This window comes from Myroides oncorhynchi (assembly GCF_020905415.1).
In the GTDB taxonomy this organism is placed as follows: domain Bacteria; phylum Bacteroidota; class Bacteroidia; order Flavobacteriales; family Flavobacteriaceae; genus Flavobacterium; species Flavobacterium oncorhynchi_A.
This window is the reverse complement of the sequence record NZ_JAJJMP010000001.1, coordinates 2338602-2396272: the sequence shown is the minus strand read 5'-3', so window position 1 is coordinate 2396272 and position 57671 is coordinate 2338602. Positions and strand designations below refer to the sequence as shown.

Sequence of the window (57671 nt, the reverse complement as noted above, 5' to 3'; positions counted from 1 at the left end):
TGTTCCATTATATTTAGTTAGCCAAAGACCTGATGTACAACAAGCAGAATTAGAACTTAAAGCAAAGAATGCTAGAGTTGGTGTAGCACAGACTAGCAGATATCCTTCTTTAACCATAGACTTAACAGGTGGTCTAAATAGTATGTTAGGTAGTAACTGGTTTAATATACCAGGATCTTTATTTGGTGGGATTATAGGAGAATTAACTGCTCCTATTTTTAACAAAAGAGAGTTAAAAACAAACTTTGAAGTAGCTAAATTAGAAAGACTTAAAGCTGAAATAGATTTACAAAAATCAATCTATGCTGCTATTACAGAAGTATCTGATGCATTAATTACTTTAGAAACAGTAAAAGAACAAATAGAAATAGCTGAAGAACAAGTAGCTACTTCTAGATTAGGAGTTAAGCAATCTAACTTACTATTTAATAGTGGATATGCTAACTATATAGAAATTATCAATGCACAAAAGAATATGCTAGATACTGAACTTAATCTAAACAAATTAAAACAGAATAAACTAATCTCAAGAGTGAAGCTATACAAAGCTCTTGGAGGAGGTTGGAAATAACAACAATATAATAGCTAACTACTATTGCGACTAAAAGACTGCTAACGCAGTCTTTTTTTTTGCTTCATACTCAGAACCTATCCAAAAAATACAATTGCTTTTTTTTATTTACCATTCATATTCTTCGGAAATCAGCCCAAATAATCAATCTATTTGTTCACTTTGTTTCTAAAATCCCTTCATTTGACCTTAAAATGAAGAATAAACAAAAAACATCATCTCTTTTTTTTAACCACAAAAAAAACATAACAAACTAAAAACAAAAACCTTAAGGTATTTTAAACAAATTATCCCCTCTTCATCATACCCTCTCAATCCTAGTAGGAATCAATGAAGATGTTAAGTTGCTCGAGTATTCTCCATAAATAGTCACTCTCACAAATATTAGTCGAGCAATACTTCTCTTATTGATAGGGAACCTACGACTAACTAAGTATTGAGTTTAAGTTCAGACAAAAACTAATTGGCAGAGGTATTGTAATCACTAGGTTTAAATATAGAATGTGATTGCTAAATCTTAAAAGCCGAAAAGAAGGACTTGTGGTTACAGGGAGGAAATACTGTGCGCAGTTACTAGATCTTAAAAACCGTAGAGCACTGATTCTTAATTCTCCAAAAGGAATTAATTTCACAAAAAAAAAGCTGCCTAATAATAGACAGCTTTGATTAAATTGATAGTATGATCTCTTGTTAGTTGATACCTGCTTGGTTAAGCCACGCACTGTATTTTTTACTATTAGCATTGTGTTGTGCTAAAGTAATAGCAAACTCGTGGTATCCTAATTTATCTACACTTGCACAGAAATACACATACTCGTGTTGTTCAGCATTTAGAACTGCATCTATACTTGATTGATCAGACATAAAGATTGGCCCAGGAGGCAATCCTACATTCTGATATGTATTATAAGGTGATGGTATTTGCGTATCTTTTAGATATACTCTTTTGATGATTTGTTTAAAGTCATTTGTATATAATTTCTTCGCGAATACGACAGTTGGATCAGCTTGAAGAGGCATTCCTAATTTTATTCTATTTAGATATACACCTGCTACTCTAGCTTTTTCATCACTCTTAGCAGTCTCTTTCTGTACGATAGATGCCAAGATAGATACTTGTATAGGGGTTAATCCTAAAGCTTTAGCCTTCTCCTCACGCTCACCATTCCAAAACTTAATATATTCTTTCTCCATCATATTACGCATCTTAAGAGGATTTGCATTCCAATAGAATTCATATGTCTGCGGTAAGAAAAACACGAATACATTCTCTTTTGTGAACCCGTGCTCTTGTAAGAAACTAGGTTCATAGAATGTATCAAGAAAACCTATACTATCCGTCTCAAACATAGATCCTAACTTTCCAGCAAAGTCTTCAATGCGTTCAATGTTGTTAAAAGTTAATTTGACAGGAATATTGCTCTTTAATGCCTGAATAAGATCATAGCTATTCATCCCATTCTTAAGTTTAAAACGACCACTTACCACATTAGATGGATAACTGCGTTGCTCTGCTATTTCTTCAAAACCCGCTTTATCTTTTAAGTGAGGTTCTAATAATTTCAATACTGTTAGAAAGTTATCTTCTTGTTTGATATAAACATATTGTTCCTCATTCCAGTTTTGTAGATTAGGACCAAATGCTTTTTCATACCATACGTATAAATACCCTAATAGTCCAAATCCCCCAAGTACAACTAGAATAACTAAAATGTTCTTTAACTTCATAATTCGATTTAAAATAATAATTGATATAATGCTTCGTCTATATAGACATTACCTACTCTCTCCCAGTCTTTCTTTATTCCCACTAATGTAAAACCATTCTTTTCGAATAGCTTTAAACTAGATTGATTATCTACGGATATGTTCGCATAAAGTTGATGCAACCCTAATACTTCTCTACTGTAATTAATCACTAATTCTAACGCTTCTGACCCCGTTCCTTTTCCTCTATCATCAGGAGACTGGATAACAATACCGACTCCTGCTCTATTATTCTTAGGGTCAAATTCAAACAAATCTATTAACCCCAATACTTCTTCAGTATCTATGTTGCAAATCACTAACCGCAATTGTTTAACTTCATAGATATCGAGATGTGCATTCTCTAGATACTGACGAATCAAGAATCGACTATATGGAGTGATTGTATTACTCACCTTCCATAAATCAACATTGTTTTCTATCTGATAGATGAACTCTAAATCTTCAGGCTCTAAAGCACGTAAAAATATAGTATTCCCACGAATATGTAACATCTTTTTTAAATTTCTATTGTTCCTTCAAAAACTAATTTGGCAGGCCCACTTAATAATACATTCTTAAACTTCTGACCATCCTCAGTATCAAAGCTAACTGTCAGATTTCCACCCTCTACATCTATCTTGATATGCTTATCATCACATCTACCTTGAGCATACATAGAGATAGCTACAGCAGTAGCACCTGTACCACATGATAAGGTCTCATCTTCTACCCCACGCTCGAATGTGCGTATTCTAAAGTGATTAGGCCCCTCTTGCTCTACGAAGTTGACATTCGTTCCTCCTGGACTATATAAGGCACTTTCTCTTATATCACGTCCTCTATTATAGACATCATATCTGCTTAACTCCCTTACCACTTGTACATGGTGTGGCGATCCAGTATTTAAAAAGCTAAATTTGTTCTCAATTCTAATATCAGATACATCTATCATTTGTAAACTTATTGTCTCATCCAAATTAACTGTTGCTAAGTGCTCACCATCTATAGCTATAAAACGACATTTATCTTCAATTATTTTTAATTGCTTAGCAAACGCAACAAGACATCTCCCACCATTTCCACACATCGTGCTCTCACTACCATCAGCATTATAGTATCCCATTCTAAAGTCATATCCATCTGCCTCTTCTAATAAAATCAATCCATCACCACCTACACCAAAACGTCTATGGCATAAATGTGCTACCAGTTCTTTATCCTGCTTTGGAAAAAAATCTGTACGGTTATCTATCATCACAAAGTCATTACCTGTTCCTTGGTATTTATAAAATCTCAACATATAACTTATCTTACTTAAAGACGTAAAAATACGAATAATGATTGTTAAAACAGCTTGTTAACTGTTGGTTAAACATCTTTTTATTCGATTACATAATTATTAATTTTAATTATGTAATTTTAATAAATGTATGTATGAAAAAGATTTTAAGTGTTTTTTTAATTTGTTTATTAAGCGGAAGTATGACATTGGCTGGTTATAAATACTTTTTTGAAAACCAATCAATTATAGATAATATTGCAGCAAATGATGCTACTTTAAGACTGTCTAATCCAAATAATTCTCCTATTCTTAATGGAGCTATTGACTTTACCCAAGCAGCTGAAAATACGGTTAACACCGTAGTCCATGTTAAAAACCTCAGCTATGTATCAGCTAGATCTAGTTCTATTATGGAATTATTCTATGGTTATAAACAAGAACCTAGACCACAGATAGGTACTGGGTCTGGTGTGATTATTACTGAAGATGGATACATCGTTACTAATAATCATGTGATCGCTAACTCTTCTCAGTTAGAGGTAACTTTATCAAATAACGAGACTTATAAAGCAAAGCTTATCGGTACAGATAAAGAAATGGATATCGCACTGTTAAAAATAGAACCAAAAGAAAAACTACAATACATGGTATTCGGGGATTCTGATGATATCCAGCTAGGTGAATGGGTTCTCGCTGTAGGAAACCCTTATAACTTAACATCTACTGTAACTGCAGGAATTATATCTGCTAAAGCACGTAATCTCTCACAAACGGGTATTCAATCGTTTATACAAACTGATGCGGCGATAAACCCAGGTAACAGTGGTGGTGCACTAGTAAATACAAGGGGTGAACTTATTGGTATTAATACAATGATTTCTTCTAATACAGGGGCGTATGTAGGTTACGCCTTTGCTGTACCATCTAATGTTACACGCAAAATAGTAGAGGATCTATTAGAATATGGTAATGTCCAAAATGCTTCATTGGGCGTATCAGGATATGAATTAACACCACAAATGAATTCACAATTAAGGGTAAAAGATAACCAATATGGCTTCTTAGTAGAAGAGATTATCTCAAACTCTGGTGCAGCTAATGCCGATATCAGAAAAGGTGACATTATCACAAAAATCAACAATAAGGACATCAAAACCTTTGTGGATTTGCGTTCTATCATTAACACTAAACGCCCTGGTGATAAAGTCGAAATAGAATATATACGAAATAACAAAGCATTAGCAACAACTGTAACTTTAGGGAAAAGTGAAGCTCGTAAAATAGAGTTAAGAGGAATCGAACTTCAAGAACTAGATGCTTCTGATAAAGAGGAATGGAATATCAGTTATGGCCTTAAAATAACTAAACTAATGGACAGTGATTATGACAAGTATAAGGAGGAATTATTAGGTAGTATTCTCCTCTCAATCAATGATATTAAAATAACAAATGTGAATCAAGTGAAAAATATACTAAGTCAGGTTAATCAAAAACAAAAAATAAAGATCACTTTAGTGAATAAAAATGGGGAATATTTACGTTTACTAATATAATCATACGGTTCACCCAATAAAAACACGAAAAAGTGCTTTTTAAACTTTGCAACTTGATTAATTCATTAAAAAAACAGACTTTTGCAGTAATTTATCACAACACAATTTAATATATGAAAAATACTAGTCTTTACGAAAAAGAATTAGCTTTTCAAGCAGATCGCAGAAAAGCTTGCGTCGAGTTCATTAAGATCATTAGTGACCTATGGTACGACAAGTCTATAGAGCTATTAATGTTCCGTAATCAACTTATTGACCGCAGCGTTAGCGATATTATTAACTTACATGAATATGCAGCTAAATTTGTTGGAAAACCAATCAACATTTTTGATTCTGTAGAAATAGCTGAGGCGATTCAAAGAGCTGACTTACCACCTTCTAGAATCGACATCGGTCGTCTAACTTACGAATATCACTTAGAAGACAACAAATACAGCAATGCATTAGAATTTGTTGTAGCTAAACTAAAAGATGCTAAAGAAACAGAAGAGCTAGTTCCTAAGGATGTAGTACTTTACGGTTTTGGTCGTATCGGTCGTTTATTAGCTCGTGAGTTAATGAACAAAATCGGTAAAGGACAACAAATGCGTTTAAGAGCAATTGTAACTCGTGATAAAAACGATGCAGTTCTTTTAGAAAAACGTGCTTCTTTACTAAAATATGATTCAGTACATGGAGACTTTGAAGGTTCAGTTATCGCTGATCCAGAGAATAACGCTTTAATCATCAATGGTACTACTGTACACATGATTTCTGCTGGTACTCCAGAAGAAATAGACTATACACAATATGATATTGATAATGCTTTAATTATTGATAATACAGGTGCATTTACAACAGAAGAAGCACTTAGACGTCACTTGTCTTCAGTAGGTGCTTCTAAAGTATTATTAACTGCTCCAGGTAAAGGTGTTCCAAATATCGTACACGGTGTTAACCATACTGAGTATGATCCAAGCCAAGTGGATATATGGTCTGCAGCATCTTGTACTACAAATGCTATCACACCAATCCTTAAGGTTATGGAAGATAACTTCGGTGTAGTAAAGGGACACTTAGAGACTATCCACGCTTATACAAATGACCAAAACTTAGTAGATAACATGCATAAGAAATACCGTCGTGGTAGAGCTGCTGCATTAAACATGGTTATTACTGAGACAGGTGCAGGAAGTGCTGTAGCCAAAGCTTTACCATCATTAGCTGGTAAATTAACATCTAACGCTATCCGTGTACCAGTACCTAATGGATCATTAGTAGTATTAAACTTAGAAGTAAGCAAAGAGACTTCAGTTGAAGAGTTAAATGAGGTTATGCGTAATGCTGCTCTTAATGGAGACTTAGTAGAGCAAATCAAATACTCTATCAACAACGAATTAGTATCATCTGATATCGTAGGTACTTCTGCTCCATCTATCTTTGATAGCAAAGCTACTATCGTATCTGCTGATGGTAAAAATGTAGTAATGTATGTATGGTATGATAATGAGTATGGTTATAGCCACCAAGTTATCCGCCTAGCTAAGTATGTTGCTCAAGTAAGACGTTATACTTACTATTAGTAGGTTAGAAATTTATAGATATTAAAAAGTCCAGCATCTGCTGGACTTTTTTTGTGCCATGTAATAAAACATTATAATAGCTTGTAGTCACTTGACTATTCTGTAACTATTAATCCTTATACAAAATAACAAAGCCTTATAAGAAAGTAATCTTATAAGGCTTTGTTTATTCTAATTATATTTATTACTTCAATAGTTCATCTAGTGATACTCTAAACTTAGAGCTATTCCAGTCTGCTGCACGGAACTTGCGAACGACAATATTACCTTTTTTATCTATGACATAAGAGGCCGGTATAGACTCAGAGAATAATACTGCCGGAGCTGCACTCTTCTGATAGTAGATAGGCAAAGTCGAATTATTCTTTTCTTTAAACGTTTTTACTTTATCAGGTGAATCAGTTGTAACAAATAAGAAGACAACTTTGTTCTTATAATCATTATATAATTCCTGAAAGCTTGGTTTCTCAGCGATACAAGGAGGACACCATGTTGCCCAAAAATTAATAACGACAACCTTTCCTTTGACTTTATCAAAATCAAAGATCTCTCCTTTTTCATCGACTAACTGCCATGACTCATAATTAACCTTTTTCTGCTCGCTTACTTTTTCTAAAGTGGGACTCATCGCTAATAATCGATTAAGCCATACCTTAATACCTGTCCCCACAGGCGTAAACAAAACTACTCCGAGTATAACTATAAAAATAAGATTTGATAGCCACCCCTTTTTACTTTTGCTTTTTTCACTCATACTTAAATATCCTTAAACAACTCAATAAATATAGAACAATTATAAACTAAAACAAAGAGGGTAGAACGATAAACTATTCTAAAACATATCATCAAAGTCAATATCTTTTCTTCCTGGCAACACCACATTTAATACTATTCCAATAATAGAAGCCAATGCCATCCCTTCTAAAGAGAACAGTTCTCCAATGTGGATAGCTGCTCCACCGATACCAATAATTAAGATAACAGATGATATAATAAGATTTCGCTTTACTTTAAAATCAATATTATTCTCTACTAGCATTCTCAATCCACTTGATGCTATGATACCAAATAACAAGATAGATACTCCGCCCATTACAGGTGAGGGAATAGTACTTAATAAGGTTGCTATCTTTCCACAAAAACCGAATATGATAGCAAAGCACGCTGCTCCAATAAATACGTAAATACTAAAAGCACGCGTAATCGCTAATACCCCTATATTCTCTCCATAGGTAGTATTAGGAGGTCCACCGATTAACGAAGCAAGCATAGTCGCTACTCCATCTCCCAACATACTTTTGTCTAATCCTGGATTTTTAATCAAGTCTTTATCTATAACCTTACTCAATACTAACTGATGCCCTATATGCTCTGCAATAGGAACAATAGCTACTGGTAACATCAATAGAATAACATACCAAGAAACAGACGGTTCATAATGAACGAAGGGAACCATAAAATTAGGTACTTCAAACCAGTTCGCTTCAACTACTTTTTCAAAGTGAACTACACCCATAATTGCAGAGAAACAATATCCTCCTACTATACCAACTAATACAGGTATTACACTTAAAAAACCTCTTGTAAATATCGCTGCAATAATAGTAATCGTTAGCGTAACTAACCCAATCATCACATATGTTAAGTCATATTCGCCTTGTGGATTATTAGTAACCATCCCTACTGCTGTACTTGCAAGTCCTAGTCCGATAACCATAATCACTGGCCCTACTACAATAGGAGGTAATAACTTCATCAGCCAACCTGTACCAGCTTTTGCAATCAATAACGCTACTAATGAATACACTACTCCTACCAAGAAACTTCCAACTAAGAAACTCCCAACAGGCATACCCGAAGTGGGATCTGCTTCTAAAGCCTTCATTGCAATAATGGGATTAATAAAGGCAAATGAAGAACCTAAATATGAGGGTACTTTACCACGTGTTATAAAGATAAACACTAGTGTACCTATACCACTTGAGATAAGCGCTATCGCAGGATTCATACCTGTTAAAGTAGGCACTAAAACAGTCGCTCCAAACATAGCAAACAGATGCTGTATGCTCAATAATATCCACTGTCCTAACTTTGGTTTTTCATCAACTGCTAAGACAATCTTTTTTTCTTCTATCTGATTCATTATTTACTTGTTGTTGTGTAATTAACTTCACACAAAGTTAAATATTTCAAAACAAAACTAATCTTCTAATTGCTATAAATGAAAAAAGGGTATCCCTGTGGATACCCTTTTCTATTTATAACTATTGTGATTACTTACCAGCTGCAATTAAGTTTAATGCAGAACCAGCTTTAAACCACTCTACTTGACTTGCATTATAGGTGTGATTCGCTTTAATAATATCTTTAGATCCATCAGCGTGTATAAACTCTAAAGACAATTGTTTACCTGGAGCAAAATCAGTTAAGTCTAAGAAGTTGATTGTATCATCTTCTTGAATCTTATCATAATCCGCCTCATTAGCAAATGTCAACGCTAACATTCCTTGTTTCTTCAAGTTAGTTTCATGGATACGTGCAAACGATTTTACTAACACAGCCATTACTCCTAAGTGACGAGGTTCCATAGCAGCGTGCTCACGAGAAGATCCTTCTCCATAATTCTGGTCACCCACTACGATAGTTGGCACACCAGCTGCTTTATAAGCTCTCTGCACTGCAGGTACTGGTCCATACTCCCCTGTCAATTGATTCTTCACATTGTTCGTTAAATGATTGAAAGCATTCTCCGCACCAATTAACATATTGTCAGAAATATTATCTAAGTGACCACGGAAACGCAACCAAGGTCCAGCCATAGAAATATGGTCAGTCGTACACTTACCAAATGCCTTAATTAACAATTTAGCTCCTGTAATATTCTTTCCATCCCAAGCTGTAAAAGGCTCTAACAACTGAAGACGACTTGATGTAGGTGAAACTTCTACTGCTATACTAGCTCCATCAGCTGCTGGTGCTTGATATCCTGGATCCTCAACATCAAATCCCTTTATTGGTAATTCATCTCCTGTTGGTGGAAGTAGTTTCACTTCTTCCCCATTGTCATTGATTAGGGTATCCGTGATTGGGTTAAATCCTAAATCACCTGCAATCGCTAACGCAGCTACCATCTCAGGTGATGTTACGAAAGCATGCGTATTAGGGTTACCATCAGCACGCTTAGAGAAGTTACGGTTAAACGAGTGAACTATAGTGTTCTTCTCTTGTTTATCAGCTCCCTCACGATCCCACTGTCCGATACATGGTCCACAAGCGTTAGTAAACACCTTAGTTCCCATCTTCTCGAACGTCTCGATAATACCATCTCTTTCTATCGTATAACGGATTTGTTCAGAACCAGGGTTAATACCGAACTCTGCTTTAGGCGTAATACCGTGAGCAACTGCTTGCTCTACAATAGACGCAGCTCTTGACATATCTTCGTAAGAAGAGTTAGTACAAGATCCGATTAATCCCCACTCTACTTTTAATGGCCATCTATTCGCTTCAGCCTCTGCTCTCATTTTTGAAACAGGAGTACCTCTATCTGGCGTAAATGGTCCATTAATATGTGGTTCTAATTCTGACAAGTTAATCTCTATTACCTGATCAAAGTATTTCTCTGGTGTAGCATATACTTCAGCATCACCTGTTAAGTGTTCTGCTACGTTATCAGCTGCATCCACTACATCTTGACGACCTGTAGCAGCCAAATATCTTCTCATTGAATCATCATATCCGAAAGTAGAAGTAGTCGCTCCTATCTCTGCTCCCATGTTACAGATAGTACCTTTACCAGTACATGACATAGAAGTAGCTCCTTCTCCGAAATACTCCACTATAGCACCTGTTCCTCCTTTTACAGTAAGGATATCAGCTACTTTAAGAATCACATCTTTCGGTGCAGTCCAACCGTTTAATTTACCTGTTAACTTCACCCCAATTAGTTTAGGAAACTTTAGCTCCCAAGCCATACCAGACATAACATCTACAGCATCTGCTCCACCTACACCGATAGCTAGCATACCCAATCCTCCTGCATTCACAGTATGTGAGTCAGTACCGATCATTAATCCTCCAGGGAAAGCATAGTTCTCCAAAACGATTTGGTGGATAATACCTGCTCCTGGTTTCCAGAATCCAATACCATATTTATTAGAAACTGACGATAAGAAATTAAACACCTCAGATGATTGTGTCTCTGCTACTTTCAAATCTGCAGACGCACCTACTTTTGCTTGAATCAAGTGATCACAGTGTACTGTAGTAGGTACAGCTACTTTCTCTTTTCCAGCATGCATAAACTGTAGTAATGCCATCTGTGCTGTTGCATCTTGACATGCTACACGGTCTGGTGCAAAATCAACGTAGTCTTTACCTCTTTCAAATGATTGTGATGGTGTTCCATCCCATAAATGAGTATATAAAATCTTCTCTGAAAGTGTTAATGGACGACCAACTATCTCACGAGCTTTCGCTACGTGGTCAGGCATTTTATCGTACACTTTTTTTATCATTTCAATATCAAAAGCCATAATATAAGTTCTTTTTTACAATTAAATTATATTTACAATTTAGCGATTTTTGATTCAAATAATTTCTATAAAAATGTTAAAATAGAATATTTAAAACGATTCTATTTAAACAAAACAAGTTTACAAAAAATGCTTTAAGGATAATATCATAAAGATACTAAGTTGTGTATTTTGTTTAAATTTGAATAAAACTAATAAGGGTAGCTGTTGCACATCTCTTATCTAAATTCACTAACCAAAATATATAGGTAAGCAAATGCTATTTGTGAATTCTCCATCTTATTTAAAACAAATACTATGTACAAACATCTTTTTAAAGCTGCCCTAAATTGGGTTGCTACTGACAAGTTAAAAAATTCAAACAAAAAGATGTATGCCAAAAGCCATACCGTCAAAATAGAGGGAAAAGATATTTTATCTATTTCAGCAGCCAAAGCCTTTAAAGGAGATCCTACATTGCTAAATCCTGAAGATTTATTGCTAAGTGCCCTTACATCATGCCACATGATGTCGTATTTATACGTATGCCAACAACACGATATAGAGGTGCTTGCTTATGAAGATAATTCTGAGGCTACATTAGTACTAAATACTGATGGCAGTGGACGTATAACCAAAGTAGTTTTAAATCCGATAGTATACATCAAAGATGAATCACAAAAAGAGTTAGCACTACAACTACATACCCAAGCCAACAAACTTTGCTTTATTGCTAATTCTTGCAATTTTGAAATAGAACATCATGCCCAATGCTATAACTAAGTCATAGTGTTTGATTAAAAGTATACCATCAAAAAAACGAGGTAATCTTTATAGACTACCTCGTTTTATATTTATAAATACTATTCTAATTATTTAGTCGGAATAGGCTTGAACTTAGTCAAGTTGATTCCTTCTACAGAAGCTTTATACTCAGCTAATGTAGGGATTCTACCTAAGATAGCAGATAGAACTACTACCGGAGTAGAGGCTAATAAAGACTCTCCTTTTTTGCGTTCTGAATCTTCTACTACACGTCCTTGGAATAAACGAGTAGACGTAGCCATAACAGTATCTCCTTTAGCAGCTTTCTCTTGGTTACCCATACATAGGTTACAACCAGGACGCTCTAAGTACATGATATTTTCATATTCTGTACGGTTCGTGTTCTTTGGCAATAAGTCACTGAATTCAAATCCAGAGTACTTTTGTAAGTATTCCCAATCACCTTCAGCTTTTAACTCGTCAATGATATTGTAAGTTGGTGCAGCTACTACTAAAGGTGCATTAAACTTAACAGTACCTGTTTGTTTCTCGATGTTTTTAAGCATTTGAGAAACGATCTTTAAGTCATCTTTATGAACCATACAAGAACCTACGAAACCTAAGTCTACTTGTTTGTTATCTCCATAGAAAGAAAGCTCTCTAATCGTATCGTGAGTATAACGTTTAGACACGTCTTCGTTATTTACATCTGGATCAGCGATCATTGGTTCTTCGATGATATCTAAGTCGATAACTACCTCAGCATAATATTTAGCATTAGCATCTGGAGTCAATGCTGGTTTGTCACCAGATTTAATCTCTTCGATTCTCTTATTTGCTTTATTGATTAAACCTTGAAGTACTTTGTTAGCATTATCCATACCTTTCTCGATCATAATTTGGATACGCCCTTTAGCAATCTCTAATGATTCGATTAATGTATCATCTTGAGAAATACAGATAGATGCTTTAGCTTTCATCTCTGCAGTCCAGTCAGTAAATGTGAATGCTTGGTCAGCAAGAAGAGTTCCGATGTGAACCTCGATAATTCTACCTTGGAATACGTTTTCTCCTCCGAATTGTTTCAACATTTGAGATTGAGTAGCGTGAACTACATCACGGAAATCCATGTGTTGTTTCATCTCTCCTTTAAACGTCACTTTTACAGACTCTGGGATTGGCATAGAGGCCTCTCCAGTTGCCAATGCAAGAGCTACTGTTCCTGAATCCGCTCCGAAAGCAACACCTTTAGACATTCTCGTATGAGAGTCACCACCGATAATGATAGCCCACTCATCGATAGTGATATCATTTAATACTTTGTGAATAACGTCAGTCATTGCATGATACTCTCCTTTAGGGTCACGAGCAGTAATCAAACCAAAGTCATTCATAAACTTCATCAATTTAGGGATATTAGCTTGTGCTTTTTTGTCCCATACTGATGCAGTGTGACATCCTGATTGGTAAGCTCCGTCCACGATAGGAGATATAACTGTAGCAGCCATTGCTTCTAACTCTTGAGCAGTCATTAAACCTGTTGTATCTTGAGACCCAACGATGTTTACTTCTACACGTACGTCAGAACCAGCGTGTAATACTTTTCCTGAAGTTACACCTACTGCATTTTTATTAAAGATTTTCTCTACAGCTGTTAACCCTTGTCCTTCTACAGAGATTTCTTTAGATGGAGCAAAAACTACAGGAGCTTCAGTTCCCAATAATTTAGCTGCGAAAGTTTGGATCTTTTTACCAAAAACGATAGCATAAGAACCACCTGCTTTGATAAACTCCATTTTTTGAGGAGTAAGTGCTTTAGAGATATCTATAAGCTCTTGGTCTCCGTTATAAAGTTTTTTTGTTTTTGTATTGATTGTAAGTACTGTACCAGTAGCTACAGAATATACTTGCTCTAATACTGGCTCACCTTTTTCATTGCGAATAACCTCACCATTAGCATCTGTTTTCTTAACCCAGTTTTTAAGATCTAATCCGATACCACCTGTTACGTCTACAGTAGTTAAGAAAATAGGAGAAATACCATTAGTACCCCCTACGATAGGAGCGATATTAACGAAAGGCACATAAGGACTTGCTTGTTTACCTGTCCATAAAGCTACGTTATTAACACCTGACATTCTTGAAGATCCTACTCCCATAGTACCTTTCTCAGCGATTAACATCACACTCTTACCAGGATTAGCAGCCTCTAATGCTTTAATCTCTTTTTGAGCAGCTGGAGTGATCATACATTGTCCATGAAGTTCACGGTCAGAACGGGAGTGAGCTTGGTTACCTGGAGAAAGTAAGTCAGTAGAGATATCTCCTTCACCTGCGATGAAAGTAACGATCTCTATCTTCTCTGCTACTTCAGGAAGTTTAGTAAAGAACTCAGCCTTAGCATAACTCTCTACGATATCTTTAGCGATAGCATTACCTGCTAAGAAAGCTTCTTTTAGACGATCTGTATCAGCATCATATAAGAATACTTGTGTTTTAAGTACATTAGCAGCACTCTGAGCAATAGCTACATCATTACCTAAAGCTAAATCAAGAAGAACCTTGATAGATGGTCCACCTTTCATATGTGATAATAATTCGAAAGCAAAAGCAGGAGTAATCTCTTTTACTACAACTTCACCTAAGATGATTTCTTTTAAAAACTTTGCTTTAACACCAGCAGCACTTGTAGTACCAGGCAAAACATTGTAAATAAAAAGCTTAAGAGAATCCTCGCGGTATTCATTCTCTGTATCTTTTACTTGTGCTATAACTTCACTTAGTAATTCAGCACCATCAATAGGCTTAGGGTTAAGTCCTTGATTTTTTCTTTCTTCAATCTCGTTGATGTAATCCTTGTAAAGGCTCATAGTTAATGTCTATTTAATAAAAGGCTGACGGCTAAACCTTAATCAACCTATACATGTTATTTGTATTAGTTCATTTCTAAGTAACTACCTGATAAAGTTATCAATGTCATTAATAACTTTAGAACAAGTATTTACTTTGAATTTTTGTCACTACAAATTTAATCAAACTAATTAATATTCAAAAATTTTTAATGTTTCCCTCAAATACAAAAAATATTATTTATAAACATTCTACTTCACTGAATAAAACTCAATAATTTTAATAAACAGACCTCCATATTTTGAAATTATTTATTTTTTAATGCTTAAAATATCATATTGCAACAAATAGTCTATAAACATAAAAAAAACGACATTCTAGCTTATTGCTAAAATGTCGTTTTCAATCTTTCAGATTATTATATTCTTATTTTTTCAGCCAATTATTACGGAATTTACAATCGCGAAATTCACCTTGAATGTTAATATAAGCATCTTTTACTTTAATTGATACCCATTTTTCTACTTCTTGACCTTGTTTTTTATTCAAAGCCATATTCTTAACTTTAGTATAATCCTCTGAAAAATCAATTTTATGCTCTGGATACTTCTTATTAACTGTAACAATACGGTAATACTTTTGCTGTTTAAACATATCATTCTTTAGAGCTGGTTGAGAAACTTCTCCTTCTTTTAGATTAGAGACTAAAAAATAAAGTTCTCTATCCTCCATATTATTTAACTCAAAACGAGGATCTAAAGATCTAGGGTCTTTCATCACACCACCGTTTAACTTAGTGTCTTTATCATCCGAAGAACTAGCTGCTGCTTCTGCAAAAGTGATTTCTTTATTGACTATCTTTTCACGTATACTTTCTACTTTCTTTTTTGCCTCAGCCACTGCTTCTTCTGTAGGTTTTGGTACTAATAGAATATGTCTAACATCTAAGTGCTTACCTCTGACTTTTTCTAAATATATAATATGAATACCAAAGTCTGTTTCGAATGGTTCTGAGATCTCTCCTTCTGCCATATTAAAAGCAGTTTCTTTAAACTCTTTAGCTAAAGGATCTTTTTTAGTAAAAGAAATAAAACCTCCATTACTAGCAGAACCTCTATCATCAGAGAACAATACAGCTTTACTAAAGAAGCTTGCTCCATTTACTAGCACATCCTTCTTCATGTCATTAAGTCGGTCAATCACCTTTTGTTTTTGTTCTTTCGAAATTTCTGGTTTAATAATAATCTCAGCTATTTCAACCTCATCACCTACATTTGGCAATTGATCTTTAGGTATTTCATTATAAAATGTACGCACCTCTTCTGGAGTGATCGTTACCTTCTCTACAATATGCTGTTGCATATTTTGAGTTAATTTATTCTGTTTTACTATCTCAAATAAAGTTTCGCGTAACTCTTCTTCGTTTTTCTTGTTATAAAATTGAATAATTTTATCCATAGAACCAACATCTTCAACCATGCGGTTTATTTGTTCGTTCATATAACTAGTAACTTCAGCATCACTTACCTCTAAACTATCTTGCACAGCTTGATGCGCAAAAAGTTTATCTTCTAATAGTTTCTCAAATAAATCACATTTCGACAAATCTCCTACCGGAATACGCTGCGCTTTTAATTCTATCAGCGTTTTATCAATCTCTGATTCCAAGATAATGTAATCTCCAACTACTCCAACTACTCCATCTATTTTTCTACCGTGTTTTGTCTGCCCTTGTGCAAACCCTACAAAAGAAAGAGCTAACCCTAAAGCTAACATTATCCCTTTATTAAAAAACTTCATACCTTTTATTTTTTTTAGCATCCTTTAAAATATCTTCTTCGTATTGTTTTAATAACTCCATCTTTCTATCATTAATGACCATCATCTTTAATGACTTTTTTAAATAATCAAAAGGAATAACACTTCCTCGACTTAATACTTTGTTCACTTTTACAAAATAAGTACTATTTTCTTCTTCTACCTCAAAAAAGCTATTGTTTTTTAAGTAATTATCTTTATTACCACCATTCAAAAAAGGTAGTTTATCATATATTTGCCTTACATCCACCCATATAGAGTCATTTAACGCATATGATTTCATGTGTAAAGACATTGATTCTAATCTATCGTGATCTTCTCTTTTAGAAGATATAAAGTACTTTCTAACTGTTGAATAATTACTGTTATCTTTAAGAACATTAGCATAAGACATCTTTACCAACATATCCTCTACTAAGAAGTTGTTTTTATACTTGTCATAGTATACTTTTAAATCCCTATCATTTATAAGAGTATCAATATTCTTTTGTACTAATTTCTCTAAATAATCTTTAATTAACAAGTCACTTTTAAACTGTTCTACTAACTTATCTATCTCTTCTTTCTTATCTTTAGACAAATTAAACTCAGCTGCTTCAATCAGTAATTTCTTTGTTGCCCACTTATCTATATATCGAGTAACAATAGCTAAACTATCTTTCTTATCTGCATTAGAAGGTACTAACCCTTGTATCTCGTCTGTATCCAAATATACATCATTCACTCTTGCCGCTGCACCATCCTTAGACGTAGAAGAACCAATATTATTACAAGAAGCTACCACAGTTAAAAACACTGATCCCAACAAAAAAACTCTTGTCAAACGATTTTTTCTCATATCTATATTTTATCTTGATCAACCATTCTCCAAAAATACTTATTTTATATGTATTGCTAAAGCAAAAACGAAGAGTACTCACTTTTTATATATTCCAAAGATTAAATACAACTCACAATAATACAAATACTTTGATAAAATAAAACTATCTATTAACGAAGTATTGGTAATATTGTTTTAAACAATACTAGGATAAATAACTACTCACTTCAATAAATATTGTAATTGATATTCATTTTACTTGTCTTTTATCTTATCCCACAAGCATTGTTAGCTATATACCACAACACATTTGCGCTCCAGTCTCCTTTCGCTACCTCTGCAATATATTCAAATCATTCATTCATATTTATTTTATAAAATCACTTTTCGCTTAACTGTCTATTGTATATTCATAGATAATTCAACTATTTACAGTGTAACCTTATAATTAAAAAAACGCCTTTTAATTCCACAAAATATAAGTACTTTTGTACCTCAAAATTTTTAATAATGAGTTTTTTAAAGGAAATAGATCGTAGACGTACATTTGGTGTAATTGCTCACCCTGATGCTGGTAAAACAACATTGACTGAAAAGTTACTTCTTTTCGGTGGAGCTATTCAAGAAGCTGGTGCAGTAAAAAACAATAAGATTAAGAAAGGAGCTACTTCCGATTTTATGGAGATTGAACGCCAACGTGGTATTTCTGTTGCGACTTCAGTTCTTGCATTTAACTATAAAGATAAAAAGATTAACATCCTTGATACACCTGGTCACAAGGACTTCGCTGAAGATACTTTCAGAACACTTACTGCTGTAGATAGCGTTATCGTAGTGATTGACGTAGCTAAAGGGGTCGAAGAGCAAACCGAAAAACTAGTCGAAGTATGTAGAATGCGCAACATTCCCATGATCGTGTTTATCAATAAACTTGACCGTGAAGGACGTGATGCTTTCGAACTTATGGACGAAGTAGAACAAAAATTACAACTAAGAGTAACTCCTTTAAGTTTCCCTATCGGTATGGGGTATGACTTTAAAGGTATCTATAACATTTGGGAAAAGAATATTAACTTATTTAGTGAGGACAGTCGTAAGAATATTGATGAGACCATTAGTATCTCTGACTTGAACTCTCCTGAATTAGATAGTATTGTTGGAGCAAAACCTGCTGCTACATTACGCGATGAGTTAGAAATAATAGAAGGAATATATCCTGAATTTGATAGAGAAGAGTATTTAAGTGGTCACTTACAACCTGTGTTTTTTGGTTCTGCCTTGAACAACTTCGGTGTACGTGAACTATTAGATTGTTTCGTTCAAATAGCTCCATCTCCACGACCTAAAGAATCTTCTACTAGAGTAATCGATCCTAAAGAAAATGCCTTTTCAGGATTCGTATTTAAGATTCACGCAAATATGGATCCTAAACACAGAGACCGTTTAGCGTTTATCAAGATTGTATCTGGTACATTTGAACGAAATACACCTTACTTACATGTAAGACAAGGTAAAAAACTTAAGTTCTCTAGTCCAAATGCTTTCTTTGCAGAGAGAAAAGAAATTGTAGATATCTCTTATGCAGGAGATATCGTAGGTCTGCATGATACTGGTAACTTCAAGATCGGTGATACACTGACTGAAGGAGAAGTAATGCAATTCACAGGTATACCAAGCTTCTCACCTGAGCACTTCCGTTATATCAATAACGCTGATCCTATGAAATCTAAACAATTAGAGAAAGGTATCGACCAGCTTATGGATGAAGGGGTAGCACAGTTATTTACGCTTGAAATGAATGGTCGTAAAGTAATCGGAACTGTAGGTGCACTTCAGTATGAGGTTATCCAATACCGTTTAGAGCATGAGTATGGAGCGAAATGTACGTATGAGAACTTCCCTGCATATAAAGCATGTTGGGTACGTCCAGAAGATCCTAAAAACGAAGAGTTTAAAGAATTTAAACGTATTAAACAGAAATTCTTAGCCTTCGATAAATCAGGCCAATTAGTGTTCTTAGCAGATAGCGAATTCTCTATCCAAATGACACAAAGTAAATTCCCAACTGTGAAGTTAGGATTCACATCAGAAGAGATTAAATAGTCTTAAATACTATGTAATATAAATCGCTTAAGTTAGTTCTTAGGCGATTTTTTTTATGTATAAATTATAGTAACCACAATCCGCATCTTGTTGAAAGAAAACATCTAACGATGCTTTATGTGGGCATAAAGTTTTATACCCCTACCGTTGTGCGCCGATAAGACGTGACATGTATAAATCAATAAAAAAACGCTTAAGAGTAGATCTTAAGCGTTTTTAATATTTATACTTTCTTAAAGATAACGATGGCATTATGCCCTCCGAAGCCGAATGAGTTACTCATCGCTACGTTGACTGTATGCTGTATAGCCTCTTTCTGTACAATATGAATACCACTTGGGATACTCGGATCGAGGTTCTCGATATTGATAGTCGGTGGGATAATATTATCAGTAATAGACTTGATAGAAAGGATAGCTTCTATCGCTCCTGCACCACCTAATAGATGTCCCGTCATAGACTTGGTAGCACTGATGTGTAAGTTAGATGGATTATCTCCAAATACAGATTGTATTGCTTTGATTTCACATAGATCGCCTACAGGAGTAGATGTCGCATGAGGGTTAAGATAGTCCACCTGATCAGGTGATAACTGTGCTTCCTCTAAAGCCAACTTCATACCATAAGCTGCTGCCTCCCCTTCTGGTAAAGGAGAAGTGATATGATACGCATCAGCTGTCATAGCTGCCCCCACTATCTCACAGTAGATCCTCGCTCCTCGCTTTTTAGCAGATTCATACTCCTCAAGAACTAAAGCCCCTCCACCTTCTCCCATTACGAAACCATCTCTTCCCATATCATATGGTCTTGAGGCAGTAGCATAATCGTCATTACGGGTAGACATAGCCTTCATCGCATTAAATCCTCCTATAGAAGTCTCTAATATTGGAGCTTCAGATCCACCTGCTATCATTGCCTTAGCCTTACCTAATCGGATATAATTAAACGCATCCATAATCACCGTATTCGAAGTCGCACAGGCAGACACAGCACAGTAGTTAATCCCCATAAATCCATGCTTCATCGCTATCATTCCACTTGCCATATTTGGTATCATCTTAGGTACTAAGAATGGGTTAAACCGAGGGTTATAATTATTCTTCACGTATTCTTTCACTTCACTTTCGAATGTCGTTAATCCCCCTTGTCCTGTACCCCAAATCACACCTATGTCAAAAGGCGAATAGACTTCCGCTGATACACCTGAGTCTTCTATTGCCATCGCAGCGCTATATAAAGCATACTGCGTGAATAAGTCAGATCGCTTAATCTCTGTTACATCTAGATACTCTTTGGGGTTAAAATCACTTACCTCACAGGCAAATTTCGTTTTAAACAGCGTGGTATCAAATTTACTTATTGGTACAACACCGCTTTTACCAGCAACTACATTGTTCCAAAAAGTCTTTACATTATTTCCTAGAGGAGCGACTACGCCCATTCCAGTGATCACTACTCTTTTCATATTTATTGTTTTTATTTCTACCTACTACTAGGTAGATATTATAGGTAAAAAAAATTATATCTCTAACACTCCGTTTTGAATAATCTTATACGTCTTATCTCCCATCACATTATCTAATAATAGAGAGGCTAATAAAGAAGACTGTACTAGATACGCTTTAGTCTTAGCGTCAGTATCAAAAGAGAATACTCCCTCTTCTTTACCCTTCGCTAATAGATCTGTCAAATAATCTAAAATGGTATTTGCCATCTTTTTTAATTCCTTCTTCATATCATCAGATAAAGTATCCACAGATGATGACAGCGCTCCCATTAAACATAACCAATGTTTCTTATTTGTCTTATCATGCATAGTCACAAACTTCTTAAACTGAGTATAACTATCCATTTTATTCCATGCCCCTGTCACTACCTTAAATTGCCCTATAGTAGACTTAATAACTTCTACTCCTAAATCTGATTTGGTAGGAAAATGATAGTGTATAGATGCATTCTTGATATTCAGTCTAGTCGAAATATCAGTATAGCTAAACGCATTATATCCCTTAGTTCTAATTAATTCATCAGCTATATTGACTATGTCTGTTTTTGTATCTTTCATAATACAAAGATATAAACTTTACCTACTTACTAGTAGGTAACTATCAAAAAAAAAATCATTTCATTTCTAACATTACTACTAACCAGATAAACCCATCAGCTAATTAACCTACAAAAATCTAGTATACAACAACATAAAATAAAAAAAAACAATAACAATCAATCTCTATAATCTATTCTATTTTCTTACTACACCCACTTATTTAACCATTTAAAAATTGTAACTTGCAACTACAAAACAATTCCTATTCTACTAGAAATCAATGATCCTAACTCATAAGGATTAAAGTTATTTTACCCTTTTTAAATCCAAAACCACCTTATTATTAACTGCTGTTAAAGTTGTTCCTTTCTCCATTCATATGAATGTAAACCGACAGCATTGTGAGAGCATAGTGAGTCCATTAAAAAGCTCATTTTAATGGACTCACTATGGACTCACTCGGAATAAAAGTGCATAAAGATGCCTTTTACATAGTTTCAAAAAAAAATTGCGGAATTTTCACATAAACTGACCTAGAAGATTGGTCAAAAAAAGTAGATAATTCATCTAATTACTACTTCACAAATATAAATAAAAAAATCACTACTTCACACAGGGGAAATAAATTACACTAGCATGTATGCTAATAACTGATCCTACGGTATGGCACAAAAAAAGCTACACCATAGTGTAGCTTTATACTTATATTATAAATGTTGAAATTAGATTTTCTTCATTTGTTGTTTCATCATTTTTACTTGATCTTTTAGAGCCCCTTGTTTATCTAGCTTCTGTGCTTCGCTTAATAACTTGGTTGCTTCTAATTTTCTTCTTTTTGTCATTGCTATACCAGCCAACTGTAATTTAGCCATAGCTAAGTCCTGATCCATATTAAGACCAAACTCTATTGCTTTCTTCATATACTTTTCAGAAGCGTTTAAGTTAGTCTGTGAACACATAATACCCAATAGGTAATTATAATATCCGTTCTGTTTACGCACTAATGCTGTATCAGGATTTTTGATTTTATCTAACCATTTCTTAGCTCCATCAAAGTCTTGTTTTCTAAGCTTTAAAAACGCTAATAGGATAAACTCGTTTTTATAGTAAAGTAATATTACTAATGAAATAAGGAATAATAAGAAAATACCGTTACCGATATTACCTTCTACAAATTGCCAAATCGAAACTGCAAATAATACTGCAGCGATACCTAATTTAATATATCTATGAAACATCTACTTAATATACTTTTATTATAAAGAACGCAAAGTTAATAAATTCTGACCATTATAAAAATAAAACAAAGTCAAAATAAAGAACCTTACATTCTAAAATTACTATCTAAACTACACTTTCTATTATCATTCACACTAGATATACGCTAAAAAAAAGGTTTACGAACTACAAATTAATTATATAATCCGCGTCTATGTCTCTAAAATCATGTACTATATGGTTTGCCCCAGTATAATCTTGTTGTTTTGAGTTAGCACTTTTATATCCGATTACTCTAATATCAGCTGCATTAGCCGCCTTAATCCCATTCGTACTATCTTCTATCACCATACAATCTTCTACAGCATTATGCTTAGCTAATGAGGCCGCCTTTAAGAATATCGCTGGATCAGGTTTAGACTTAGGTAAATCTTCACCACTGACGATATGACTAAAGAAAGGATACAATCCAAAACGAGTGAACACTCTATCTATCGTACTCTTAGAAGCAGAAGATCCCACGATAAGTTCGATTCCTTTTGCATGCAGTCCTTCTATAAGTTCGCGTACACCTTCTATTAATTCTAAATCTGGTTTGGTATCAAATGATTCGTTAAACAAAGCTCTCTTTCTCAATACCAGCGATTGTACCTCCCCTTCTACACCATATAATTCTTTAATTCGCTCGTAAGTGTTTTTAGTAGAATGCCCAGTAAATGAATTATATACATGTTCAGACACATTAATACCTAATTCTCTAAAGTGTGTATGATAAGCATATCTGTGTACTGGCTCTGTATCTACGATAACACCATCCATGTCAAATATAACAGTCTTAACCATTTTTTTTCTAGCAAAAATAACTTCTTTATAGATATAAAACGACATTAAATTCCTACTTTTACTTTTGTCTCTAAAATAAACTATAAAAAACAAATATCTCTTGGTAGACGAAATTGCACTTTTACATCGATTAAAAAATAACGACACAAAACATGAAGCATTTCGCGATTTGATCTCTGCATATCAGGAGAGACTGTATATGCATATACGAACTATCGTACTTAATCACGATGATACAGATGATGTATTACAAGAAACGTTTATTAAAGTATATCAAAATATCGATACTTTTAAAGGCAATAGTCAATTGTTCTCTTGGCTATATAGAATAGCTACCAATCAAGCATTAGACTTTCTAAGGCAGAAGAGCAAGAAACTCAATATCCTTGACACAGAATTTAACGACTATCTAGTGAACCAATTAGAGGCGGATAGTTTGTTCGATGGAGATGAAGCAGAACTATTACTTCAAAAAGCAATAGCATCTCTACCTCAGAAACAACAATTAGTCTTTAAAATGAAGTACTACGAAGATTTAAACTATCAATCCATATCAGAAATATTACAGACTAGTGTAGGCGCACTAAAAGCTTCTTATCACCACGCTGTCAAAAAAATAGAACAATTTTTAGAAGCAAATTAAACCTTTAGATTTAAAATTCGTCTAATAATAAATGAGAATAAAAATGCACAACAAATACTCCAATAACAATAATCCTAAGCACGTATTTAAAATACCTGAGGATTACTTTGCTAATTTAGAGAGTAGAGTGATTTCTGCTGTAGAGAATACTACTCCTACCCCGAAAGTCATTCCATTGTACAAAAATAAATTTGTATGGATGGTAGCAGTTGCTTGTATTGCACTTTTTGTAGGTATTAGTACAGTTTATAAAACTGAAAAAAGCAACCGAATCAACAACGAGAATATAGAAACATATCTAGAATACAATCAATCTTACTCCTTAAACAACGAGATTATCAACTCTCTTAATGAAGAAGACTTAGAAGATCTAGAAGACAATATAGAAATACAACAATCACAATTAGATCATTATTTGCTATCACATATTGATATCGAATATTACTTAAACGAATAACACGATGAAACACCTATTCATTATTATACTAGCCCTAGTGTGTAGTGCGCTAATTTATGCACAAGATAAGCATGATCAGATACGTTCTCTAAAAGTAGCTCACATTACTTCTGAGTTAAAACTAAGTAGTGATCAAGCGGATAAGTTCTTACCTATCTATATCACTTATGACAAAAAAATGTCTGAACTACGCCACACTGACATCTTTAGATATATCAAGAACACTGATATCGAAGACTTAAGCAAATTAAGCGATAGAGAAACAAGCAAAAAAGTACAAGAATTAATAGACTTCGAAGAAAACTACTCTTCTACTAGAGTTAAGTTTATTGAAGATGCTAAAAAGATCATTGGCGAAAAGAATATTCTAGTTTTAAAGAAGGCAGAAGATGACTTTAATCGAAAACTTCTGAAAAAATATAAAGACAAGAAGTAACCTATTTAACTTAAAATAATATTAATCAATACCCATAAAGCCCGCAAATCGACGTATATTTGTGGGCTATATTTATATATATAATAATGAGATTACACAGAAACCTTGTATTTACAGTTATCGACTCTCTTTTAGCAATATTCAACGATGGGGAATATGCGGATAAAATGGTAGCTAGAGCATTGAAAAAAGATAAACGCTGGGGAAGCGCTGATAGAAAATTCGTAGCTGAAACTATCTATGAAATCGTAAGATGGAGAAGATTATACGCAGAAATAGCAGAAGTAAAAGATCCTATCAACAGAGATGATGCATGGAGAATCTTCGCTGTATGGGCTGTACTTAGAGGATATAAATTACCTGATTGGAAATACTTTGAAAACACACCGGAACGTCGTATCAAAGGAAGATTTGATGAACTTACTAAAACTAGAAAGTACAGAGAGTCTATTCCAGATTGGATGGATGAACTAGGAGTAAAAGAATTAGGTGAAGAGAAATGGACGACAGAACTTGCAGCTCAGAATAAACAAGCTAGCGTGATTTTGCGTGTGAATACTTTAAAGACTACAAGACAAAAACTATATGGTATATTAATGGATCTAGATATAGAAACTATTATACCTGAAGAATACCCAGATGCCTTAATCCTAAAAGAAAGAGCAAATGTCTTTATGACAGACGCATTTAAAGAGGGGTTATTCGAAGTTCAAGATGCTTCTTCGCAGCGAGTAGCTAGATTATTAGATGTACAACCTGGTATGCGTGTAGTAGATACATGTGCTGGTGCTGGTGGTAAGACACTACACATTGCTTCTCTTATGGAAAATAAGGGACAAATCATCGCTATGGACATCTACGAAAGTAAACAAAAACAGCTTAAAATCAGAGCGCGAAGAAACGGTGCATTCAATATTGAATACCGTATCATCGAGGGTACTAAGACAATCAAAAAACTTCACGAAAAAGCAGATCGTGTACTTATAGATGCTCCATGTAGTGGATTAGGAGTACTTAAAAGAAACCCTGATAGCAAGTGGAAACTTAGACCTGAGTTTGTAGAAGAAATAAAACAAGTACAAGAACAAGTATTACAAGACTATTCTAAAATACTTAAATCTGGTGGAAAAATGGTATATGCTACTTGCTCTATCTTACCTTCTGAAAACGAACATCAGATCGCTAAATTCTTAAGCTCAGAAGCTGGTAAAGATTTTAAATTAGTAGAAGATCACAAGATATTAGCTAGTGAGTCTGGATTTGACGGATTCTATATGGCTTTATTAGAAAAAAAATAACTCCCCTCTATACAAAAAAGCCTGTTTTCATAGAACAGGCTTTTATCTTATCCAATTTAATGTATCTCCGTTTAGTGTCATACTGGTAATTTATAGGTTAAAGGAACTGATCATGTAAACAAGTAACTAGTTAATATACAGTAATTGTAAAAATTGGTATTATCTAGTTTAATGGGATAATTACAACATTACACCCTCTTATTACATCAAACGGACATACATTTCCAATTTTATAGAAATAAATTTAAATTCATGAAAATGAAAATATTATTAGTAACAATAGCGTCTTTCTTATTATCTTTTTCAGGTTGTAGTAAGGATCCTATTATTACAGAGGCGACACCTGGTAAAGAGAAGCCTACTATCCCAACTAAACCAGAAGATGGTCATAATGAAAAACCAGATCCCGGCACTCCAGGTGACTACATTATCCCTGCTAATCAAAAAGAATATTATGCAGTAGTAGATTTTAGTAAACAAGGTAAAGAGTTAAAAGATCAATTAACCAGGTTACTTGAAGATACGCATACAAAAAATCTTAAATATACCCCTGAAGTATGGGAAGCTACCAAGGCTACAGATTACGTTCCTATAACATCTGGAAAACCTACTGAAGTATATCTACTTTATGGTCATGATAACAAGGGAAACTCAGCTGATAAACAAGCTTATACTAGAGCTATGTCTAAACAAAACCAAGGTGGAGCTGCTACTGATACGTGGAATAGAGAGCATGTTTATACTCAAAATGCAGGGAATTTTAAAACAAAACCAGAAGGTATCGGAACTGATATTCACAATCTCCGCTCTTCAGATACAGGTTGGAATGGACTACGTAGTAACTTAAAATTCATTGCAGGTTCTGGTTATTCAGGTAAGGTAGGGGAAGGATGGTATCCTGGTAACGAATGGAAAGGTGATGTAGCACGTATGATGATGTATATGTATGTAAGATATGGACAACAATGTCTACCTTCTAAAAATGCTATTGGTAGCACTGCTAATACACCAGATGGTATGATAGATCTATTACTTCAATGGAATGCGGAAGACCCTGTATCAGAAATAGAAAAAAGACGCAATGAGTATCATGGTAATACAAATAATCCTTATGCACAAGGTAATCGAAATCCATTCATCGATAACCCATACTTAGCAACCCAAATTTGGGGAGGGAAACCAGCTCATAATTTATGGGTTAAATAGACTTTTTATTTTAAAAAATACACAAAATAGGGGCATTCTGCTAGAATGCCCCTATTTTTATGTATAAAAACGTCATTTCACAAGGCTAAGCCTCTATATATATCATTAATATTACTTCTAAAAAACAAACAAAAGCCACTTAGCAATCTCTGTAAGAATGTTAATCATATCATTTTAACTCTTTTATCTAATATTTCCAATTCTTTTTTATCTATCCACTCAAAAGAGCTATAATGCGTAACTTGCAGTAGATAGATAAAAACTTCAAGTTTTATCTATTACAGAAACAGAATAATAAAACATACTCATCAGAAATGAAAAAAACACTACTAGTATTAATGGGACTAGCGTTATTCACAACATCGTGTACCAAAGATCCTATTATCACAGAACCAACAGAAAAACCTGATAACGGAGGAGGAACTAAACCTGATCCTAAACCAGAAGAACCAAGCGAAGGAAATAATGGAAATTATAATATCCCAGCTAGTTACGAAAAGTACTATAGTAAAGTAGATTTCACTAAAGAAGGAATGCAACTGAAACAACAGTTAGCTAAACTAGTAAAAGAAACACACAATCCTCAATCGTATACACCAGGTATATGGATAGCATCTGAATATACAGATGAAGACCCTAAGAATACAAACAATGTTCTACAGATATACTCTTGGCCTGATATTGATGCGAAAGATGATATCACCAAGAAAAGATCTGTGCCTAAAGAACATAAAAATAACGGTAGTACCTCACTTCCACTTACTTCACTATGGGAACGCGAACATGTATTCGCACAATCAAGAGCTGTAGATGCCCAAAAACAACAGAAAAAACTTGAAGCTGGTGGAGAAGCTCCTGCACTTACTGCAATAGAATCTGTAGCTGGTCATGATGCACATCACTTGCGTGCTATTAATAGATCGACTAACTCTTCTCGAGGAAATAGAAAATTCGTAGATAGTAAAGGTAACTCTAAAACCATTGGTACCGAATACTACTATCCTGGAGATGAATGGAAAGGTGATGTAGCTCGTATGATGATGTATATGCATATACGCTATGAGAATGAAAGAGGTGGTGGATATACTAAAGCTACAAAAATAGGAATGCCTATAGATAGTAAAAATGGTATACTGAGCGATGAAATGATCGATCTATTCTTAAAATGGAACGCAGAAGACCCAGTAGATGATATAGAAAAAAGACGCAATGAGTATCATGGTAATCCATATAACCCAGTATACAAAAGTTCACAAGGTAACCGTAACCCATTTATCGATAATCCTGAATTAGCTAACCGCATTTGGGGAGGAGAATATAAAGCTTCAAACTTATGGGTTAAATAATATATAAAAAACTAAAAAAGGCTAATGAAACTGTATTTCACTAGCCTTTTTTAGTTATTCTAATTCGATCAAATCTAATATACTTTCTAAATGATGTATATATTGATTTTTATAAATTGCAATCAACTCCTCTGTTCCATTCTTCTCAATATCATAGAAGTGCATCCCCTCGACTGGTTCTAAAGATAAAAAACTATTCATTCTGTGTAACCCAAACAATACTCCCTCATCGGGGCTAGTTTGATTAAAAAACTCACCTTTTAATGTAAAAGCTGTCTTAGGTGCATTCCAAGAAGAAGTTACCATATATTTCCTTCCTAATAACAACCCTCCTCTTCCATAATTGAGATTAGGACTTTCGTTCTTACGTCCATCACTGTAATACAGCCCATTGCGATGTCCATGTGTCAAGACCTTATCAAGGTATTCTTTTAATCCGTGTGGCAAGCCAAACCACCACACTGGTACATGATAAATAATCAAATCTGCCCATACGAAGTTATCTACCTCTGTCTGTAAATCATATTCATCGTTAATATCAGTAACCCTTACCTCTAGATTGTGCTTATCTCTTAGTGTTTCAATATCTAATTCAACTAGCGTAGCATTAAATTGTCCTTTTGAATGTGTAAAAACCTGTCCTCCATTTATTACAAATACTTTTTTCATATTCTTTTATCTAAATTTTATACCGCAAAGTTAAATCACACAGTATTCAATTAAAAATTATATAACTTTACATCATATATAACTACACTTATACATGAAAGCAAACTTAGAATGGTTTAGAACCTTTAAAGCTATTTATGAAATTGGCACTTTAAGTGGGGCTGCTAAAGAACTATACCTCACACAACCAGGTGTAAGTCTACATATTAACTCTTTAGAAGCTTACACAGGATTTGCTTTATTTGAACGCACACCACGTAGAATGCTACCTACAGAAAGAGGCAAACTACTCTATCAACAAATACTCCCTTCTATAAGCCATTTAGAGGACGTAGAAACTAAGTTTAAGAAAAAAGCAGGACAAGATAGAATAACGATAACAATAGGAATGTGTGAAGAAACATTTCAACAGACTCTAGAACACAACATACCTACATTTGACTTTAATATAATTATACAGTTTGGCAAATCAAGCTACTTAAAAGAGCAACTTAAGAAAGGATTTTTAGACCTTATCATTACTAATGAATCAGATACAAATAAGGATATAATCTATACACACCTAGCACATGAAACTTATCAAATAGTAGCAGGAAAACAGTCTTGCCTTGATGCTTTTAACTTATTGAAATTAAAGGATAAAGCTGTAATAGAACAATGGTTGATAACACAATCATGGTATAGCACAGCTACTGAGATGGATGTTCTAAATGCATTCTGGCAATTAAACTTTGGACATGCAGCTCCTTTCACAGCGAATTACATTGTGCCAAACAAATTTTCCATAGTACGTTGTTTAACTATTGGCAAAGGACTAGGACTACTGCCTGACCTCATCACTAAAGGTACTTTAAGTGAGAATAAACTAGTCAAACTATGGGATGGGTATAAACCATTAGATAATGACTTATACTTAGCTAAACGCTCTAAAACACTATTCGAAGATCAAATAAAACAAGTAGAAGAAGTACTTATACAAGAATACCACACTATGAAAACATAATGTGGTATTCCTTCTATATCTAATACAGTAGTTTAAACTACTTTTTCTTTCTGCAATTTAGCTTTTATAAATTCGTAAACAATAGGTAGAACAGAAACTACGATAATCAATAATACTATCTTAGAGAAGTTATCCTTAACGAAAGGGATATTACCTAAGAAATACCCTGCTAAAGTAAGTCCTAATACCCATACTATTCCCCCTACTACATTATAAGTCATAAAAATACTATAACGCATCTTCCCTATACCTGCAACAAAAGGTGCCAATGTTCTAACGATAGGAACAAAGCGAGCGATAACGATAGTGCGTTCCCCATATTTCTCATAGAATGAATGTGTTTTATCTAGGTGTTCTTCTTTTACCAATTGTTTTCCAAACAATCTTATTTCCGTCAAACGCATTCCTACTTTACGCCCGAGATAATAATTAAGAGAATCCCCTGTTATAGCTGCTATTAGAAGTATAACTATAGCTAAGATTATATTTAGCTCATCTGACTGAGCTACTAACATACCCGTTGCAAATAAGAGTGAATCACCAGGTAAGAAGGGCATAACAACAAGCCCAGTCTCTACGAAAATGATAAGAAATAAAATAACGTATAACCACGTTCCGTATTGCTCTATAAAAAGATGCAAATACTTGTCAATGTGAAAGAGATAATCCAATAGTTCCATAGTATCAAAGATAGATATCAAAACAAATTACTACACCGTTTTCACAAAAAAATAACAATCATCTTTTTTAACCTCTACATACTAGACAAACCATTTACCGTAATCCTATAAAAACCAATGAATAACCAATAGAATTAAATCTAATATCAAATAATTCCCACTTCCTGAATTTGCATCAAAAATTGCAATAATCCCAGAATCAGCGATAGACAAATAAACGAAAAGTAATTATACAAAACAGATCTGAATTAGTGATAAAAGCATACTATACTATGGTTATAGAGCTAATGAAAGAACTATAAAGTAGAATTGCTTTGTAGTATTTGGCTAATGCGGATTCTCGGATAATATCAATAACCATAACACTTAAGACAATTCTTTTTGAAAATTTTAAAAAAAATAAAGCAGTAAACTTTTCATTATAAATGACTTAAAAAAAACACTTGCGTTATTTGACAAATAACTTTAGAAATCTATTTGGAGAACCCATAAATACTACTATATTTGCACTCGCAATACGGAAGTAATGCAGACTAAAATAATGGCGAGGTAGCTCAGTTGGTTAGAGCGCAGGATTCATAACCCTGAGGTCACGGGTTCAACTCCCGTCTTCGCTACAAGCAAAAAAGACTTAATCGAGAGATTAGGTCTTTTTTTATTTGCCCTTGAACCTTTTATTATGCATCTTAATATTGTAATTTTGTGTCAACAGATATAAACATAATTACCATGATAAAAAGACTAAGTATAGCGCTATGTCTTTCTTTAGTTGCAATAGCGTGCTCAAAAGATGATTCTTCTATAAGTGACAATGGCGGACCAATAGATCCAAAGCCTCCTATAGTTATTCCTCCTATCGTAAATGACTCTATTATACCTAATCCTAAAACATTTCACATCCCTAGTGAATACAGTGATTATTATAAAGATATAGACTGGTCTAAAAGTGGAATGGAACTAAAAAAAGAACTTGCCCAACTAGTAACTCGGACACATCACGCAATACCTTATACTCCTGGTATTTGGGAAGCAATAAGATATACTGATGAAGATCCAGATAACCCAAACAATGTATTACTTATATATGGGTGGCCTGACAATGACAGTAAAAACTCTACTATTTATCAACGCTCTATAGATAAAAATCTACAGTATGATACAGAAGCGAATAGACATAAACGATGGGAGCGAGAGCATGTATTTGCTAAATCATTAGCTGTCATTAAAAACACTGAGCAAATAGCCTTAATAGCAAATACAAAACACAGCTATATAGGAACTACAATACCTGAAATAGCAGGAACTGATGCTCATAATCTTCGATCTATTAATGGTTCTTGGAATTCGACAAGAGGTAATAAAAAATTTGCAGATGGAAAAGGAAATGCAGGCTCTTTAGGAGCTTATAATTGGTACCCTGGAGATGAATGGGTAGGAGATGTGGCACGTATGATGTTATATATGCATATTCGATATGAGAATAATAATGACCCTAAATTTTATAGCTATACAAATGCAAGTAAAGTAGGTGTACCTAATAACACAAGAGCTCCTCTTACTGACAGTATGATTGATTTATTCTTAAAATGGAATGCAGAAGATCCTGTTTCTGAAATAGAAAGAAGGCGCAATGATTATCATGGTAATCCACAAAATCCAAAATTTAGATATTCTCAAGGAAATAGAAATCCTTTCATAGACAACCCTAGCTTAGCTAATGTAATCTGGAGAATGCCAATACACCTTGCTGAAAACACATGGAAATAAAAGATAAAGGATGTCAAATGACATCCTTTTCTTCTTTATATAAATACGGATATTTACCATTTTATTATTACGCTACCCCAAGTAAATCCACTACCAAAAGCTGCTAATACAACCAAATCTCCTTCTTTTATTTTACCTGCTTCCCAAGCTTCAGTCAACGCAATAGGTACTGACGCTGCAGTAGTATTTCCATACTTCTGAATATTATTAAATACTTGATCATCTGTCAACTTAAACTTCTGTTGAATAAATTGAGATATTCTCAAGTTAGCTTGATGTGGTATTAACATATTAATATTAGATACATCAAGACCATTTGCCTCAAGGCCTTCATTAATAACTTCACTAAAACGAACCACTGCATTCTTAAAGACAAACTGTCCATTCATATGTGGATAATATGACTCATCATCAGGATTATTGTCTTTCAATATATCAGATACCCAACGTCCCCCCATACCTGGAGCTATTAAGGCAAGCTCTTCTGCATGCTCACCTTGTGAATGGATATGCGTAGATAACAAGCCTTGTCCATCATTTTCAGAACGAGTTAATATCGCAGCTCCTGCTCCATCCCCAAATATTACAGATACACCTCTACCTCTAGTTGACATATCTAACCCTTTAGAATGTACTTCTGCTCCAACGACTAGTATCGTTTTATACATTCCTGTTTTTATATATTGATCAGCAACAGATAATGCATAAATAAATCCTGAACACTGAGCTCTAATATCTAATGCTGCTACTGTATTTAATCCCAATTCTTTTTGCAACATTACTCCCGGTCCAGGAAAGTAGTAATCTGGACTTAGAGTAGCAAATACTACAAAGTCAATATCTTTTGCTTCAACTCCTGCTCTGTCCATAGCTATTTTAGAAGCTTTAACTCCCATACCAGATGTAGTATCTTCTTCTAAAACGGTATGTCTTCTCTCCTGAATACCTGTACGCTCAACAATCCATTCATTGTTTGTATCCATCACCTTTGCTAAGTCATCATTTGTAACGATATTCTCAGGGACATAATAACCTAATCCGCTAATCTTTGATCTAAACATTCTAAAAAATATTGGTTCATTAGATACAAAAGTACACTAATAAGTAAAAACTTACACATTTTTGATATAAAAACCACACCGTAACATACTATAATAAGGAATTTCGTTTATATTAGCCGACCTAACATAAATAACTAACCAATATGAAGATCATCAGAACTACACTATTATCACTTTTTTTGATTACATCTATGTATGCACAAGAGAACGTTGCTTATCAAAAGCCTTCCCAAGAAATCCTTGAATTAGCAGACTTCGAGAGAGCTCCTTCTATTTCTATGGATAATAAAATGGAGTATATGTTGCTTACTTACAGAAGTACATATAAAACATTGATGGATTTGAATGTAAATGAAATGAAACTTGCAGGTTTACGTATAGACGTAAATACTAATATTTCTAGTACTGTAACTTACACAACAAACCTTAAAGTTCGCAAGATAAACGACACTCAAGAAATACAAGTTAAAGGATTACCTGCTAATCCAAGAATTACAAATATCACTTGGTCTCCTGACCAATCTAAAATTGCCTTTACTAACACTGCTATTAATGGTGTAGAATTATGGATATTAGATGTTAAGACTGCACAAGCAACAAAGCTTACAGATGCTAACCTAAATGCCAATCTAGGTAATCCAATTACTTGGTTTAGAGATAGTCAATCTTTATTGATTAACCAAATTCCTTCTAATAGACCTGCCTTAATTGACACTTCTAAAAATCTACCTAATGGACCAATAGTATCAGTAAGTGAAGGTGTTGTATCTCAGAATAGAACATATCAAGATTTATTAAAAAATAAAACAGATGAAACTAACTTCGAAACACTAGTTACTTCTGAAATTTATAAAATAGACTTACAAGGTAAAAAATCACTTTTCAAAAAGGGAGACTTATATGTAGGCTACAATTTTTCTCCTAATGGAGAGTACTTAATGGTTACTACGTTAGAAAAACCTTTTTCGTACTTAGTATCATTAAATCGCTTCCCGATGAAAACTGTGGTTTATGACAATGCTGGTAATCTAATCAAAGAAGTTAATGATATTCCACTAAGTGAAATCATGCCTAAAGGTTTTATGGCTACTCGTGAAGGGAAAAGAAATATGGGATGGAGAGCTGACAAACCAGCTAGTATCTATTTCGTAGAAGCACTTGATGGTGGAGATCCTGCTAAACAAGTAGCTTATAGAGATGAAGTGTTTACATGGGATGCTCCTTTTAGTAATGCTCCTACGTCAATCGTTAAATTATCTCAACGTTATGGTGGTATTACTTGGGGGGATAACAATCTAGCTTTAGTAAACGATCAATGGTACGATACTAGAAATACTAGAACATTCATTATTGACCCATCAAAATTTAACGATGCTCCTGTAAAAATAGAAGACAGAAATTCACAAGATGTTTATAGCGATCCTGGTACATTTGAATTAAAAAGAAATGAATACGATCGTTATGTTCTAGCTAAGGAGAATAATAAACTATTCTTAATAGGAAAAGGATTTACTGCTAAAGGACAATTTCCTTTTATTGATGAATTTGATTTGAAATCTTTAAAAACAAAAAGATTATATCAATCTAATTATACTGATAAAAAAGAAACTATTCAGTCTATAGAAGATTTTAAAAAAGGATTAGTATTAGTATCTATACAATCGGCTACTGAATACCCTAATTACTATTTTAGAAATATCAATAAAAAGAATGACTTAAAGGCCATCACATCATTTAAAAACCCTTTCTCTTCTTTAAATGGAGTACATAAAGAGGTTATTAAATATAAAAGAGAGGATGGTTTAGAATTATCAGGTACTTTATATTTACCTGCAGGATACGACATCAAAGCTAAAAAAGAAAAATTACCTTTATTAATATGGGCTTACCCAGCAGAATATAAAGATAAAAATAGCGCTGCTCAAGTAACACATAACCCTAATGAATTTACATTTCCGTCTTATGGTTCATTCATATACTGGGTAACCAAAGGATATGCTGTATTAGATGATGCTGCATTCCCTATCGTTGGAGAAGGTACAGAAGAGCCTAATGACACCTATGTCCAACAATTAGTCGCAAATGGTAAGGCTGCTATTGATGCTGTAGATGCCTTAGGTTATATTGACAGAAAGAAAGTAGCTGTAGGAGGACACTCTTATGGAGCTTTTATGACTGCTAATTTATTGACTCACTCAGATCTATTTGCTGCTGGTATCGCACGTAGTGGAGCTTACAATAGAACATTAACTCCTTTTGGATTCCAATCAGAACAAAGAAACTATTGGGAAGTACCTGAAGTATATAATACAATGTCTCCATTTATGAATGCTGGTAAAATGAAAACTCCAATGCTATTAGTACACGGAGAGGCTGATAATAACCCTGGAACATTTACTTTACAAACAGAACGCTATTTCCAAGCTTTAAAAGGACTAGGAGCGCCAGTAAGAATGGTTATCCTTCCTAAAGAGAGTCACGGATACGCAGCTAAAGAAAATATCTTCCACCTATTATGGGAACAGGATCAATTTTTAGAGAAAAACGTAAAGAACAAAAAATAATACACTTTAAAAGCTCAGCAAATGCTGAGCTTTTTTCATTTACATACGCTACAAAAAACGCCACTTAAAGACTAGGTGGCGTTTTTTTATTGTTTATTGAAATTTCTTCAGTGCTAATTTAATAATACTTCCTTTCGCTATATCAAATGGATGATCAAAGAATACAACTCTATCTTCATTAAAGAAAGTCTTAACCATATAACCATCACCTTTAAAATAAGAATCAAGTACCTCTACCTCTATTTGACCTTTTTGTTTTGAGAGCATTAATTGGTGAGGATAGATTAACAATAATTCATCTTCTTCAAAAGAAGTCGTAAAGTCAGAAATATATAATTCATTTACTTCCCCAAATAAAGATGCAACATACTTATTCAATGGAAATTCATATACATCCTTCGTCTCTCCCATATCAACTAACTCACCACCCTTTAACACAATCGTTTCATCAGCAAAACTCAAAGCATCTATGCTATCATGGGTAGCTACTATACACGTAATTCCTTTTTCTTTTAAATAAGCAAATAGATTGCGTCTTAACAGACTTCTTCTTGAATAGTCAATATGACTAAATGGTTCATCTAACAATAGAATCTCGGGCTCTAAAGCCAGTACACGAGCAATAGCAACACGTTGTTGTTGTCCACCACTCAAGTGTTTTACTTTTACATCAGCATATTCGGTCAAATCAACTAATGCTAGTAATTCTGCTATTCTATGTTCTTTTTCTTCCATAAAGAAATTAGAAAGGTATTTCCCTATATTCTCTTTTACAGAAGTAAATGGCATTAAATCAAAATCTTGTGCAAGATATCTCATCTCATCTATTCCTGGAACCAAATGAAAAGCAGGTCCTAAAACTTGTTTTGCGTTCCAATAAATTTCTCCTTGATTTAAATCTTGTAAACCGTAAATCAATTTTAACAAAGTACTCTTTCCACACCCACTTTCGCCTAACAAAGCGACATGTTTTCCTTTCTCAATCTCTAAACTAAGATTATTAATAACTATTTTTTCTTCTAAGTAACTAAATGATATATTCTTAAGTAAAAGCATTTCTATTTTTTATAAAAAGCAAATATAATAATATACCTACAAGCACTATATAATATTAACTATTTAAAAACGAAAAAAGGGGCTGTCTCATAAAGACAGCCTCTTTTTTTAGTCATATTTAGTATATTTACACTCTTATTATTTGTTTATTTAGTTGATTATCAGTATTTTTAAGTTGATAAATCAATGTGTTTATGGCAAAACAATCCCCTAGATTTAAATACTACGCTCAGAATCAAATGAGCTTAATTCCTCATTCCTTAGATGATTTTATCCCTAAGTTACATCCTGTACGTATTATTAATACAGTAATAGATAAGTTAGACTTAGAAAGCTTATATGATAGCTACTCTAAATGTGGTGGTATCAGTTATCATCCAAAGATGTTACTAAAGGTTCTAATTTATGGTTACCTAAACAATGTGTACAGTAGTCGCAAGCTTGAGCAAGCCTGTTTAGAGAATGTTCATTATATGTGGTTAAGTGGTATGTCCTACCCAGACCACAATACAATTAATCGTTTTCGCTCTTCAAAACTTAAGGATTATATAGAGCAAATCTTTACTCAGATTGTTGAGTTATTCATAGCGGAAGGTTTTATTAGTATTGAAGAGGCTTATATTGATGGAACTAAAATCGAGGCCAATGCTAATAAATTCACCTTTGTTTGGAAGAAAGCTATTTCAAATTATAAAGAAAAGATGGTTCAGCAGATTCTAGAAATATGGGGTTATGCAGACTCTATTGCCAGACAAGAAAGTGAACTTCCACCACCCCCAGACTTTAAGAAAATAGATGCAGAGACTATAAATCAAGCCATTGACACATTAAATGCAGCGTTAAAAGACAATCCAGATGTTGACCAGAAAGTAAAGAACAAACTTAAGTATATCAGCAAAGAGTACCCTACAAAAATTCAAGAGTACCAAGAGCATGAAGCTATACTAGAAGATCGCAATTCTTATTCTAAAACAGATAAGGATGCTACTTTTATGCGTATGAAGGAAGATCATATGAATAGTGGTTTTCTAAAAGCAGGCTACAATGTTCAAATATCAACCAACAATCAATATATCCTTGCCTATAGTATACATTCAAACCCAACTGATACAACTACATTAATACCTCACTTAGAAAAATTCAAAGAGAATTATGGCGAATATCCAAAGTCTGTTATAGCAGACGCAGGGTATGGTAGTCAAGAAAATTACACCTATTTAGAGGATCAACAAATTAAAGCTTTTGTGAAGTATAATACTTTTGAGCAAGAACAAGTAGAAAAAAAAACCAGGAAGAATGCTAAGCAAAGTACAAAGCCTTTTGCAACAGATAAATTATTTTACCAACACAAAGGTGATTATTTTGTATGTCCTATGGGACAAGAAATGCACTATATTGGAGATACAACAAAAGCTACAACTACAGGCTTTATCCAAACATTAAGGCAATATCAAGCTAAAAATTGTCAAGGTTGTCCTTTAAATGGTGTATGCCATAAAGCAAAAGGCAATCGGACTATAGAAATAAACTTTGAATTACAACGACACCGAAAAAAAGCAAGTAAATTACTCACTACAAAAGAAGGTGTTGACAAGCGTACACAAAGGTGTCACGATGTAGAAACAGTTTTCGGAAACATTAAACAGAACCATGGGTTCCGCCGATTTATGCTTCGTGGTAAGGAAAAAGTCGCAATAGAATGGGGATTATTGGCAATTGCACAAAATATTAGAAAGAGAGCTGCCTAAAAAGGCTCTTTTAGTTCCTTTTTTCTTTAATATCCTTTTTCAATCCTCTGAGGTTTGCATATTTTAAGAAAATCCTCTAAAAACAATATCTAAAATATCAGAACAAAGAGAGCTGTCTCTTTTTGCAATGAGACAGCCCCTTTCCTATTATATTAAGTACAAATTACTTAGCTGCTAAATAACGCTCTGCATCTAATGCTGCTATACATCCTGACCCCGCAGCAGTAATAGCTTGTCTGTAATCTTTATCCTGAACATCCCCACATGCAAATACTCCTGCTACATTGGTTTTACTTGTTTTCCCTTGTGTTAATAAATAACCTGTTTCATCCATCTCTAACTCTCCTTTAAAGATATCAGTATTAGGTTTATGTCCAATGGCTACAAAAAACCCAGTAGCTGGCAATTCTGAAAGTTCTCCAGTAACATTATTTTTCACTCGAATACCTGTCACTACATTACCATCACCTAATACCTCATCTGTAGATGTATTTAGAAGAATATCTATATTTTCTGTATTGCGTACACGCTCTTCCATAATACGAGAAGAACGGAATTTATCTGTACGCACTAACATCGTTACTTTCTTACATAGCTTAGATAAGTAATGTGCTTCCTCACATGCCGAATCTCCTGCCCCAACGATAACCACTTCTTGGTTTCTATAAAAGAATCCATCACATACCGCACATGCAGATACTCCACCTCCTAAAGATAAATAATGTTGTTCTGATGGCAGTCCTAAATACTTAGCAGTAGCTCCTGTCGAAATAATAACAGTATCTGCATGTACTTCTGTAGTTTCATTCACCCATACTTTTTTCACTTCTCCTGTTAATTCTGCCTTAGTTACCCATCCATCGCGAATATCAGTACCGAATCGTTGAGCCTGCGCTTGTAATTGCATCATCATTTCAGGTCCCGTTACTCCTTCTGGATATCCTGGAAAGTTCTCTACTTCATTAGTAGTAGTTAATTGTCCTCCAGGTTGCATTCCTTGGTACATTACAGGTGCCATATTAGCACGTGCAGCATAAATAGCTGCCGTATATCCAGCAGGTCCTGATCCGATAATTAGGCACTTTACTCTCTCTATAGTTGACATATTTGCTTGTTTAATTTTGTTTCTAAACAAAAATACTTTTTTAAACCAATATGTTGATACAAAATTGATTTAAAATATCAATACTTAAATACAGATTATCTATCCCCTACAAAATAGTATACTTATCTAAGGCTATTATATCATCTAAAGCGTCGTATTTAGCCTTTTTACACATTACACAATTCTTATACTTGCATAATAAATATTGATTTTAACATATTTAAAAAACACTTATCATACATTAAAACAAATACTTATACAAAATAGCAAAAAAAACAAATGTTTTTTCACACCAAAAACTTGTATATACTGAATATTGTCCTATATTTGCACTCGCAATGACAGATTAAGTATAACGGGGTGTAGCGTAGCCCGGTCATCGCGCCTGCTTTGGGAGCAGGAGGTCGCAGGTTCGAATCCTGCCACCCCGACTTATAGAGCATTAAATTGCTACTAAAACCGTAAATATCAATTATTTACGGTTTTTTTTTATTTTTAAATATACCGTAATAAAAGAAAGAAATATTGGATCATAGTCAAAAGCAAAATAATATTTAATAAATATTGTAGTCATATTTCACCTATAATAGCCCGTCTTTTCTTGATCTGATCGATAAACATTGAAGGAGATATTCCCATAACCTTCTTAAAAGTAATGGTAAAACGACTATGAGAAGCAAAACCGCTCTGCTCTGCTAGATAATTAATCTTAAATTTTAAATAATCTGGATTGTGTTCTAAACATTCAACAATATAACCTATTCTCAGTTCACCTATGTAGCTAGAAAAGTCTTTCTCCTTATATTTTTTAATATAATATGAAAGATAGCGATGATTTACCTTCATTTTAGCAGATAAAGCATTCAAACACATATCTCTGTCTAAAAAAAGTTTATTATTTTCAAAATCTTTAATTCTAATAGCTATCTTTTTTTTCATTTGCTTAGACATATACTCCTTTTCATCTGATATCTCTAATGCAGCTACTGTCATAAAATCCTTTTCTACATCGTTTAAAAATGATGATACAGCTGTTCTTTTATTAGTTACTAAGTTCTTATTAGAGCTAATTCTATGTGTCATAAATCTTGAAAGATTAACCACATTATCTTGTCTTCTATCAGAAGTCTCTTTAAAAACTTCACTTTCTAAAAATGAGTTACTATTATCTACCTCCAATTTCTTGTATTTTCTATTCAAAATATTAATCTTTGAATCAATTAATTTTTGAAATTGTAATAATGATGTAGACATTCTATACCCAAGAATTATTTTTGTTATTACATACATAATAACAGCATACAATAAGGTTTTCATTTTATTACTTTTTTAATAAGTATAACCTAATATCCTTGACTCAAAAAATATGTGGTGTGATTATACTTACTGTTACGGTTTTGTATGTCTAAAGTAATTATTATACACATCATACTATAAAAACAGGGGTGGACAATAGGGTGGACATATTGTAAAAAACTCAAAAACAATACAGTACCTATAAAATAATTCTATATAATTAAACATTAGTGTCCGATAAAACTTATTATCAATAGAGTTTTTAGTCATATTGTATTGATAATAAGTTTTATACTTTTTTTATTTCCTACTAAGGCTAAAAATAGGCTGTCAGAACAAAGAGAGCTGTTTTATCTCTTGATCTTCAATAATCCAATCTTGTTCAGGGTTTTCTAAGAAATGTAATAGTTTAATGTAGTTAAACAGGTGAATCTTACAAAAACTCACCAAGTTTGAAAAAGCCCAACTTCGTGTAAGCTTTTTCTTAACTACAGATATAAGTAAATTTACTATTAAGACACAGTATATCTGTATTTTAATAGCATTCTCATTATCTCCTAAAAAATACTTTAAAGGGAAATTCTGTTTGAGCTGTTTAAAGACAAGTTCTATTTGCCATCTAAGTTTATATAAAGCAGCTATCATATCTGCTCTTAATTGAAAGAGGTTAGTAATAAACTCAAAAACTCTCTTATTTTCTCTATCATAAAATTTCACTTTGCGTAGTTTAAGCTTGGTTAAGATATTGTTTTCTTTAATACTAACTTCAATGATTTGGTCTTGTAATACACCACTATGTTGGTGTTCAGGGATTTGATTAGCTTCTATTATATCATAATTTGCATTGTCTTTTATCCTTGTTACAAAGCCAGTTTGGTACTCTGAAAAATGTTTAAATGCCTTGTAATCATTGTACCCTTTGTCAAAAACATAAATGGTATTATCATCACATTTAAGTTTCTTTAAAAAATTATGATCATGTGTTGCTGCTGAACTAAACCACACCATATTGGGAACCTTTTCATCAGCATTAATCACTGAGTGAACTTTTATACCTCCTTTTGATTTTCCATCTTTGGATTTACGACCTACACAGCTTAATATATCCTTAAATAGGCTTAGGGTGCTACTATCAACAAGCTTTACTTGCTTTTTGATAACATCTTTAATTCGGCTGTCCGATAACTTATTTGTGTATTTACTAAGAAGTTGATTATAGACATCTTCGAAAAACCTCACTTCTCTATTTTTATTAGCATCTGATAAAGTACTACGTTTAGGGATATGATTTAATTGGAATCCTTTGGTTTTCCCTGATAAGCCAAGCATTGCACCAGATACTTCACGAAGTGAATTACATTTGGCAAAACAACAAAAAAGCATACTTATTAGATGGTCTTTGGATTTGAATTTCTTTACATAATAATCAGAGTTAGTATTTACTACTGCCGATTTAATAATCTCATCATCTATTAAAGAAATCAGCTGTCCGAATACGGATTTACTTGAAAAATATGTACTTTTACTCATCGTGTTTATGGTTTGCAAGACTAAACTACGATAACTTTTTAGAAGCCAGCATGCTGGCTTCTTTTTTTATCTCATATTTTTATCGGACAACAATGATAATTAAACTTATCTTTTATCTACTACAAAAAAAAATACTATTGATAATAGTATCTTTTCCCTTAGAGCATATTACTTTTCACTAAAAATTAGTTCATAATCAGTTTCATATTTTTTCTTTAATCGCTGTTTTGCCTTCTTCACAGCATCAATAGTAACACCAAGAATGTTAGCCGTTTCTTGATTAGTTAACCCTATCTTCTGTAATAAAATTATACGCATATTAGCATCTGTTAAATCTGGAAAGTGATTATTTAGGTACTCTAAATATTCCGACTGCTCGTTCGCAAAAGCTTCTACAAATAGCCTCCAATTTTCCTCAGTCATCAAATGAGATGATAACAAATCTTCAATGACTGGCTTATTCTTTTTAAAATATTCTTCTGAAGAATCTCTTAAGTTCAATAACTCTTGTTCCAAATTAGCTATTTGTTCATTCTTCTCTGATAGATAAGTCTGATATGAAGCTAATGTTTTACTCGTATCATTCAGTTTATTTTCTGATTTAATTTTATCTAGTTGAAAAGAATACAACTTAGCTTCATACTTAAAAGCCTGTAAACGATGAACACGTTTATAAAAAAGTACAATAATTATAACAATAACAACTAATAAAATAGAACTACTAAACAATAACAATCGCTGGTACCACAATTTATCTAATTGATCTTGCTTAGATTGCAACCGCCAATTAATTCTATCATAATCTGCTTTCCAATTTATCTCTTTTATTATTAACTCTCCTTCTTTTTTTTCAGTTTGTTCACTAATTTTTCCTATCTCATGTATGTATTCTAATTCACTATTTCCGTCTCCCTCTGTTCTAGCTATTAACGCCAAGTATTTAAGAATATCAACTTGAAAACCTCTTTGATACTCCATCTTATTTGCTATACTATAAGCTTCCAGAAACGTCATTTTAGCCAAATTAAACTCCTGATTATTAAAGAGTAACTTGGCATAAATTAAATAAGAGAACATATAATTTCTATCGTCATTAAGTTTACTCGATAACTCAATATTCTCTAACATAAATTCTTTTGCTGATACAATATCTTTTCTTTTTTCATATAACTCTCCTAAGCCTCCTAAAATCTTTGCATAACGCAATTGATTATTAAACTTCAAAGCAATAGTTTTACTTTGATAAAAATAGCTCTCTGCTGCATCCAAATTACCTTTTTTAAATAATGTGTAAGCTAAACTATAATAAACAGCAGATAAGTCTTTGCTTGTATCAAATTGATGAATATCAATTATCTTTCTATAGTATTCCTCCGCTTTCTCTAACTTTCCAACCGTTTCAAAAAAGTAAGCAGTCTTCAATAAGACTTCCTCAGTTTGTACATCCAATAAACTAAAATCAGTATCTATAACTCTAGAAATTTCAAGAAAGAAAGGAGCTGCTCTAACATAATCGCTATAGAAATAAAAATAAGACCCAATTTTATTATATACCCATAAACGCAAACCTATATTTGGTTGGCTTTCAACATCAGAAACAATATCATTTAATTTATTTACTACATCTTCATCTATATTATGGTCTCCTTCTACTGATTTACTAACAGATAACAAATTATAAATAAGCTCTATATTCTCGTCATTACTCAATAATTGTTCATTCTCAAGTTCTAAACCACTATTTTCATCTATTCTTGATTTCTCAATAAACTGATTGTAATCATCACTTGACATAGAATTCTTATCAACACATGAAGTACTAATAAAAACCAAACTTATAAACAAAACCAAATACCTGATAAACATAACATTAGATTAATATTTCAAAAGTAAACACTTTTTAGTTCAATACGATGTAATAAAATGTCATTAGCCTATTTATTAACATAAAAAAAGCCATACATAACTGTATGGCTCAAAATTTACTCATGTATAAAGTTATTACTTATCCACACTAATTTTACCAATCGTACCGATGCTTCCATCTGCAAGGTCTTTAATTTCTAACCCTTTAGTAACCTTAGCAGCTGCAGCATCTAAAGAATAAACAAATGATTTAGACTCTGCAGTAACAGGTAAAAATATTTCTTTTCCATCAACAAATGGTGCTCCAGCAGCAGCTATGTCATTAGCAGCTGGTAATCCTTCTATCCATTTAAAGTCTCCCGTCACTACATTAAATACAGCCAATTTATTAGCCGCTGCCATATTACTTGCTTTACTAGGACTTACGAACATATTTAGTAAGAAATAATCTCCACCTATAGCGAATGCTTTATACACCTTAGTACCTGATATTTCTTCTAAGTTAAAGTAATAGTTATTATCGAAGTCACCTTTTTTAGAATCAAATTTAATAACTGCACTTGGTTTACTTGAGAATGACACTCCATCACCATTAGTAGCATTAGGAGAGAATAAATAAACATTTCCATCCCCCGCTTTTCCAATAGTAGATACACGACTAGAACGATAACGAGCTACAGCAAAACTCATCTTATCACTCTTAACCACTTTTTCTAATACTACTTTTTTATTATTATCTGTAGCACTTTCATCAAATTTAAAAACAGCTAACCACGCTCTATCTCTATAAGCAGAAGTATTATCTTCTTTATCATCTTTAGTGATTTTAAATGGTTCGATAGCCATCACAAAACGATCATTACCTATTGTTTCAAGACCTGCGAAGTTGGCATACTCTCCTTTTTCTGCAATGTTCTCTACATTTACATAAGATGTATACTTTATTCCTCCACTATTACCATCGATGAAGTTAAAAGCCTGAGCCTTTTGTCCTGTAGTTAATTTCACACCACCAGTTGTAGCAATCATATATTTACCGAAATTCGTAATAAACTCCTCACGAGTAGGTAAGTCAACCGTAGTATGTTTATTCAATTTTCCATCAGGTCTTAATAACCAACTCTGCATTCCAGAAGGGTCTCCTTTTCTATATTCAAAAACATAAGCTCTATTCCCACCATAAGTATAAACTGAAGTTCCTAAAGCAAGTAGACCATTACCTTTTGCAGATATTTCACCAGACTTAAGATCATTCGAAGTCAATAATAAACTGGATTTAGAAGCACTTGCCCCAATCACGTACTTCCATTCTATTTTATTTCCTCCATCAGTTCCATCTTCTTCTTGTGTAGGAGTACTATTATCATCACTAGAACAACTAGTTACCGACAATGCTCCAAATATCATAGCGAAAGCAAATGTCGAAAAAACTCTTTTTTTCATTTTAATTGTATTTATTATAGATTAGTAATTTAGTATGTATAGCGTATTTTAAACATGAAGTTTCTTCCTGGTTTTTGAAAACTATAGTTATCATAAGCTAGTTTATCGAATAGGTTATTTGCCTCTGCTGTCAAGTGTATTTTATTATTAAATAAACTGTATGAAGCACTTAGATCATGCACAGCTTGAGATGGAATCCATATAGGGTCTTCACCGATTCCTTTAAAATCATAACTATAATGATCTATATAGCGAAGGTTATATCCTATATTTAAATTGTTATTTTTCTTTCCTAAATCTTTAATGATGATCCCCACATCTGTTGACCCGAAGAAATAAGGCTCATTAGGAATTCTCTCATTATAATATGGATTCTCTACTCCATAATCACCAATAGTATACTTCTGTTTACTTCTAATATTTTGAGAAGTCAAACTTCCTCCAGCATAAATAAAGTCATTATAAGTATAACGAGCTTCCACATTAATACCATAACTCTCTACTCCACCGATATTTACACTTGTTGCACGAGATCCTGATCCATAAGGGTTACTACGGATATAATCTTTCGTGTCTCTATATACAAAACCTACATCAACGAATACTGCATGTATTTTATTAATTACACCAGAGTAACTTATATTAAGGTTATAGTTTTTACCTTGCTCTGGTTTTAGACCTGTATTCCCCCATACTAAGTCTCCATCTCCAAACAATTCACTATCAGTAGGAAGTCTAAATGTATTTTCATAAGAAGCCTTGAACTGTAGATCTTTCCACAGGTATGTAGCAGCGATACCATATCCCGTCTTATCTACTTTAGTGCTTTCACTTTGATAAGTATGTTTGATACTGTAGTGTTTACCGAATAGAGATACATTCAGATTATCTAAAATATTATAGCGATAAGACAGTGCCACAATATTTTTAAAACTACTTCTTTTTATCTCACTGTTCTTTTCTGATTGAGTTTCTTTTACAGCTAATGGGTCTTTTGTCTTTCTGTTGAAGTAGTACATCACATCATTAAAACTAAATGAGTGCTTGTCATTTAATTTATAATTTACATTAAAAGTCGTTGAACCATTATGATCATAGAACTTAGTCATAGAAGGTCCTCCTCCAGACTCACCTTGTTTTAACGTTTTGATACGTTCACCTGCCCAGTTATATTTATAAGAAGAGGTATCTATATTTTGATTATACCCTCCATTATAATTTGATGTAATACTTACATCTAATCCATCTATAAATAGATTCTTCTTACTATACTCTAATGAAGGCATAAGTGTTACAGAACGACGTTTCTTATCTCCAAACACCTTCTCCATGATAGTCCCTGTCTGTACACCTCGTTTTCCTTCTCCATAAGTAAACCCAAGCATCAAGCGATCAGCATAAGACTTATCTACCACACCTACTTTAGCGACTACAGTAGCAGTTTGGAATCGGTCATTAAAACGTCTTACCCATTGCTTTTCTTTAGAATAAACCCCTGACTGTAGATCTACCACAGGAACTAATACTTTATAATCATTATCTGAGTAGTTCTGAAAAGCATTTAACTGAACCACAATACCATTATTAAATGCTTTACTTACATTTAAATGACTCTTGTATGTATGGAATGAACCTGTAGTAAATGAAGCATCTATTTTAGTCTCTTTAGATTTATTCGTGATAATATTCACCACTCCACCTAAAGCATCAGATCCAAACTCCACAGGTACTACCCCTTTATATACTTCGATTCTATCTACCATAGTGATAGGTAAGTTGTTTATTTTAAACTCACTACCAAAACCTTCCATAGGTACACCATCTATAAAAAATCGAATGTGTTTACCACTAAATCCATTCATCGAAAAGTTATAGTCAGATCCTTCCCCGCCGTCTTTACGCACTTTCACTCCAGACACCCTATCTAATGCCCCAGCTACATCTAACGAAGTATTATACAGTGGTTTAGCATCTATAGCTACTACGTTATAAGCAGATTCTCTAACTTTCTCAATAGGTTTTTTTACTTGTAGTACTACATTATCTAAGAAAGAATTGTTTGTCTCAAGCTTGAAGTTATGTGTTATACTTTCTTCTGCGTTAATTTCAAATGCGTACTCTTTAGATTCATAACTGACATGTTGTACAACTAATTTGTACTTCCCATGTTTTTTTGCTTTAATAATATATCGTCCTTTATTATCTGTTAACTCACTATGATGAGTATCTAATAAGCTGACTGTAGCATAATCAATAGGTTTGCCATTCGCATCTTCTACAACTCCAGAAATAATAACTGGTTTATCTTGTGCAAAAGAAGTAAACTGACCTATATTAAAAATTGCAAAAATTAATAGTAAATAGTGTTTCATTGTTCTAAGAACTTAATGTTATGTTAGTAATTATATTATTTAGATTTATTATAAATTAATTGCAAATATATTTACTTACAACCAAACTATCACAATAACTTAGAATAAATATAAATAGCATAAATTTAATGCCAATAAACGTCATGATAATAACCTAAAAACAAAACATAACAACATTCAATACTTTAGCAAAATTCACATTTTATTACCTAATAACTTTTATAAACAAAAAAAGTCAGAATTACATATAATTCTGACTTTATACTCAAATTGCACTTTTTAAACTTATTAATTCTAAATAAAATAACAGTAGATACTATTACAAATAAAAAAAGAGAACCTAATTAGTTCTCTCTCCTTCTATTTCTTAATCTTTCGTTCTTTACTTCTTTAGGTTTGTTGGTACTGTCATTTTTTTCTCTATCGAAATTTCGCTTAGGACGTCTATCATTACTATTATTAGCATCACGTCTATTAGAATACTTACCATTACTATCTCGTCTACCAGAATCTTTACCTGTAGTCATACGACGGCGGATACTCTGCTGACTCTCTTCATTTCTATTTAAGCTAGCCTCTTCAGTCATCACAGAAGGCTCTATTAGACGATTAAGCTCGTCTAACTCTTCCTGCTTTAAATTTCTATATGTTCCTACAGATACATCTAGCGAAATATTAATAATACGAATACGCTTTAGAGCGACTACATCATAATCAAAATACTCACACATACGACGAATCTGTCTATTCAATCCTTGCGTTAAAAATATTCGAAACACTGTCTTACTGATAGCTTCTACACGACACTTCTTAGTTACTGTATCTAAGATAGGTACCCCAGCTCCCATACGTTGAATAAAGCGATCTGTAAGAGGTTTGTTAACCGTTACTATATATTCTTTCTCGTGATTGTTCTTTTGACGTAATATCTTATTTACAATATCACCATCATTAGTCATCAGAATTAATCCTTCACTATCCTTATCTAACCTTCCTATTGGGAAAATACGTGTAGGATAATTGATATAATCAACAATATTATCGCGTACGGTAGTATTTGTTGTACATTCTATTCCCACAGGTTTATAGAATGCTAAATAAATATTCTTCTCTTGTTTATTAACTATCAACTGTCCGTTAACGCATATTTCGTCGTCTTCTGATACCTTAGTACCCATCTCTGGTATAACACCATTAACAGTCACTCTTCCTTCATCAATCAATTTGTCCGCTTCTCTACGAGAACAGAATCCTACTTCAGACAAATATTTATTTAAACGTGTTTGTGTTTTTTCCATGCTACAAAATTAGCTTTTTTTATTAGCTATAAAACAATCGCTCCTTATTACTACTTTTTAAAATACGTTAAGATTTTATCGAACACAATAGGATCTTGCACAGAATGTCCAAATCCCTGTGTATAAAACACCTCTATCCCCCTATCTCTAGCCTCCTGATGAAATACCGTACATTCGTCTAGCACAACTGCCTCATCATTTTTATCATGTATTATTAGAACATCTGTAGCTATCTCTTTAATAAAATAACGGCTTGCATACTGATCCATCTTCATATTTATCAAAGACTCTAGATAGACCAACAAGTTATTCTTCAACGACTCTCTATATCCAAGTAAATTATTATAATTATCTATAACACCTTGAAACTTATCTAAGCACCCCATCAAAATAGCTTTCTTAATAAAAGGATATTGACCTACACTCAATTGGTGTAGCAGTGCAAATGCTCCTAAAGAATGTGATACAACGTAGTCAGGTTGATACTTGGTTAAACAGACATCCATAAGTCGTGAATAATCAATCACACTAAGGTTGCTTCCTCCACTTAGTCCCAATCCCATAGAATCAATACAAATATATCGAAACTCAATACCAAAATAAGTAATCATCTGTTCCCATCGACTCGCATTACTCTCCCAACCGTGAAACAACATAACAATAGGTAAAGTGCTATTCTCATTATTCCATAGATAACATTGTATAGTCAAACCATTAAAAACAAAACTAGACCGGTTAGATTGTGCTAAAAAAACAGGTGGCTTATTGGCTTTAAGTTTACCTGTACGAGGTGTAGAGAATAATTTATAAGCAATCGATCTAGCACTTTGAAGCGAAAACAAAGAAATCAAATTAACTAAAAAACCTATACTCTTTATCATATAAATAAAAAAAGCCTCTTATATAAGAGGCTTCCTGATATTACAATTTTGCTATAATAGCTTCAATTTTTTCTCTTTCTTCTTCAGCTAATGCACTATCAACTAAAATACGTCCACTGTGCTCATCCGTAATTATCTTCTTACGAGCAGCTATCTCTACTTGAGTTTGTGGTGGAATAGTGAAGTATGATCCTCCTGATGCTCCACGCTCAATAGACACTACTGCTAAACCATTACGTACTCCATTTCTAATTCTAGTATAAGCTACTAATAAGCGATCTTCGATATCTTGTTTGAATTCTTCTGATTTTTCTAACAATATCTTCTCTTCACGTTCTGTTTCAGACATAATGCTATTTAATTCAGCTTCTTTATGTCCTAAATGCTCTTTTCTAGCATTTAATTTTGTGTCCGTTTCTGAGATAGAAGTCTTTTTGAACTCGATGCTAACTTTCATTTCTTTAATGTGTTTCTCAGCAAGTTCAATTTCTAACTTTTGGAATTCTATCTCTTTTTCTAATGAGTTAAACTCTCTATTGTTTTTTACCTCATTTTGTTGCTCAGTATATTTTACGATAGCAGCTTTAAACTCCTCAATAGCAGCTTTTTTATCCTTGATGCTCGTTTCAATATTACTTAAGTCTATGTTTGATTTCTCTAAACGCTTGTTTAGTCCAGCAACCTCATCTTGTAGATCTTCAACTTCAAGAGGCAGTTCTCCTCTCATATTTCTGATTTCGTCAATTCTTGAGTCAATCAATTGCAGGTCATATAGTGCTCTTAACTTCTCTTCTACTGTTAATTCTTTTTTCTTTGTCATCATTATAAGTAGTTAACTGGATTCGTATTTACTGTTGATAAAATAACTGCAAAAGTAGTTATTTTTTTTGAAAGAAACTCTGTTATATAATTTTTTGTATACCTTTCACTTTCAAAATGACCTATATCAGCTAAAACTATTTGGCTTTCAGCTTGATAAAAGTCATGATATTTCAAATCTGATGTGATAAATGCATCTGCTTTTTGTGACAATGCACTACTTATAGCAAAACTACCAGATCCTCCTAATACAGCTACCCTTTTTATTTTCTTATCTAACAGAGCGCTATGTCTAATACCTCCTGTACCTGTCTTCTCCTTAACCATCTGTAAAAATGCTACCTCATCCATCTCTTCTGCTAACTCACCGATCATTCCCATTCCTACATTCTGAAGTTTATTCTCAAGATTATATATTTCGTAAGCTTTCTCTTCATAAAAATCTAAAGCAAATAAAGCCTTTAAAATCTTACCTTGTAAGTGTTTCTCAAAGACCACTTCTACTTTCACTTCTTCTACTTCTTTATAATTCAACGCTTGGCCTATAACAGGTGTACTCTTCTCATTTCCCCTAAAACTCCCACTTCCTTCAGAAGTAAAACTACACAAATCATAGTTACCTATTGCCCCTGCTCCAGCATTAAACAGTGCCTGTCTAACCTCTTCTGCATTCTCTCGAGGTGCGTAAGTAATCAGCTTTTGAATATAACTCGCCTTGGGGATTAATATACTTGTATTACCTATTCCTAATGTATCACAGAATATCTTGTTCACTCCATCTTGATGATTATCTAAAGCCGTATGAATCGCATAAATAGCAATATCATTCTTTATTGCCTTAATTACAGCGCGTTCTACATAACTCTTACCCGTTATTTTCTTCATTCCAGAGAATATAATAGGGTGAAAACACACTACCATATTACACTTTCTCTCAATAGCTTCCTCAATAACAGCTTCTAAAGCATCATGACATACTAGAATACCTGTAACCTCCTGATTATAATCACCTACTAATAACCCTACATTATCAAAGCCTTCTGCATAAGACAATGGCGTCATTTCTTCTAATACTGGAATAACCTCTCTTAATTTCATTTCTTCTAATTTTATAACGAGTCTATATCTTACATCCATTCTGGAGATTTAAGATATAATTTTCTCAAAGATAAAAAATATAGTAATTTCGTCTTATGGAATTACTGCGAAAATTACTTTTCCCTTTTGCTATCCTATATGGAGGCATAACTTCACTGCGCAATTATCTTTATTTTATAAATGTATTTAAGCGCACATCCTTCTCTATACCTACTATTGTCGTTGGCAACTTAAGTGTCGGTGGTACTGGCAAAACACCAATGGTAGAATATATCATTCGATTACTAAAAGATGAATATCAAATTGCAACATTAAGTAGAGGGTATAAACGCAAGAGTGAAGGTTTTTTCCTTGCGGATCAAAATACAACAATGGAACAGATCGGCGATGAACCATTCCAATATCATCACAAATTTGATAACATAAGTGTAGCTGTGGATGCAAAAAGAGTAAACGGTATCCAAAATATCCTTAAACGTAAAAGCAATACCCAAGCTATCGTGCTTGACGATGCTTATCAGCACTTAGCTGTAAAAGGAGGGTTCAATATATTATTAACAACTTATGATGAGCCTTATTACAATGACTATATGCTGCCAACAGGCAACCTAAGAGAGTCTCGTAGAGGAGCAAGTAGAGCTGATATAATCATTATTACAAAATGCCCAGCAAACTTATCTACTGATAATCAGAAAGTAATCAATAATAAATTAAAACTTAAAACGGGACAATTGTCTTTTTTTACGTATATTGAATTCAGTAAACTTGCATATTCAAAGTCTGATTCAATAACAATAGAACAGTTGAGAAATGAAGAGTTTTTAATGGTTGCAGGTATCGCTAAACCACAAAGCTTTTTTGATCATTTAAAATGTGAAGAAACGATTTGTTTAACATTTCCTGACCATCATCATTTTTCGTCTGCTGATATTGAATTAATTTTGAGCAAAGCAAAAGAGAATAAGATTATTACCACTGAGAAAGATTATGTTCGATTAAACGGATTAATCCCATCAGACAAATTATATTATTTACCAATTCAAACCTCCTTTTTAAACAAGCATGAGGAGTTTGACAAAACAATTTTAAACTATGTGGGATCAAGTACAAGAAACGGTTAAGTATTTAATTGAAAAAACACAATTCAAACCTGAAATTGGAATTGTTCTAGGTTCAGGATTAGGAAACCTAACTGCTGATATTAAAATCGAGCATGAAATTCCTTATTCAGAAATTCCTAACTTCCCAGTATCTACTGTTAAAGGGCATAAGGGAGCTTTAATTTTTGGTACTATTGGTGATAAGAAAGTCGTAGCTATGCAAGGACGCTTCCATTACTATGAAGGTTATGAAATGGCTAAAACTGTATTTCCTATCCGAGTAATGAAATACATGGGAGTAGAAACTCTTATTGTATCTAATGCTTCTGGAGGAGTTAACCCTTCTTTTAAAGTAGGTGATATTATGATTATCACAGATCATATCAACGCATTCCCTGACCACCCATTAAGAGGTCATAATGACGAGCGCTTCGGTCCTCGATTTGTTAATATGAATGATGCATATACTGGAACATTAGTTAAGAAAGCACAAGAAATAGCTAAAGCTAAAAACTTCGATATTAAACAAGGAGTATACTACGGACTACAAGGTCCTACTTTTGAAACACTAGCTGAATATAAGATGGTGCGTATCGTAGGTGCCGACTGTGTAGGTATGTCTACTGTACCTGAGGTAATCGTAGCACGCCACATGGAGATGAAAGTATTCGGTATCTCTGTTATCTCTGATATGGGGAATGAAGAAGGTATCGTAGAAGCTCACCATGAGGATGTTCTTAAAGCTGTAGGAGCCGCAGAACCTGTTGCTCGTGAGCTAATCAATGAGTTAATTAAGACTATGTAATTAGTTTTTTTTATAATGTAATTTTTAGAGATACTTCGTCATTGAAGTATCTCTTTTTTTTGAGCCTGTCGAAGCTAGTATAGTAACATCCATTATAGATTACTATTCTAGTTTAGACAGGCTTTGTTTTTTATAATATCACGCTAGCACATATCATAGAGTTATAAGATAGTATTTGACTATAATCTGCTGTAAACAAAGGCAGATAGCTATGCTAGGATAGTGATAGCAGTTTGGTCGCATAGTGGTCGCGTCAAAAAATAGCAAAACCATACAGCCACTCCCAAAAAACAATAGACCACAACGCTATAATTCAAGATAATACAACCAAATATAACTCTACAATTGCTAATGCCCTTCTTAGTTATAAGTGTACAATCACCTACATTTTAAGCCAAAAAAAAGAGCCATAAATATGACTCTTCATTATCTTTTAGATAGTATAATTAATCTATAATCTCCATTTTTTTCATAATGAAGGTAGCATTCTTATTCTGACAGACTCCATCTCTAATCTTGTAATCAAAATACAAATCATCTTCTTTGATTTCTACTTCGAAGCATTTATTAACCAATATATCAGGAAACTTACTTGTTGTCTCACACACTTCTAAATCATGTGTAGCGATGACACCATAGGTTTTCTCTCTTATTAATTTATGAATCACCCCTATTGTTCCACTTTGTTTGTCATCAGAATTAGTTCCTCTCAGAATCTCATCTAATAATACAAAACACGATTCCTCTCTCACCTGTTCTATAATCATCTTAAGTCTCTTCACTTCTGCATAGAAGTATGATTCACTATCATCTAATGAATCTGTTAATCGCATAGACACAAATAGAGGCAAAGGGAAGAAACTCGCCTTACTAGCACAGATAGGTGCTCCAATACCTGCTAGCACAAGATTGACTCCTATAGTACGCAAGAATGTACTCTTACCAGACATATTAGATCCTGTGAGAATCACAAAACGTTGATTGCTAAATTCGATATCATTACACACTCTTTTTTTCTCATTAAGAAGTGGATGTCCTAACTCTTTAAAACTCATCTTCCCCTCTTCATTAATAACAGGAAAGGTATAATGTCTATTGTTATAAGATAAGTTCGCTAGCGAGTTTAATGCCTCTACTTCTCCTATGATCTCTATAGCCTTAGGTACTAAGTGTCCTTTCTGCCTTTTCCAGTCTAAAAAGCGATAAAGCACATGTACATGATATTGAATAAAGCCATTAAATACGACCATTACAAAGATATTAGCGACAGTCTCCATTTGCTCGAATAATCGAGATAGCACCTTTAATTCTTTACTAGCCTGAAACGAATCTTTATTCAATTCACTGATATACGTTTTCATTTTCTCAGTAGCGAAGTTCTCTCTTTCGATACGCTTTATTATTGCACTACAGCTTTCTATTGTTTCATGTACTTTATCAGCACCACCTAGCTCCTTCTGTATATATCTAATATTAGATAAAGCAATAATCAAGTTTATAGAGAATAAACTCGATATCACATATCCTAGAGCAGATATATTTAGTAGATAATAGAGTACTACAGATACGCCTAATGCCACTGGCAATATATAACTAAGAGCTCTAACAAATTTGCTTATAGATAACACCTCTGTCTCACTCCATTTTTTTAACCTTTGATAAGACTTCTCATCTAGATTAGATAATTTACTATACGCATATATCTCCTGTCTCCATTCTATTTTTTGAGAAAGTTCTTTCACTGCCTCTTGGTTCTCTAATATCTCCTTAGCACTTAATTTCCCTTTTAGCATATCTGCCAACTTTTGCTTACCAATAAAAGTTGCTGTCCTATTTAGATACTGGTAAAGAGATTTGTATCCAAATATATCAAGGTCAAAAGCATAAGGATGTTCTGTAGTCTTAAACTCACTACCATCTTCAAATGGTCTTTCATCTTTCTCTACGAAGTTTAACTCATCTGTATTAATATCTTTAAGCGCTTGCACATAACGCATCTTCCATGAGTAGCTAGCATGTATCTTTAATAAGGCTAAAAATAAAACGATAGCACCTCCTGTAGTATATAGATAAAAAGTATCTGCGTGAGATAGCGCTAGATAAAAGAAGTATATAACAGCAAAAAACACTAATAAACGGATAGCGCCTACCAGTTTATACTTACCTCTAATAGCATTGTATTTAGTATTAAATAATAATTGTCTTTTCTTATAAATTTCCATTGGATGTTAATTGGCTTGAATATTCTCAATAGGTGATTCCAACAAATATACGTTATTAAAAAATATTCAACTGCTTTATTTATGGTATAAAATCAAGAATCTATTGTTTATATTAAGGAATAAATAGAGCAGTAAATCCCCTTTAATTAATGTGAATAACACTACATTAGTCATTTATAAAAACAAGCAACCATGTATCAGAATTCT

Annotated in this window: 46 protein-coding genes and 2 tRNA genes (2 of these 48 cut by a window edge); 20 read left to right on the top strand and 28 right to left on the bottom strand. The window is 33.4% G+C overall.

Annotation, left to right across the window (positions count from 1 at the left end; translation table 11 throughout):
- Positions 1 to 571, top strand: the end of a protein-coding gene (locus tag LNQ81_RS10660; RefSeq protein ID WP_229946582.1) for an efflux transporter outer membrane subunit. The gene continues 902 nt to the left of window position 1, outside the view; only the last 571 of its 1473 coding nucleotides appear in the window; its start codon lies beyond the left edge, outside the window; the stop codon is at positions 569 to 571.
- A gap of 690 nt (positions 572 to 1261) precedes the next feature.
- Here the strand turns inward: LNQ81_RS10660 and mltG are convergent.
- Genes mltG through dapF form a run of 3 tightly spaced genes read right to left on the bottom strand, consistent with a single transcriptional unit; the run spans position 1262 to position 3620 of the window.
- A complete protein-coding gene (mltG, locus tag LNQ81_RS10655; protein WP_229946580.1) occupies positions 1262 to 2299 on the bottom strand; it encodes an endolytic transglycosylase MltG in 1038 nt (345 codons plus the stop codon).
- Between the two features lie 8 nt (positions 2300 to 2307).
- Positions 2308 to 2832: a GNAT family N-acetyltransferase gene (locus LNQ81_RS10650; protein ID WP_229946578.1), complete on the bottom strand. Its 525-nt coding sequence runs from the start codon at positions 2830 to 2832 to the stop codon at positions 2308 to 2310.
- A 5-nt stretch (positions 2833 to 2837) separates the two neighbouring features.
- Complete coding sequence (dapF, locus tag LNQ81_RS10645) at positions 2838 to 3620, bottom strand: diaminopimelate epimerase (protein ID WP_229946576.1); 783 nt, start codon at positions 3618 to 3620, stop codon at positions 2838 to 2840.
- Positions 3621 to 3754: 134 nt separating this feature from the next.
- Here dapF and LNQ81_RS10640 point away from each other — a divergent pair, with 134 nt between their 5' ends.
- Positions 3755 to 5155: a S1C family serine protease gene (locus tag LNQ81_RS10640; RefSeq protein ID WP_229946574.1), complete on the top strand. Its 1401-nt coding sequence runs from the start codon at positions 3755 to 3757 to the stop codon at positions 5153 to 5155.
- Between the two features lie 113 nt (positions 5156 to 5268).
- Positions 5269 to 6717 (top strand): glyceraldehyde-3-phosphate dehydrogenase, encoded by a 1449-nt coding sequence (locus LNQ81_RS10635; protein WP_229946572.1) that lies wholly within the window; start codon positions 5269 to 5271, stop codon positions 6715 to 6717.
- Between the two features lie 184 nt (positions 6718 to 6901).
- Here LNQ81_RS10635 and LNQ81_RS10630 read toward each other — a convergent pair whose 3' ends face one another.
- The 3 genes from LNQ81_RS10630 to LNQ81_RS10620 form a co-directional block, all read right to left on the bottom strand.
- Complete coding sequence (locus tag LNQ81_RS10630) at positions 6902 to 7471, bottom strand: TlpA family protein disulfide reductase (protein ID WP_229946570.1); 570 nt, start codon at positions 7469 to 7471, stop codon at positions 6902 to 6904.
- 78 nt (positions 7472 to 7549) lie between these two features.
- Positions 7550 to 8860: a solute carrier family 23 protein gene (locus tag LNQ81_RS10625; RefSeq protein WP_229946569.1), complete on the bottom strand. Its 1311-nt coding sequence runs from the start codon at positions 8858 to 8860 to the stop codon at positions 7550 to 7552.
- A gap of 130 nt (positions 8861 to 8990) precedes the next feature.
- Positions 8991 to 11252 (bottom strand): aconitate hydratase, encoded by a 2262-nt coding sequence (locus LNQ81_RS10620; RefSeq protein ID WP_229946567.1) that lies wholly within the window; start codon positions 11250 to 11252, stop codon positions 8991 to 8993.
- Positions 11253 to 11549: 297 nt separating this feature from the next.
- Between LNQ81_RS10620 and LNQ81_RS10615 the strand changes: the two genes are divergently transcribed.
- The gene (locus LNQ81_RS10615) at positions 11550 to 12014 is read left to right on the top strand and encodes an OsmC family protein (RefSeq protein ID WP_229946566.1); all 465 of its coding nucleotides are present in this window, start codon (positions 11550 to 11552) and stop codon (positions 12012 to 12014) included.
- 89 nt (positions 12015 to 12103) lie between these two features.
- Here the strand turns inward: LNQ81_RS10615 and LNQ81_RS10610 are convergent, their stop codons facing one another.
- The 3 genes from LNQ81_RS10610 to LNQ81_RS10600 form a co-directional block, all read right to left on the bottom strand.
- Positions 12104 to 14866, bottom strand: a complete 2763-nt coding sequence (locus LNQ81_RS10610) for a bifunctional aconitate hydratase 2/2-methylisocitrate dehydratase (RefSeq protein ID WP_229946565.1) — start codon at positions 14864 to 14866, stop codon at positions 12104 to 12106.
- A 406-nt stretch (positions 14867 to 15272) separates the two neighbouring features.
- Positions 15273 to 16646 (bottom strand): peptidylprolyl isomerase, encoded by a 1374-nt coding sequence (locus LNQ81_RS10605; protein ID WP_229946563.1) that lies wholly within the window; start codon positions 16644 to 16646, stop codon positions 15273 to 15275.
- Positions 16633 to 17502 (bottom strand): hypothetical protein, encoded by an 870-nt coding sequence (locus LNQ81_RS10600; protein WP_229946562.1) that lies wholly within the window; start codon positions 17500 to 17502, stop codon positions 16633 to 16635. The genes LNQ81_RS10605 and LNQ81_RS10600 overlap by 14 nt, the downstream gene beginning before the upstream one ends.
- A gap of 492 nt (positions 17503 to 17994) precedes the next feature.
- Between LNQ81_RS10600 and LNQ81_RS10595 the strand changes: the two genes are divergently transcribed.
- Positions 17995 to 19587: a peptide chain release factor 3 gene (locus LNQ81_RS10595; RefSeq protein ID WP_229946558.1), complete on the top strand. Its 1593-nt coding sequence runs from the start codon at positions 17995 to 17997 to the stop codon at positions 19585 to 19587.
- A 223-nt stretch (positions 19588 to 19810) separates the two neighbouring features.
- Here LNQ81_RS10595 and fabF read toward each other — a convergent pair whose 3' ends face one another.
- The 4 genes from fabF to LNQ81_RS10575 form a co-directional block, all read right to left on the bottom strand.
- Positions 19811 to 21052, bottom strand: coding sequence for a beta-ketoacyl-ACP synthase II (gene fabF, locus LNQ81_RS10590; RefSeq protein WP_229946557.1), 1242 nt, complete (start codon positions 21050 to 21052; stop codon positions 19811 to 19813).
- Between the two features lie 54 nt (positions 21053 to 21106).
- Positions 21107 to 21652, bottom strand: coding sequence for a TetR/AcrR family transcriptional regulator (locus LNQ81_RS10585; RefSeq protein ID WP_229946555.1), 546 nt, complete (start codon positions 21650 to 21652; stop codon positions 21107 to 21109).
- 704 nt (positions 21653 to 22356) lie between these two features.
- Positions 22357 to 22872, bottom strand: a complete 516-nt coding sequence (locus LNQ81_RS10580) for a DUF2892 domain-containing protein (RefSeq protein ID WP_229946553.1) — start codon at positions 22870 to 22872, stop codon at positions 22357 to 22359.
- A 166-nt stretch (positions 22873 to 23038) separates the two neighbouring features.
- Positions 23039 to 23695 (bottom strand): HAD family hydrolase, encoded by a 657-nt coding sequence (locus tag LNQ81_RS10575; protein ID WP_229949285.1) that lies wholly within the window; start codon positions 23693 to 23695, stop codon positions 23039 to 23041.
- A gap of 100 nt (positions 23696 to 23795) precedes the next feature.
- Here LNQ81_RS10575 and LNQ81_RS10570 point away from each other — a divergent pair, with 100 nt between their 5' ends.
- From LNQ81_RS10570 to LNQ81_RS10545, 6 genes are all read left to right on the top strand, one after another.
- Complete coding sequence (locus tag LNQ81_RS10570; RefSeq protein WP_229946552.1) at positions 23796 to 24338, top strand: RNA polymerase sigma factor; 543 nt, start codon at positions 23796 to 23798, stop codon at positions 24336 to 24338.
- 31 nt (positions 24339 to 24369) lie between these two features.
- Positions 24370 to 24795 (top strand): hypothetical protein, encoded by a 426-nt coding sequence (locus LNQ81_RS10565; RefSeq protein ID WP_229946550.1) that lies wholly within the window; start codon positions 24370 to 24372, stop codon positions 24793 to 24795.
- 4 nt (positions 24796 to 24799) lie between these two features.
- Entirely contained in the window at positions 24800 to 25231 is a 432-nt protein-coding gene (locus LNQ81_RS10560; protein ID WP_229946549.1) for a hypothetical protein, read from the top strand.
- An 86-nt stretch (positions 25232 to 25317) separates the two neighbouring features.
- Entirely contained in the window at positions 25318 to 26529 is a 1212-nt protein-coding gene (locus tag LNQ81_RS10555; protein WP_229946547.1) for an RsmB/NOP family class I SAM-dependent RNA methyltransferase, read from the top strand.
- A gap of 258 nt (positions 26530 to 26787) precedes the next feature.
- Positions 26788 to 27735, top strand: coding sequence for an endonuclease I family protein (locus LNQ81_RS10550; protein WP_229946546.1), 948 nt, complete (start codon positions 26788 to 26790; stop codon positions 27733 to 27735).
- Positions 27736 to 28049: 314 nt separating this feature from the next.
- Entirely contained in the window at positions 28050 to 29081 is a 1032-nt protein-coding gene (locus tag LNQ81_RS10545; RefSeq protein WP_229946544.1) for an endonuclease I family protein, read from the top strand.
- Between the two features lie 54 nt (positions 29082 to 29135).
- Here LNQ81_RS10545 and LNQ81_RS10540 read toward each other — a convergent pair whose 3' ends face one another.
- The gene (locus LNQ81_RS10540; protein ID WP_229946543.1) at positions 29136 to 29750 is read right to left on the bottom strand and encodes an NAD(P)H-dependent oxidoreductase; all 615 of its coding nucleotides are present in this window, start codon (positions 29748 to 29750) and stop codon (positions 29136 to 29138) included.
- A 94-nt stretch (positions 29751 to 29844) separates the two neighbouring features.
- Between LNQ81_RS10540 and LNQ81_RS10535 the strand changes: the two genes are divergently transcribed.
- A complete protein-coding gene (locus tag LNQ81_RS10535) occupies positions 29845 to 30753 on the top strand; it encodes a LysR family transcriptional regulator (RefSeq protein ID WP_229946541.1) in 909 nt (302 codons plus the stop codon).
- Positions 30754 to 30785: 32 nt separating this feature from the next.
- On the opposite strand, the gene LNQ81_RS10530 is transcribed toward LNQ81_RS10535, so the two are convergent.
- On the bottom strand, positions 30786 to 31433 hold the full coding sequence (locus LNQ81_RS10530) for a DedA family protein (protein WP_229946540.1): 648 nt from the start codon (positions 31431 to 31433) through the stop codon (positions 30786 to 30788).
- 543 nt (positions 31434 to 31976) lie between these two features.
- Between LNQ81_RS10530 and LNQ81_RS10525 the strand changes: the two genes are divergently transcribed.
- Together LNQ81_RS10525 and LNQ81_RS10520 are read left to right on the top strand one after the other, a co-directional pair.
- A tRNA-Met gene (locus tag LNQ81_RS10525) sits at positions 31977 to 32050 on the top strand.
- 112 nt (positions 32051 to 32162) lie between these two features.
- On the top strand, positions 32163 to 33200 hold the full coding sequence (locus LNQ81_RS10520; protein WP_229946538.1) for an endonuclease I family protein: 1038 nt from the start codon (positions 32163 to 32165) through the stop codon (positions 33198 to 33200).
- Between the two features lie 53 nt (positions 33201 to 33253).
- Here the strand turns inward: LNQ81_RS10520 and LNQ81_RS10515 are convergent, their stop codons facing one another.
- On the bottom strand, positions 33254 to 34261 hold the full coding sequence (locus LNQ81_RS10515) for a 3-oxoacyl-ACP synthase III family protein (protein ID WP_229946536.1): 1008 nt from the start codon (positions 34259 to 34261) through the stop codon (positions 33254 to 33256).
- 143 nt (positions 34262 to 34404) lie between these two features.
- Here LNQ81_RS10515 and LNQ81_RS10510 point away from each other — a divergent pair, with 143 nt between their 5' ends.
- On the top strand, positions 34405 to 36825 hold the full coding sequence (locus LNQ81_RS10510) for an alpha/beta hydrolase family protein (RefSeq protein WP_229946534.1): 2421 nt from the start codon (positions 34405 to 34407) through the stop codon (positions 36823 to 36825).
- A 93-nt stretch (positions 36826 to 36918) separates the two neighbouring features.
- On the opposite strand, the gene LNQ81_RS10505 is transcribed toward LNQ81_RS10510, so the two are convergent.
- Positions 36919 to 37881: an ABC transporter ATP-binding protein gene (locus LNQ81_RS10505; RefSeq protein WP_229946533.1), complete on the bottom strand. Its 963-nt coding sequence runs from the start codon at positions 37879 to 37881 to the stop codon at positions 36919 to 36921.
- Positions 37882 to 38075: 194 nt separating this feature from the next.
- On the opposite strand from LNQ81_RS10505, the gene LNQ81_RS10500 reads away from it, so the two are divergent.
- Positions 38076 to 39629 carry an IS1182 family transposase gene (locus LNQ81_RS10500; protein ID WP_229946531.1) on the top strand — a complete coding sequence of 518 codons (1554 nt, stop codon included), beginning with the start codon at positions 38076 to 38078 and terminating at the stop codon, positions 39627 to 39629.
- Between the two features lie 163 nt (positions 39630 to 39792).
- Here LNQ81_RS10500 and trxB read toward each other — a convergent pair whose 3' ends face one another.
- On the bottom strand, positions 39793 to 40734 hold the full coding sequence (gene trxB, locus LNQ81_RS10495; RefSeq protein WP_229946530.1) for a thioredoxin-disulfide reductase: 942 nt from the start codon (positions 40732 to 40734) through the stop codon (positions 39793 to 39795).
- A 356-nt stretch (positions 40735 to 41090) separates the two neighbouring features.
- Between trxB and LNQ81_RS10490 the strand changes: the two genes are divergently transcribed.
- A tRNA-Pro gene (locus tag LNQ81_RS10490) sits at positions 41091 to 41165 on the top strand.
- Positions 41166 to 41304: 139 nt separating this feature from the next.
- Here LNQ81_RS10490 and LNQ81_RS10485 read toward each other — a convergent pair.
- The 9 genes from LNQ81_RS10485 to LNQ81_RS10445 form a co-directional block, all read right to left on the bottom strand.
- Positions 41305 to 42051 (bottom strand): helix-turn-helix domain-containing protein, encoded by a 747-nt coding sequence (locus tag LNQ81_RS10485; protein WP_229946529.1) that lies wholly within the window; start codon positions 42049 to 42051, stop codon positions 41305 to 41307.
- Between the two features lie 309 nt (positions 42052 to 42360).
- On the bottom strand, positions 42361 to 43560 hold the full coding sequence (locus tag LNQ81_RS10480) for an IS4 family transposase (protein WP_229946527.1): 1200 nt from the start codon (positions 43558 to 43560) through the stop codon (positions 42361 to 42363).
- A 168-nt stretch (positions 43561 to 43728) separates the two neighbouring features.
- Entirely contained in the window at positions 43729 to 45354 is a 1626-nt protein-coding gene (locus LNQ81_RS10475) for a tetratricopeptide repeat protein (RefSeq protein ID WP_229946526.1), read from the bottom strand.
- Positions 45355 to 45561: 207 nt separating this feature from the next.
- Positions 45562 to 46869 (bottom strand): DUF4374 domain-containing protein, encoded by a 1308-nt coding sequence (locus LNQ81_RS10470; protein ID WP_229946525.1) that lies wholly within the window; start codon positions 46867 to 46869, stop codon positions 45562 to 45564.
- Between the two features lie 29 nt (positions 46870 to 46898).
- Complete coding sequence (locus tag LNQ81_RS10465) at positions 46899 to 49241, bottom strand: TonB-dependent receptor (RefSeq protein ID WP_229946523.1); 2343 nt, start codon at positions 49239 to 49241, stop codon at positions 46899 to 46901.
- 344 nt (positions 49242 to 49585) lie between these two features.
- Positions 49586 to 50539, bottom strand: coding sequence for a 23S rRNA pseudouridine(2604) synthase RluF (rluF, locus tag LNQ81_RS10460; RefSeq protein WP_229946521.1), 954 nt, complete (start codon positions 50537 to 50539; stop codon positions 49586 to 49588).
- A gap of 50 nt (positions 50540 to 50589) precedes the next feature.
- On the bottom strand, positions 50590 to 51420 hold the full coding sequence (locus LNQ81_RS10455; RefSeq protein ID WP_229946520.1) for an alpha/beta hydrolase family protein: 831 nt from the start codon (positions 51418 to 51420) through the stop codon (positions 50590 to 50592).
- 40 nt (positions 51421 to 51460) lie between these two features.
- Complete coding sequence (locus LNQ81_RS10450; RefSeq protein WP_229949283.1) at positions 51461 to 52240, bottom strand: zinc ribbon domain-containing protein; 780 nt, start codon at positions 52238 to 52240, stop codon at positions 51461 to 51463.
- A gap of 2 nt (positions 52241 to 52242) precedes the next feature.
- On the bottom strand, positions 52243 to 53337 hold the full coding sequence (locus LNQ81_RS10445; protein ID WP_229946519.1) for a Nif3-like dinuclear metal center hexameric protein: 1095 nt from the start codon (positions 53335 to 53337) through the stop codon (positions 52243 to 52245).
- A 95-nt stretch (positions 53338 to 53432) separates the two neighbouring features.
- Here LNQ81_RS10445 and lpxK point away from each other — a divergent pair, with 95 nt between their 5' ends.
- Both lpxK and LNQ81_RS10435 read left to right on the top strand, forming a co-directional pair.
- On the top strand, positions 53433 to 54458 hold the full coding sequence (gene lpxK / locus LNQ81_RS10440) for a tetraacyldisaccharide 4'-kinase (protein WP_229946517.1): 1026 nt from the start codon (positions 53433 to 53435) through the stop codon (positions 54456 to 54458).
- Positions 54430 to 55242: a purine-nucleoside phosphorylase gene (locus LNQ81_RS10435; protein ID WP_229946516.1), complete on the top strand. Its 813-nt coding sequence runs from the start codon at positions 54430 to 54432 to the stop codon at positions 55240 to 55242. Before lpxK ends, LNQ81_RS10435 begins: the two co-directional genes overlap by 29 nt.
- A 446-nt stretch (positions 55243 to 55688) precedes the next feature.
- Here LNQ81_RS10435 and LNQ81_RS10430 read toward each other — a convergent pair whose 3' ends face one another.
- Complete coding sequence (locus tag LNQ81_RS10430; protein ID WP_229946514.1) at positions 55689 to 57464, bottom strand: MutS-related protein; 1776 nt, start codon at positions 57462 to 57464, stop codon at positions 55689 to 55691.
- Positions 57465 to 57656: 192 nt separating this feature from the next.
- On the opposite strand from LNQ81_RS10430, the gene LNQ81_RS10425 reads away from it, so the two are divergent.
- On the top strand, positions 57657 to 57671 hold the start of the coding sequence (locus tag LNQ81_RS10425; protein WP_229946513.1) for a phytanoyl-CoA dioxygenase family protein. Its footprint extends 720 nt past the window's final position; 15 of the gene's 735 nt are visible here — the first part of the coding sequence; the start codon lies at positions 57657 to 57659; the stop codon falls past the right edge of the window.

What these genes read in the sequence shown, in the direction of transcription:
- mltG (WP_229946580.1), bottom strand. Translation starts at nt 2,299, where the DNA reads ATGAAGTTAAAGAACATTTTAGTTATTCTAGTTGTACTTGGGGGATTT.
- LNQ81_RS10650 (WP_229946578.1), bottom strand. Translation starts at nt 2,832, where the DNA reads ATGTTACATATTCGTGGGAATACTATATTTTTACGTGCTTTAGAGCCT.
- dapF (WP_229946576.1), bottom strand. Translation starts at nt 3,620, where the DNA reads ATGTTGAGATTTTATAAATACCAAGGAACAGGTAATGACTTTGTGATG.
- LNQ81_RS10640 (WP_229946574.1), top strand. Translation starts at nt 3,755, where the DNA reads ATGAAAAAGATTTTAAGTGTTTTTTTAATTTGTTTATTAAGCGGAAGT.
- LNQ81_RS10635 (WP_229946572.1), top strand. Translation starts at nt 5,269, where the DNA reads ATGAAAAATACTAGTCTTTACGAAAAAGAATTAGCTTTTCAAGCAGAT.
- LNQ81_RS10630 (WP_229946570.1), bottom strand. Translation starts at nt 7,471, where the DNA reads ATGAGTGAAAAAAGCAAAAGTAAAAAGGGGTGGCTATCAAATCTTATT.
- LNQ81_RS10625 (WP_229946569.1), bottom strand. Translation starts at nt 8,860, where the DNA reads ATGAATCAGATAGAAGAAAAAAAGATTGTCTTAGCAGTTGATGAAAAA.
- LNQ81_RS10620 (WP_229946567.1), bottom strand. Translation starts at nt 11,252, where the DNA reads ATGGCTTTTGATATTGAAATGATAAAAAAAGTGTACGATAAAATGCCT.
- LNQ81_RS10615 (WP_229946566.1), top strand. Translation starts at nt 11,550, where the DNA reads ATGTACAAACATCTTTTTAAAGCTGCCCTAAATTGGGTTGCTACTGAC.
- LNQ81_RS10610 (WP_229946565.1), bottom strand. Translation starts at nt 14,866, where the DNA reads ATGAGCCTTTACAAGGATTACATCAACGAGATTGAAGAAAGAAAAAAT.
- LNQ81_RS10605 (WP_229946563.1), bottom strand. Translation starts at nt 16,646, where the DNA reads ATGAAGTTTTTTAATAAAGGGATAATGTTAGCTTTAGGGTTAGCTCTT.
- LNQ81_RS10600 (WP_229946562.1), bottom strand. Translation starts at nt 17,502, where the DNA reads ATGAGAAAAAATCGTTTGACAAGAGTTTTTTTGTTGGGATCAGTGTTT.
- LNQ81_RS10595 (WP_229946558.1), top strand. Translation starts at nt 17,995, where the DNA reads ATGAGTTTTTTAAAGGAAATAGATCGTAGACGTACATTTGGTGTAATT.
- fabF (WP_229946557.1), bottom strand. Translation starts at nt 21,052, where the DNA reads ATGAAAAGAGTAGTGATCACTGGAATGGGCGTAGTCGCTCCTCTAGGA.
- LNQ81_RS10585 (WP_229946555.1), bottom strand. Translation starts at nt 21,652, where the DNA reads ATGAAAGATACAAAAACAGACATAGTCAATATAGCTGATGAATTAATT.
- LNQ81_RS10580 (WP_229946553.1), bottom strand. Translation starts at nt 22,872, where the DNA reads ATGTTTCATAGATATATTAAATTAGGTATCGCTGCAGTATTATTTGCA.
- LNQ81_RS10575 (WP_229949285.1), bottom strand. Translation starts at nt 23,695, where the DNA reads ATGGTTAAGACTGTTATATTTGACATGGATGGTGTTATCGTAGATACA.
- LNQ81_RS10565 (WP_229946550.1), top strand. Translation starts at nt 24,370, where the DNA reads ATGAGAATAAAAATGCACAACAAATACTCCAATAACAATAATCCTAAG.
- LNQ81_RS10560 (WP_229946549.1), top strand. Translation starts at nt 24,800, where the DNA reads ATGAAACACCTATTCATTATTATACTAGCCCTAGTGTGTAGTGCGCTA.
- LNQ81_RS10555 (WP_229946547.1), top strand. Translation starts at nt 25,318, where the DNA reads ATGAGATTACACAGAAACCTTGTATTTACAGTTATCGACTCTCTTTTA.
- LNQ81_RS10550 (WP_229946546.1), top strand. Translation starts at nt 26,788, where the DNA reads ATGAAAATATTATTAGTAACAATAGCGTCTTTCTTATTATCTTTTTCA.
- LNQ81_RS10545 (WP_229946544.1), top strand. Translation starts at nt 28,050, where the DNA reads ATGAAAAAAACACTACTAGTATTAATGGGACTAGCGTTATTCACAACA.
- LNQ81_RS10540 (WP_229946543.1), bottom strand. Translation starts at nt 29,750, where the DNA reads ATGAAAAAAGTATTTGTAATAAATGGAGGACAGGTTTTTACACATTCA.
- LNQ81_RS10535 (WP_229946541.1), top strand. Translation starts at nt 29,845, where the DNA reads ATGAAAGCAAACTTAGAATGGTTTAGAACCTTTAAAGCTATTTATGAA.
- LNQ81_RS10530 (WP_229946540.1), bottom strand. Translation starts at nt 31,433, where the DNA reads ATGGAACTATTGGATTATCTCTTTCACATTGACAAGTATTTGCATCTT.
- LNQ81_RS10520 (WP_229946538.1), top strand. Translation starts at nt 32,163, where the DNA reads ATGATAAAAAGACTAAGTATAGCGCTATGTCTTTCTTTAGTTGCAATA.
- LNQ81_RS10515 (WP_229946536.1), bottom strand. Translation starts at nt 34,261, where the DNA reads ATGTTTAGATCAAAGATTAGCGGATTAGGTTATTATGTCCCTGAGAAT.
- LNQ81_RS10510 (WP_229946534.1), top strand. Translation starts at nt 34,405, where the DNA reads ATGAAGATCATCAGAACTACACTATTATCACTTTTTTTGATTACATCT.
- LNQ81_RS10505 (WP_229946533.1), bottom strand. Translation starts at nt 37,881, where the DNA reads ATGCTTTTACTTAAGAATATATCATTTAGTTACTTAGAAGAAAAAATA.
- LNQ81_RS10500 (WP_229946531.1), top strand. Translation starts at nt 38,076, where the DNA reads ATGGCAAAACAATCCCCTAGATTTAAATACTACGCTCAGAATCAAATG.
- trxB (WP_229946530.1), bottom strand. Translation starts at nt 40,734, where the DNA reads ATGTCAACTATAGAGAGAGTAAAGTGCCTAATTATCGGATCAGGACCT.
- LNQ81_RS10485 (WP_229946529.1), bottom strand. Translation starts at nt 42,051, where the DNA reads ATGAAAACCTTATTGTATGCTGTTATTATGTATGTAATAACAAAAATA.
- LNQ81_RS10480 (WP_229946527.1), bottom strand. Translation starts at nt 43,560, where the DNA reads ATGAGTAAAAGTACATATTTTTCAAGTAAATCCGTATTCGGACAGCTG.
- LNQ81_RS10475 (WP_229946526.1), bottom strand. Translation starts at nt 45,354, where the DNA reads ATGTCAAGTGATGATTACAATCAGTTTATTGAGAAATCAAGAATAGAT.
- LNQ81_RS10470 (WP_229946525.1), bottom strand. Translation starts at nt 46,869, where the DNA reads ATGAAAAAAAGAGTTTTTTCGACATTTGCTTTCGCTATGATATTTGGA.
- LNQ81_RS10465 (WP_229946523.1), bottom strand. Translation starts at nt 49,241, where the DNA reads ATGAAACACTATTTACTATTAATTTTTGCAATTTTTAATATAGGTCAG.
- rluF (WP_229946521.1), bottom strand. Translation starts at nt 50,539, where the DNA reads ATGGAAAAAACACAAACACGTTTAAATAAATATTTGTCTGAAGTAGGA.
- LNQ81_RS10455 (WP_229946520.1), bottom strand. Translation starts at nt 51,420, where the DNA reads ATGATAAAGAGTATAGGTTTTTTAGTTAATTTGATTTCTTTGTTTTCG.
- LNQ81_RS10450 (WP_229949283.1), bottom strand. Translation starts at nt 52,240, where the DNA reads ATGACAAAGAAAAAAGAATTAACAGTAGAAGAGAAGTTAAGAGCACTA.
- LNQ81_RS10445 (WP_229946519.1), bottom strand. Translation starts at nt 53,337, where the DNA reads ATGAAATTAAGAGAGGTTATTCCAGTATTAGAAGAAATGACGCCATTG.
- lpxK (WP_229946517.1), top strand. Translation starts at nt 53,433, where the DNA reads ATGGAATTACTGCGAAAATTACTTTTCCCTTTTGCTATCCTATATGGA.
- LNQ81_RS10435 (WP_229946516.1), top strand. Translation starts at nt 54,430, where the DNA reads ATGTGGGATCAAGTACAAGAAACGGTTAAGTATTTAATTGAAAAAACA.
- LNQ81_RS10430 (WP_229946514.1), bottom strand. Translation starts at nt 57,464, where the DNA reads ATGGAAATTTATAAGAAAAGACAATTATTATTTAATACTAAATACAAT.